This window comes from Thalassolituus sp. UBA675 (genome assembly GCF_002297765.1).
Lineage (GTDB): Bacteria > Pseudomonadota > Gammaproteobacteria > Pseudomonadales > Oceanobacteraceae > Thalassolituus.
Genome location: NZ_DBNJ01000006.1, coordinates 1 through 56,555, shown reverse-complemented (window position 1 = coordinate 56,555; position 56,555 = coordinate 1). Strand labels below are relative to the sequence as shown.

The following is a 56,555-nucleotide window of genomic DNA, read 5'->3' as shown; positions in this document are numbered from 1 at the left end:
GAAGTTTTCATTCCTTCTGTCGATTCCATTAATTCTTGCAGCGGGTGGTTTAAAGACGTTGGAGTTGGCAGAGCAGTCGACCGCTGTTGACTGGCAGTCGCTGATATTAGGTATTGTTATTTCTGCGGTCAGTGCGTGGATTTGTATCTATTACTTCCTCGCCTTCATTAACCGCATTGGCATGATGCCATTTGTAGTTTATCGATTAATTCTTGGCGCTGTTCTGCTTCTGTTTTTCGTATAAATATGACCGAATTATACTGCGCTTCTGATTTTGCTCCTCACCTGCACGAGTTCGCCGACGCGTTTGGATTAGGTGTCTCAACAGCGAACATGCCTCAGAATACGGAGTATCACCTTCATCATGATGGGCATGCTCTGGCCCTGGTTCGTGGAGATTCCCCGAAGACCAGAGTCGTGGTTGATTTTTGCGCTGGCGCTACAGCGCACAGACGTAAGTTCGGCGGCGGAAAAGGGCAGGATATAGCAAAGGCGGTCGGTGTCAGTGCGGCCTATATTCCTACCGTGGTCGATGCTACCGCGGGCCTTGGACGCGACTCTTTTGTGCTTGCGACACTGGGCTGTGACGTCACGGCTATTGAGCGTCAGCCTGTCGTTGCAGCGCTGCTTCAGGATGGTCTGGGTCGCGCCCGCCTGGATCATGAAGTCGCAGAGATTGTTGGTCGTATCCGCTTAGTTCATACGTCTGCTCATCAGTGGCTTGCTGCACAGGCCAAGAACTCAGTTGATGTCGTCTATCTGGACCCTATGTTTGACCATGACCCCAAGCAGAAGGCGGCTGTCAAAAAAGATATGCAGGCATTTCGTGAGGTTGTTGGTCAGGACACCGATTCTGATGACCTGTTGGGGCCGGCATTAAATGCGGCGCGGTGTCGGGTCGTAGTGAAGCGTGCGCGAAAAGCGCAGCCCCTTGCAGGGCGTGCGCCTTCATACAGTATTACGGGTAAGTCGAACCGGTTTGATGTGTACGCTCTGGCCAGAGTAGAGGCTCCGGCCTGAGAGGCATCAGCCTTACAGGCTGATCAGGATCGTCTGCCTGAGGTTGGCATCCAGCAGATTTTCCAGTATTGCCATCAGCGGATTCAGGTCTTCGTCGAAAGACAACATGTCGTCCTCCCCACAACTGATCATACCGCTCTCAATCAATTGACGTATAAGTGCACGGAACAGAGCTTTATCAAAGAACTCAGGCGCGTTAATTCCGTACAGCAAGCTCAGACGTTGAGCCAACAGTGTCGATTGTTCTTCCAGCTGTTGCGCCGTCAGGTTTCCACTGCCCTGATGCTTCAGGCGGGAAATCGACAGGAAATAACGCTGCAGCGTTTGTGAAATCGGGTCTGCCAGACTCTGCAGCATCGGCAGGTTGTCGCCATCAATGCGGCAATGATAACAACCGTCACTCACTTCCAGATAGCCGCGCTGCTCCAGTACATCCAGCCAGCTGTTAACAGCTTGTTCGAGAGTGTCTTCTGTCCAGTGAAGGAAGAGTTCTGCTTTCAGGAATGGATACAGGGCCTGACAACTTTCGAGGATATCCGCCTGAGTGCAGCGACGATTATTGAGTAGCAGGCATGCAATCAAAGATGGTAGTGCAATGATGTGGAGAACATTGTTGCGGTAGTACGTCAGGGTAACCGCCTGGCGCTCATTCGTCTGAATCAGGTCGCCCATGTCGTGCTTGCTACGGGAAACCGATCCAAGCTCTTCGGCGTGGGCAAGCCAGTCGCTCGCATGTCCGTCAGGTAAAACCGTCATATCGGAATACGGAACCATGGCCAGCAGGTCACGATAGGCTTCCATATGACGCATCAGCTGATTTTCATCCATGGCCTGGCGGGGCGACGCAAGAATAGCGAGTGCGATCAGGTTGATAGGGTTAACCGAGGCTGCGCGGTTGATTTCGGTGACAACGGTAGTGGCCAGCTCATCAACCAGTTCCGGTGCCCAATCAGGGCGATAGTTACATGCTTCGTAGTCCTGATTACTCCAGCCTGGGTGACGCTCTTCAAGGTATGGTGAGAGATGTATCGGTTCGCCAAAGGTAACGTTGACCTTACCAAACGACTTCTTGAAAGAACGCAATGTGCCCAGTACGTCGAGAAGGCTTTCCTTCTTTTTCGCTTTTCCGCGCAACTCACCAAGATAGCTCTTTTCTTCGAATACTTTTTCATAACCCGTATACACAGGCACGAACACCATTGGCTTTTTTGAGTCGCGCAGGTATGAGCGAACCGTCATTGCAAGCATCCCGGCTTTCGGGCTGAGGGTACGGCCGGTACGGGAGCGGCCACCTTCGACGAAATATTCTGACGAATATCCATGGGTAAATACCGAGTGCAGATATTCATCAAAGACGGCTGCATACAGCGGATTACCACGGAAAGTTCTGCGCATAAAAAATGCACCGCCGCGGCGGAGTATCGAGCCAACCACTGGCATATTGAGGTTAATACCCGCAGCAATTTGTGGAAGCTGTAGGCCATGGTGGTAAAGAACGTAAGACAGTAATAGATAATCGATGTGGCTTCGGTGGCAAGGAACATAGACGACAGTGTTGTCTTTGCCGACTTCTTTTACCTGCTCGATATTGTGGATAGCCGTGCCGTTGTAGATTTTGTTCCACACCCAAGTCAACAAAATATCCAGGAAACGAACGTTGGTATACGAAATATTTGAGGCAATTTCATCCGCGTATTTAAGAGCTCGCTTTCTCAGCTTCTCGCGTTTTAAGCCGTTCTCTTTCATTTCACTTTCAATGGCGTGACGGACCATTGGGCGATTCGGGATCTGATGAACCAGTGTGCGTCGGTGAGACAGTTCTGGGCCCAGTACCGATTTTGTTACCTTGCGATTGTGAACACGCAAAACACGGGCGAGTTTACGGGCGACCAGCTCCGGGGAGGTTTCGCCTCCCGCCAGTTCGCGTAACGACAGGGGCTCGGAGAAATGAACAAAGGTATTACGCCCGTTAAACAGAATCGCAAAAAAAGTCATCACGCGGCCGCCTAGGCTACCTGCATTCTGCAGCCAGATACGAAGGAAAGAACGTTCGCGCTCCGGTGAACGTCCCCACATAACCCGCACGGGCATCACCTGAATGTCACGACTGTCATCCGCAAGCATCCATTCAGCTTGTCTCTTCAGATGACGGGGAATTGTAGCGAGCCCATCTTTGCGGAATGGATTTCCGGGGCGGCGATAAATGCCGAAATAAGGATTGCCAGGTAAGGTACCATTCAGCCGTTGCTGAAATGGTGCCTGCCAACCACGCTCGGAGACTTCTTTGTTAATAACAATCTGCTCGGCATATGAGGGATAGAGCATGGCGTAAATAACGGGCTGCACTGGGTCCAGTTCGATCTTGTCTTTATCAGCACCAATAATCTTTGTCTTGACCAGCTTATAAAGCAGCTTCTGTTGCCACTGATTGATTCGGATACGTAATTTTCGGATGACGCTCATAGATGAACCTGTAAAAAAGAACCATTTCAGGCGGCGGATTATATGTTATCCACGTGACAATTACTGGTGCTGTACCGCCAATTAATAGTGCGGTGGTGGCGGTTCGTCCGCTGGATTTGCAATCCCGCTGTCGGTTGTCTGGATTTGCTCCATGCGCCGATACATATGCTGCAGTGCTTCTTTTGCTAACCGGAACTCTGCTGATATGGTCGCAAGTTCTTTATTCAGAGTCTCCACCGTATCCTCGAGATATGTAATCCGCGTTTCAAGTTGAGTGACTCTTTCGGCCGCAGGCGGCAATTTATTTTCCATGATTGCAGTCTCCATGCGCTATCGTGTTGATTTTTTTGGTTAATTGGGCTTTCATAGCCCACTTGTCAATGGTCTGCGACGGTATTTTTACGTATATCGGGCATCCCGTCTCTGGCCGGCATAATAACAACGAGTGATTCGGGATAACACATGGGTAAGTTAATGGTTCGTAAATTAATCGTAGCAGTCGTATTTGCAGTAATAGCGCCGTTTGTTGTCGTCGCGCTGATTGCAGGTCTGGCTAAAGATATTCAACTGGCTGGTGGTGCTGCCACTAGCTTCTCTACTCTGCTGAACTCAGAAGGCATGGCGGTCGCACTGATTGTTATGGCAATTCTGGCATTCATCATCAGCTTTGTGTCTGCTCAACTGGTTCCGGCGCGTCGCCGTCGCCAGCGCAGCAGTGGCACTATGGTTGAGAGTGACGTAGAAGATGGCCGTGAGCGTGGCGTCGTTAAGTGGTTCAACGTGAAGAAAGGCTTTGGCTTTATTACCTGGGACGAAGGCGAGGATGTGTTTGTTCACTTCCGCTCTATCCGTGGTCAGGGGCATCGCTCCCTGACCGAAGGTCAGCGCGTTAAGTTCAGCGTTGTTCGTGGTGAGAAAGGCCCTCAGGCGGAAGATGTATCGGCGATACGCTGAGTCTGATGAGTATAAAAAAGCGGCTTGAAGCCGCTTTTTTTGTATCTGTCTTCAGCCCTGATATGGGCTACTGGATCTTCTCTCGATGAAGCGAGAGCTCGTCGCAGCTCTGCGACTCGCACAGCCAGCAAAGCGTAATTTTCAGATGAGACCAGAGCATAGGCTTACCTCCTTTCTATAACTGCAGTATAGACAGGAGGTTGTACTGTGCTCTGCACTGACCTGAAAGTCAGGCGACTAAGCCAACCAATCTCAGAGTTTCAGAAGAGATTTAAGCAGTCGTGGGTTCGCTACTGCAATGTTGGCTGGTGCAGAAACACGCGGTGCGCCATCAATGGCTGCAAGCAGGCAGCCCGCTTCTGAGGTCAGAAGAGTGCCGGCATTCAGTGCGATGGCGTCGAGATCAGACACCAGTGCCGCCTGGAAGCGGTCCGCAGCAACATAAGCCATGGTCAGAATGCCCGAGCCAATAGAGCGTACGTCGTAGTTTGATTCCATCAGGCGCATTACTTTCGCGCGCTGGTCAGCCGCGTTGTCACTCAGGCCCATAGGCTGAGTGAACGCAGTAATTGCGTCGGTCAGGGTAGTCACGCCACCACAACGGATGCGGCGACCATTAAGTTGGGTGCCGCGACCACGTGAAGCGCTGAACTCATCACCATTCATTGGGTTGAGGACAACGCAATGCTCAGTGCGGTCTTTGTGCAGGCAGTTGATGATGATAGCAAACGCCGGAATACCTACGCGGAAGTTAGCGAGATCATCGATCACACAGATCTGCCACACTGGCTGACCTTCTTTGCCGGCGTTGAAACCGGTTTCGCGGCCTTCGAAGTTATCGTCGGCGAGTGACTTCTTCAGCTCGAAAATAATGCTCTTTTCGAGACCAATGGTGCAGTCAGCAATAAACTTAGCTTTTTCCTGATCAGTACTCTGAGCAGCATCAAAACGGTCAAGACGACGAACCAGATCCTGACCGGCGTTGCGCGCAGCGCGCAGCGCCAGATTCACCATGGGTTGCATAGGGTATTCCTGTTGCTTTAAAGAACGTAAGGCAGGGCGACAGACCCAGCCTTTAAAAAACGGCCGCGAAGTATAACAGCGTAGAACTGGTTGGCGAAGTCCCTTTTGCGCTACACTCTCGGCCTTTACATTCCTACCACGTCGGGTCTTACATGCTGAACAGAATCTGTGTCGTGATGGTTAACACCACACACTCCGGAAATATAGGTGCAGCGGCACGGGCGATGAAGAACATGGGGCTCAGTCGCCTGCTGTTAGTAGATCCGATAGCAAGCATCGATGAAGAAGCGATTCAGCGCTCTTCCCGCGCTGAAGATATCCTTCACAATGCTGAAATTCATCCGACACTGGAAGGCGCGATCGCGGGTTGTGGCCTGGTGGTTGGCACCAGTGCTCGCAGCCGCAGCGTCCCGTGGCCACTGATGACGCCGCGCCAGTGCGGCGACCGGGCGGCTCAGGCAGCAGCAGCGGGGAATGATATCGCGCTGGTTTTTGGCCGCGAAAGCCGTGGCCTCACGAATGAAGAGCTCCATCTGTGTAATGCACACGTGCATATTCCAACGGATGAGAACTTCTCTTCGCTCAATGTAGCCCAGGCGATTCAGGTCATGGCGTACGAAATGCGCCTCGCACTGACCGAGGTTGAAAACGCTGAAAGTGAGCAGCGGTGGGGCGTGGATTGGGACTACCCCATGGCAACGCATGATCAGTTGAACGGTATGTTGCAGCATATGGAGCAGACTCTGGTTGAGATTGGCTTCCTTGACCCCAATACTCCCAAGCAACTGATGACGCGTGTGCGCCGGCTTTTTCAGCGGGCGGCTCCGGATCGCATGGAAATTAATATTCTCAGGGGCATGCTGGCGGCCATTCAACGGCGTACAGATCCCTCAGAGTCTGATGAGAAAGGGGATAAGGCTTGAGTATCCGTCAATTGCGCGATGATATCGCATGTGTGTTCGACAGGGACCCGGCGGCACGGAATACCTTCGAGGTACTCACCACCTATCCGGGCGTCCATGCGATCATGCACTACCGCCTGGCCAACTGGTTATGGCGCCGCGGCCTGAAATGGTTCGCGCGTGTGCTTTCTACGTTCAGTCGCTGGATGACGGGAATCGAGATTCACCCGGGCGCAACCATTGGTAACCGCTTCTTCATTGATCACGGCATGGGCGTGGTGATTGGTGAAACCGCTGAGATTGGCGACGATGTGACCCTTTACCATGGTGTGACTCTTGGTGGCACAAGCTGGAATAAAGGTAAGCGTCACCCAACCTTGCACGATGGTGTTGTGGTCGGTGCAGGCGCTAAGGTGCTAGGCCCGATTACTGTAGGCGCTGACGCTCGTATTGGTTCTAACGCTGTGGTGACCAAGGACGTGCCTGAATCTGTCACTGTGGTGGGCATTCCAGGGCGTATTATCCGCAAGGCGAGTACGGATGCTGAGAACCGCCGGCGGGAAATGGCTGCGAAGATAGGGTTTGATGCGTACGGTATGACCGATGATATGCCCGACCCGATCGCGCGCTCGATCCACAACCTTATGGATCACATGCATCACGTCGATAAGAAAATCGACAATATGTGCCGGGCGCTGAGTAACCTTGGGGATCACAGCTGCGAAGATGCACTTCCTGAGCTGGAAGAAGAAACCTTCGTCAGCCTGCATGAGCGCCTCGAGGCAGAAAGAGAGAAGTCCTCCGGAGACTGACAAAAGCTTTCGCAACATAGTTGACTGTTTTAGTCGGAAATACGCATAATCAATCCAGTACTAACGAGGTGAGATTATGCGTTTAACGACTAAAGGCCGTTATGCTGTGACAGCAATGCTGGACCTGGCTATCCATGCACGTCAGGGGCCAGTCAGCCTGAACGATATTTCCGGTCGTCAGGGAATATCTCTGTCATACCTCGAACAGCTGTTCGCCAAGTTGCGGCGTAATGGTCTGGTATCCAGTGTGCGCGGGCCGGGTGGTGGTTATCAACTTAGCCGTGCTGATGCTGAGATTAACGTTGCTGAGATTGTGGATGCGGTCAACGAATCCATGGACGCCACACGCTGCAACCGCAAAGGTGACTGTCAGGATGGCGAAGAGTGCCTGACTCATCATTTGTGGATGGATCTGAGCGATCAGATCCACAGTTTCCTGAAGAACATATCCCTGTTTCAGCTTATTGAGCGTCGTGAAATCAAAGACATCGCCAGTCGTCAGGAGCGTGGAGTCCGCGACCGTATCGATAGTCTGTTGATTACCGACAGCATGGACACCAGTCGCTCGGCTTGACGCCAGAGATCCGCTGAGGACAATGCGCGTTAAAACCCAGTGATGCGGATACAGCAATGAAATCAATTTATCTCGATTACGCAGCGACGACTCCCTGTGCTCCGGAGGTCGCGGAAGCAATGACTGCCTGCCTGACTCTGGACGGCAACTTTGCGAATCCTGCGTCACGTTCGCATCGCTACGGCTGGCAGGCTGAGCAGGCGGTAGAGAATGCCCGTGGCCAACTGGCCCGTCTGATCGGCGCTGATACCCGCGAAATTGTCTGGACGTCGGGCGCGACTGAAAGTAACAATCTGGCAATCAAAGGCCACGTCGAAGCGCTTCGACGCGAACAGCCGGATACTCCACTTCACATCATCACCTCCGCCATTGAACATAAGGCGGTTCTGGATACGGTGGCCTACCTTGAACGTTGGCACCAGGTTCACGTCAGTTACCTTACGCCGGATGCGGATGGCCTTATTCAGCCGTCGCAGGTGGCGGATGCTCTGACCGACAATACGTGTCTCGTCACGCTAATGGCGGTTAACAATGAACTGGGCACAGTGACTGACATTCCAGCGATCGCGAAGCTACTCAAAGGTCACAAGTCTTTGCTGCACGTCGATGCAGCCCAGGCCGTTGGTAAAATGGCTGTCAATGTCAGTGACTGGGGCGTTGATATGATGTCCTTGTCGGCGCACAAGTTTTACGGCCCTAAGGGCATTGGCGCTTTGTATGTACGTCGCGACCCTCAGGTGCCTTTAGTCAGTCAGATCCATGGTGGTGGGCATGAGCGTGGCATGCGCTCAGGCACTTTGCCAACGCATCAGCTGGTGGGCTTTGGCGAGGCTGCTCGCCTGGTCAGTGAGCAGCTGGTGACCGATGAAGCACGTATCCGCGAATTGCGTGATCGTCTCTGGGCAGGAATCTCATCACTGGGTGATGTCTGGGTGAACGGTGACCTTGATGCGCGTGTCGCTAACCATCTCAATGTGAGTTTTGCAGACGTGGATGGTGAAATCTTGCTTGCCAGCCTGGCGAAAGTGGCCGTGTCTTCCGGCTCTGCCTGTACCTCGGCGAGTGTGGAGCCATCCTACGTTCTGAAAGCAATCGGACGCAGTGATCAGTTGGCTCACGCGGGTTTGCGAATGAGTGTTGGCCGCTACACAACGGAAGAAGAGATCGACTTCGCGATTACTGAAGTTTCGCGTGTTGTAAGCCTCCTTCGTAAACAGTGAGTGAGTTGCGGCATCCTTTATACAACTTTCATAGAAAGGTGCGTATAATCCGCGGGTTTTGAACCCTAAACACACACAAACACCTACTTTGGAGCTAAAAAATGGCTGTAGAACGCACTCTGTCCATCATCAAACCAGATGCTGTTGCTAAAAACGTAATCGGCGAAATCCTGACTCGCTTTGAAAAAGCTGGCCTGCAGGTTGTTGCTGCTAAAATGCTGAAGCTGGACGACGAAAAAGCTGGCGGTTTCTACGCTGAGCACAAAGAGCGTCCTTTCTTCGGTGATCTGGTTGGTTTCATGACTTCTGGTCCTGTTGTTGTACAGGTTCTGGAAGGTGAAAACGCGATCGCTAAGAACCGCGAACTGATGGGTGCGACTAACCCTAAAGAAGCTGACGCTGGCACTATCCGCGCTGACTTCGCTGAAAGCATCGACGCTAACGCTGTTCACGGTTCTGACTCTGCTGAGTCTGCAGCACGTGAAATCGATTATTTCTTCAATGCTGAAGAAATCTGCGCACGCTAAGTGATGCAGTGGGGCAGTAGCAACGCTTGCTGCCCTGTTCACCCTGCCGGCTAGCCCGGTGCTGTACTTCAGGTATTCCAACATGTCCGACACTTCAGAAAAAACCAACCTGCTGGGCCTGTCACCTGCGAAGATGGAAGAGTTCTTCCTGAGCATTGGTGAAAAGAAATTCCGTGCGCAACAGATGCTGAAGTGGATTCACCAGTATGGCGAATCGGACTTCGAAAAGATGACGAACATGGGCAAGGCGCTGCGCGCAAAGCTGGCAGAAGTCAGTGAAATTGTCCTGCCTGAAGTCGTATATGAAGATTTCTCAAAAGATGGCACCCGCAAATGGGTGATGCGTATGCCGGGAGGCAGTGCCGTCGAAACCGTTTATATCCCTGAGAAAGATCGTGGCACCCTGTGTGTCAGTTCGCAGATTGGCTGCGCACTGGACTGCAGCTTCTGCTCCACGGGCAAACAGGGCTTTAACCGTGATCTGACTGTGGCAGAGATCATTGGTCAGCTTTATGTTGCCGCCATGAGTTTTCATGAGCCAGGTGAGCGCCGTGAACGCCGCATCACGAACGTCGTTATGATGGGAATGGGTGAACCTCTGCTCAACTTCGATAACGTTGTCGACGCCATGAATCTGATGATGGACGACAACGCTTATGGCTTGTCCAAGCGTCGCGTCACGCTGAGCACGTCGGGCGTTGTCCCTATGATTGATAAGCTCGGTGATGTCACGGATGTCTCTCTGGCTATTTCTCTGCACGCGCCTAACGATGAGCTGCGCAATACACTGGTACCTCTCAACAAAAAGTACCCGCTCAGCGAACTGATTTCTGCGACTAATCGTTACCTTGGCAAGTTGCCAGACAAGCGTAAAGCCACGATTGAATATACCCTGATCGACGGTGTGAATGACGAGATGGCGCACGCCGAAGAACTGGCTGAGCTGATGAAGCTGGTGCCGTGCAAAATTAACCTGATTCCGTTTAATCCGTTTCCTAATTCAGGGTATCGTCGTCCGAGTAATAACCGCGTATATCGCTTCCGTGATTACCTTATCAGTCAGGGCCATGTGGTCACTATCCGCTCTACGCGGGGGGATGATATCGACGCGGCCTGTGGTCAGCTGGTCGGTAAAGTAGAGGATCGCACGCGTCGTAGTCAGCGTTATATTGATGCCGTTCAGATTGACAGCGAACAGGGAGGTCGAGCTTCGTGATGCCAGTATTCAGACTATTGACAGCTATCACACTGGTAATTGGTTTACAGGCGTGTGTCACCGTCGAAGAAAGTCGTTTCAGTAAAAAAGCGTCTCCTGAGAAGGCCGTTGATAATTACACTCAGCTTGGCCTTGGTTATTTGCAGAAAGGCCGGCCTGACTGGGCGCGTGATCGTTTACAGCGGGCGCTCGAAATTAATCCGGATGACCCACAGGCAAACGATGCTATGGGGTTGGTCTGGCAAACCGAAGGCGAGCTTGATCTGGCGGAAGAATCATTCAAAAAGGCGCTGCGAGAAGACCCTGACTTTACGCTGGCCCGTCACCACCTTGGTCGCCTCTATGCACGCATGAAGCGTCATAAAGAAGCGCGCGATTTGTTGTCCGAGGTTGCTAACGACCGTTACTACAATAACCGGGTTGGTGCATACAACGATATGGCCCTGAATTTCTATCGTATGGAAAATTCTCAGGGAGCCATCGAGGCATATAGTCAGTCGCTGCGTCTGGCCCCTTATAACGTCGATGCGCTGGTCAATATCTCAACTCTGTTATTTGAGGCTCAGCGGTATGACGAGTCTCTCAAATATTTTGATCGCTTTGATCGTCTGGTCGAACGTGATCAGACCGAGCATACAGCGCACAGCCTGTGGCTGGGTATTAAGTTACTGACGATCCATCAGCAGACCTCACGAGGCGTTGCGCTGGCGGCTCAATTGAAACAACGTTTTCCGCAATCTGAAGAATATCGGATGTATCAGGAATCTCTGAACGGTGCTCAGTCATGAATAAAAACATGGAAAACCCGATTAAGCGCAGAAAAAGTCGCAAAATCTGGGTGGGCGATGTCCCGGTAGGTGGTGATGCGCCTATTGCGATTCAGACCATGACGAATACAGAAACGACGGATGTTGCTGCAACCGTAGCTCAGATTCGCCGTGCGCAGGATGCCGGCGCAGATATTGTTCGTGTATCCGTCCCTACGATGGATGCCGCTGAGGCGTTTGGTGAAATCCGCAAACAGGTGGATATTCCACTCGTCTCAGACATTCATTTTGATTATCGCATTGCGCTCCGTGTTGCAGAGCTGGGCGTCGATTGTCTGCGCATTAACCCGGGTAATATCGGTCGTGAAGATCGTGTGCGCGCGGTAATTGATGCGGCGAAAGATAAAGGTATTCCGATCCGCATTGGCGTTAACGCGGGCTCTCTCGAAAAAGACCTCCAGAAGAAATACGGCGAACCGACGCCAGACGCTCTGGTCGAATCGGCTATGCGCCATATCGATATTCTGGATCGTCTTAACTACCCGGATTTCAAACTGAGCCTGAAAGCGTCAGATATTTTCATGACGGTGGCGGCGTATCGCAAAATAGCGGATCAGATTGAGCAGCCTCTGCACCTGGGTATTACCGAAGCGGGTGGTTTGCGAGGTGGTACGGTGAAGTCCTCTATCGGCCTTGGTTTGCTTCTTTGGGATGGTATTGGCGACACTATTCGCGTGTCTCTTGCTGCTGATCCGGTAGAAGAAGTGAAGGTGGGCTGGGATATGCTCAAGTCACTGAAGCTGCGCTCCCGTGGTATTAACTTTATTGCGTGCCCAAGCTGTTCACGTCAGAACTTTGATGTGATCAAAACCATGAACGAGCTGGAAATGCGCGTCGAAGATATCCGTACCGATATGGACGTTGCTGTCATTGGCTGTGTCGTGAACGGACCGGGCGAAGCCAAAGAAGTCGATCTGGGTTTGACTGGTGGTCAGCCGAATCTCGTATACATCGATGGTAAACCAGCTGGCAAACTGACCAACGACGGTCTTGTCGATGACCTGGAGAGAATGATCCGGGAACGTGCGGCGACCCTCGACGAAGAACGCAAAGACCTGATTACCAGCGTTAAATAACTGGAACAGGCAAAAAAGAGTTAAACATGGCAAAGAAAATTCAGGCAATCCGCGGTATGAACGACATACTGCCAACACAGAGCCCGGTCTGGCAGTATCTTGAAGGCACGGTAAAAGATGTACTGGCTGGTTATGGATACGACGAAATTCGTATGCCGGTGCTGGAGCAGACGGCGCTGTTCAAGCGTTCTATCGGTGAAGTGACCGATATCGTTGAAAAAGAAATGTACACCTTTGAAGACCGTAACGGCGACAGTCTGACGCTGCGTCCGGAAGGCACGGCCAGTTGTGTGCGTGCGTGTGAAGAGCACGGTCTTCTGTACAATCAGACGCAACGCTTGTGGTACACAGGCCCCATGTTCCGCCATGAGCGTCCACAAAAAGGCCGCTATCGCCAGTTTTATCAGATTGGTGTTGAGACCTATGGAATTGCGACACCGGATATCGACGCCGAACTGATTCTGATGACTGCGCGTCTGTGGGAGCAGCTGGGTCTTGCTGACTCGGTAACGCTGCAACTGAACACACTGGGTAGCAATGATGCGCGTGCGCGTTATCGCGATGCACTGGTTGATTACCTCAGCGCGCGTAAAGACCAGCTGGATGAAGACAGCCAGCGTCGTCTTGAGACTAACCCTCTGCGAGTGCTCGATAGTAAAAACCCGGAGACCCAGGCTCTCTTGGCTGATGCGCCAGAGTTACATGACTATCTGGACGATGAGAGCCGCTCGGATTTTGACGCCCTGCGTGCGGTACTCGACGCCGCTGGTGTAAAGTACGAAATCAACCAACGCCTGGTGCGTGGTCTGGATTACTACTGCAAAACCGTCTTTGAATGGGTAACGGATAAGCTGGGTGCACAGGGAACTGTCTGTGCCGGTGGTCGTTACGACGGGCTGGTCGAGCAGCTGGGCGGTAAGCCAACACCTGCGGTGGGTTTTGCCATGGGTGTTGAACGTCTGATATTGATGCTGGAAACGCTCGAAGTGATTCCTGCTGAAGTGATGCAGACTGTGGATCTGTACGTATGCGGTGTCGGTGAAGGTGCGAGTCTTGCGTCACTGATGCTGGCAGACAGCCTGCGTGCTGAGCAGCCATGGTTGCGGGTACAGACCCACTGCGGCGGTGGCAGCTTCAAGAGTCAGATGAAGAAAGCAGACAAGAGCGGTGCATTGTTTGCGCTGCTGTTGGGTGAAACCGAGATCGCTGAAAAGCAGGTGACGGTGAAAGACCTTCGCGGTGAAGCAGGACAACAAACCATTGCCCAGAGTGAACTGGGTCAGTGGCTGACAGATAACCTGAGCTGATTAACAGACAATAAAAATAGCTTGTCGGAGACGAGATAATGACCGATTTAAGAACGGATGAAGAACAGGCAGAGATCATCAAAAAGTGGTGGTCAGAAAACGGCACCAGTCTGGTATCAACGGTTGCTGTTGCTATCGCTGGTGTGGTTGGTTGGAACTACTGGCAGGACAGCAAGCAGGCGACCGGTGAAGCGGCCTCTGCGGTATACACTCAGCTGGTTGAACTGGCAGCTCAGGAAAACAGCGACGCAACTGCCGATATGCAGCGTCTTGCTGAACAACTGAAAACAGACTTCAGTGATACTGCATACTCTGATTTCGGCAGTCTCTTTATTGCACGTATTGCCGCAGAAAATGGTGACTATGAAGCAGCGGCTGCTGAGCTTCAGGCGCTGGTAAACGACGCCGATGCAGAGCCGGTTAAGCTGGCCGCGCAAGCGCGTCTGGCGGCTGTGCTGACACAGCAGGGTAAAGCGGATGAAGCTCTGGCAGCATTGCCAGAGAAAGCTGATCCAGCCTTTGCTCCACAAATTGAAGAAGCGCGCGGTGACGCTCTGTTCCGTAAGGGCGAGCTGGCCAATGCGCGTGATGCCTATCTGCGAGCTATGGATGCTGCACAGGCGTTGGGACAGAACAACAGCATTCTGCAGCGCAAAATAGATAGCCTGAATACACCGGATACTACTTCCTCTGAGGACGCCTGATGCATTTGCGCCACTGGTTTAAGTCTCTTTTAATCACTGCATGTGCGGCGGCTCTGGCGGCCTGTGCATCCACCAATGATCGGGTATTGCCTGATGTGTCTGGCGAAGCAAAGCCGGATGTTGTCTGGCGTATCAATCTTGGTGAAGGGCCGGGGGTTACTTACACCCGTCTCAAAGCAGCGGTTGATGGTGATACCGTGTACGCAGCGGACACCGGTGGCACGGTAACGGCAGTTGAGCTGGCGTCGGGTGACCGACTCTGGACGAAAGACCTGGAACAGCCAATTCTTGGTGGTGTCTCTTTCAGTGATAATCAGTTATTTGTCAGCCTGCGGGAAGGCACTCTGGTTGCTCTGTCAGCAGAAGATGGGTCAGAGCAGTGGCGCGCTATGCTGCCAAGTGAAGCTGTGGCGCAGGCGGCTGCCGACGATCAGCGGGTATTTATCCAGACGGTTGATGGGCGCGTTACGGCGCTTGAGCGTGATAATGGCGCTCAGGCCTGGTCCTACGAAGCGGGTATGCCGGTTCTTTCGGTACGGGGCACAGGTACGCCGTTAATTACAGATCGTCTGGTGATTACCGGATATGCGACGGGCAAGCTGGTCGCGCTCGATAAAGTACTTGGTATTCCGCGCTGGGATATTCGTCTCGGTGTACCTGATGGTCGTTCTGAACTTGAGCGTCTGGTCGATGTTGATGGGTCTCCGGTGTCTGACGGGCGCATTATTTTTGCGGCTGCGTACCACGGCAACGTGGCAGCGGTCAGCGAGATGGGGGAGACCATCTGGCAGGAAGAAGGCTCAACCTACACCAGCCCTGAACTGGCACTCGGCAGCGTTTATCTGACGCTCGACGATGACAGTATCCAGTCGTATGACATGATGACGGGCGCTAAGGCCTGGTTGCAGACTGAACTGATGGGACGTGGCCTTGGCCAGGTAACAGCTACCGGGACCTATCTGGCCGTTGGCGATGAAGAAGGTTACGTTCACTTCATCAGCCAGGTTGATGGCGGTATCGAAGGGCGTATCATGCTTCGCCCGCGACCTCTGCATATAAATTATCCGCACCAGCCTGAGGCAACTAACTGGCGCCTCTCCCGTGGCCGCGATTTTGGTATCCGCAGCAATATGCTGGACACAGACGAAGGCCTTCTGGTGTATACCAATGCCGGCGATCTGGCGCTGATCGAACTGCGTTAATGCCATCCACTTTCTTATCTGAGGTTTCCTGACATGGTACCTGTTATCGCTCTCGTCGGACGCCCGAATGTTGGTAAATCGACGCTCTTCAACCGGTTGACCAAAAGCCGTGACGCGCTGGTGGCTGAAATCGCAGGTCTTACCCGTGACCGTAAATACGGTGAAGGGAAAGTGGGTGATCATCCTTTTATTGTGATTGATACCGGCGGTATCAGTGGACAGGAAGAAGGGATCGATTCCGCAATGGCGGGCCAGAGTTTTCAGGCTATTCAGGAAGCGGACATCGTATTCTTTCTGGTCGACGTCGGCGCAGGTATCACTGCTGGCGATCGCATGATTGCAGATCACCTGCGTCGCAATGGCAAAGCAGCCTATCTGATTGCTAATAAAATCGACGGTAAAAACCCCGACATCGTTCTGGGTGAGTTCTTCGAGCTGGGTATGGGGGAACCCCTGCCTATCGCTGCGGCACATAACCGTGGCATTTCGGCGCTGATTGATTACGTCATGGACGAATTAATCGAAGAAGAAAAAGTCGAGCAGGAAGAGACCGGTTACTACTACGAAGAGGGTGAAGAAGAAGTTCATCACGAAGAGCTTGATATTAAAGGTATTAAGATCGCCGTAGTCGGGCGTCCGAATGTTGGTAAATCCACACTTGTGAATCGCTTTCTTGGCGAGGAGCGGGTGGTCGTCTATGACGAAGCCGGCACGACCCGAGACAGTATTTATATTCCCTACGAACGCCATGGTCAGGAATATACTCTGATCGATACAGCGGGTGTCCGTCGCCGTAAGAATATCTCCGAAGCTGCTGAAAAGTTCTCGATTATTAAAACCCTGCAGGCCATTCAGGACTGTAACGTCTGCATACTCGTACTGGATGCACGCACGGGCATTGTCGAGCAGGATCTGCACATGCTGAGTTTTGTACTGAACTCAGGCCGCGCTCTGGTCATCGCCATCAATAAATGGGATGGCATGGATGCAGACGACAAGCAGCGTGTAAAAGACGAGATTGATCGTCGTTTCGACTTCCTGACCTTTGCCGATATGCACTTTATCTCAGCCTTGCACGGAACAGGCGTGGGCCATTTGTACGAGTCCGTTGATCAGGCTTATGAGTCGGCCATGGCGAAATGGCAGACCAACATGCTGACCCGTATTCTTGAAGATGCGATCGCGGCGCACCAGCCACCGATCATCAGAGGGCGTCGCCCGAAACTGAGATACGCTCACCAGGGTGGCTCAAACCCGCCGCGTATTATCGTGCATGGCACTATGGTGAATGAGCTTCCGGAAGATTACCGACGTTACCTTGCCAATACGTTCCGCCGTGTACTCAATATTTCAGGTACGCCGATTCGCTTCGAATTCCGCCAGGGTGATAACCCGTTCTCTGAGAAGAAGAAAGAAGTACGACATTCAAGTAAGCGCCGTGCCCAGGCCGTAGAGCGCACCGACAATAAACGTCGGATTAAGCGTGATAAAGCGCGCAAGCAACTCAAAAAGTCCTACCGTAAGCCCGGCGGCTGACACTTGTTAATCCGTGCTGAGGGAGGCAATATAAGCTCTCTTAGTGTGGAACGTGTCATATGCATAACGTTGTTATAACAGCCTTTCCGGGTGCCATGTCATCTGCTATCGCAGGTGTTGCAGACCTTCTGGTATCTAGTGGCGTGCTGTGGAATGTTATTCAGGGCGAACCCCATGAGCGTTATTTCAGCGTAAGAATTGCCTCCGAGGACGGTCAGCCAGTCCGTTGTGTGAATGGCATCGAGATCTCGGCGCATATGAGTTTTGCTGAAATCGATCACACAGATATTCTGATCGTTCCTACCATTGCTGTTCATATCAATGACGTACTGAAGAAAGAGCAGGCACTGACGGAGCTTCTGCGCAAAGCAGATACGAAGGGTTGGACGATCTGTGGTAACTGCACCGGAAACTTTCTGCTGGCCGAATCTGGTGTGCTCAATGGTCGCAAAGCAACCACGCACTGGGGGTATCGGGATACCTTTGCAGAACGCTATCCCAGTGTTGAACTGGCGGCAGATCAGTTAATTACCCGGGATGGCGATATTTACTGTGCAGGGGGCGGGCTTGCCTGGTTCGACCTCACGTTGCACCTGATTGAGCGTTTCGTAAATCACGAAGTGGCAATGCAGACGGCAAAAGCTTTTGTGTTTGATTACCGCCGCGATAGTCAGCTTTCTTATTCGCTGATGCGTCTCGCTAAGCCTCACAAGGATGACCGCATCAGCGAAATCCAGGAATGGTTGGATACCCACTACGCCGAAAAGGTACTTGTCGAAGAGCTGGCGGCTCAGTTTGGTATGTCCAAGCGAACACTTATCCGGCGTTTCAACAGCGCTTTGGCGATGTCTCCTAACGCCTATATTCAGACAGTGCGCATCGAGGCGGCACGAAAACTTCTGGAAGAAACCGAGCGAACGGTTGATGTCGTAATGAACGAAGTGGGCTACGAAGATGGCAGCTCCTTCCGGCGTCTGTTTCGTTCTAAAACGGGTCTTACGCCAACCGAATATCGACGCCGTTTCAGCCGTAGGTTGTAACCACTGATGAGCAGTGAACATACACCCCGTAGAAAAGTGATCCGCAACCCTGTCGTCAGGCATCTGGTGTTGGCTGTGGGCTGGCTGAGTGTCGCTCTTGGGTTTGCCGGAATATTTCTGCCAGTACTTCCGACAACGCCCTTTCTCTTATTATCTGCTGCGTGCTTTGTGCGTACCTCTCCACGGTTTTATCAGTGGCTGGTTGAGCACCCAAGACTTGGGCGTTACCTCATTTACTATCTGGATGGGAAGGGGATGCCACTGAAAGCCAAGGTATACACTTTGTTGCTGATGTGGAGCATGCTCCTGCTCACCGCCTTTGTTATTCTGGAGCGCCCTATGTTGCACTATCTTCTTCCGGCCATTGGGTTGGGGGTCACGGTTTATATTCTGCGGCTGCCAACGCTGAAAGTAGTGCCAGAAGCTTCAAGCGAAAAGAGTTAATACCATGCTAAATATTTTAAAAGTACATGCTGACTGGATCAGCTTTGTTCTTCTCGCCATCCTGTTTGTCGTGTTTCCGCAAATCGATCTGGCGGTCAGTAGCTGGTTCTATGACCCGGCTTCTGGCGAGTGGTGGGGCAGTGATAGCGCCGTGGCAGACTCGATTTATGGCATTTTCCGCTATATTCCTTATTTCCTGGTACCTGTGCTGCTGTTTTCTGTGATTGCCGGATTCTTTTCCTTTGGTCCAGATAAGGCAAATCGCAAATTACTTACTTTTTTGCTGGTCACCTTGCTCGCGGGGCCAGGTATCCTGGTTCATAGTGTCTTTAAGGAAGGCTTCGATCGCGCTCGCCCCAAGAACGTCGAGCAGTTTGATGGGCACAAAACCTTTACACCAGCTTTTGTTATTAACGAGACCTGCAGTAAAGGGTGTAATTCATTTGTCAGTGGCCACGCTGCCATGGGCTTCTGGTTTATGACGCTCGGTTGGCTGTTCAGCAGTCGCAAGTGGTTCTGGGCCGGGCTGGTTACCGGTGTCGTTTTAAGTGCGACACGTATCATTCAGGGGGGGCACTTTCTGAGTGATACACTCTTTGCTGGGTACGTCTGTTATTTCACATTCCGTCTGTGTGGTTGGTGGATTCTTAGACAGAGCAAGCCAGCGATTTGAAAGCCGTAATAGATTAAGAATTTGATTCCGCCATTTTTAAGAACTGGCGCGAATTGTTACTGATCTGGCTATATTACACCTGTATAACGTTTGTATTACAGACTAATATCAGTACAAAGGTTCTGACATAGGGATCTTTATCTCCACTTTTAAGCCCGGTTCCACCGGGCTTATTTTTTCTTCCTCATTCCTTTTCTCTCTATTTATCGTCCTACGCAATGTCATCTCCTGCGCTTCAGCCTGGCGTTTTCGCGTGTGCAATCAGCGTTCAGACTTTTCTGGTGGTATAAAAAAACGCCGGACGAACCGGCGTTTTTAAGCGAGAAGCTAAGCATTACTCAGCTTCAATACCGACAACCAACCAGGGCGCATTGTCGTCACGGAGGTCGCGTTCAAGATGCCATACATCGAAGATACCATCTTCAGATTTTTCCAGATCATCTTTGCAGCGGCCACGGAACAGAACACTGATTTCGCGGTGGGTTGGCGTCTCATCAGCGCGCACAATTTCTGCGTTAAGGTCCAGAATTTCCGTCTTTGGCGGAACCATCAGACGGTTGCGTTGAGCGGCCAGTGCATCGTACAGCTCAGGGCTAACATACTCACGAATCAGGTCGAGGTTGCCGTCGTTCCAGGCTTGTTGAACAAGGTGATAGTGCTCCAGTGCGCCTTGTGTGAAGGCTTCTGCATCAAAGTCAGCAGGCAACGACATAGGTTGATCAGGAGCCACGGTTGCACTCGCAGTCTCGTTCGCTGACTGAAAGCTCTGATGAGTTGCCGGACCGTGCGCCGCGGCGGCTGCCTGGCGCTGCTGAGCTTGCCCGGCTCCACGCAGAAGGCGAATGATGACGAACGCAGCAAGACCCAGCAGAAGGATGTCCATAATCTGAATGCCTTCGAATGCGCCGCTGCCCAGCAGGTAAGCGAACAGGCCACCGGCCAGCAGGCCGCCCATCATTCCACCCATCATACCGCCTTTGGAAGGGGCAGCCTGAGTGTTACCTGAGGTTTTGTCTGACTGCTTTGCCGGCGCGCTGCGTTGCTGCGTAGGGAAGCTTTTCCCAAAGCCGCCGCTACCAAACCGTTTCGCGTGAGCTTCACTCACTACACCTAAGGTCAGCAGCATGGCCGACAATACCGTGATTAATGCTTTCATTACATTACCCTCATGCCCGGTTGGGCGCCGTCGTGCGGTTCAAGTAGGTAGATTTCGCTGCCGCCAGGGCCGGCGGCAAGCACCATGCCTTCTGACAGACCAAACTTCATTTTACGCGGAGCCAGGTTCGCGACCATTACAGTCAGTTTGCCTTCCAGGTCTTCTGGCTTATAGGCCGCTTTAATACCTGAGAATACGTTCCTGGTTTCGCCATTGCCAATATCCAGAGTCAGCTGCAGAAGTTTGTCTGCACCATCAACGTGGTCGGCTTTGATAATTCGGGCGATTCGCAGATCGACCTTGGCAAAGTCCGGGAATTCGATAGTGTCAGCGATTACTTCATTGCCATCTTCTCTGAGCTCTGGCCCTTTGTTCTTGGCCTTCTTTTCAGCTTTCTTATCTGCTTTTTTGTCGGCTTTCTGATTTTTTGCAGCCGCTGCGCCACCGTTCTCTTTTTCGAGTTCGGTTTTTGTTTCTTCGAGAATGGCGGTGACCTTGTCCATTTCAGCTCGAGCCAGCATAGGCTTGAACTTATTAATCGCATGGCCAGTCAGGATGCTGCGGCGATCTTCCCAACCCAGTGATTCAAGGTTGAGGAAGGCTGCGGTTTTATCAGCAAGTTCAGGCAGCACTGGTGAAAGGTAGGTCATCAGCTGACGGAAAAGGTTCACCGCAACAGAGCAGACTTCCAGTACTTCCTGTTCGCGGCCTTCTTCTTTCGACATGGCCCATGGCGCTTTTGCCTGAATGTATTCGTTGGCACGATCAGCGAGTGTCATGATTTCTTTCATGGCGCGGCTGAATTCGCGCTTCTCATACAATTCTGCGATCTGGTCGCCGGCGTTAATGAAGTCATTCACCATGGCTTCCTCAGCACAGTTCTCACTGAGTACGCCACCGGACTTCTTGATGAAGTTCGCGGTGCGGCTGGCAATGTTGATCAGCTTGTTCACCAGGTCGGAATTAACGCGCTGGACGAAGTCTTCGAGGTTGAGATCGAAGTCATCGACGCTGCTACCCAGCTTAGCGGCAAAGTAGTAGCGCAGATACGTTGGATTCAGGTGGTTAAGGTACGTACGTGCCTTGATAAAGGTGCCACGTGACTTAGACATCTTGGCACCATTAACAGTCACAAATCCGTGAGCGTTGACGGCGGTTGGGGTACGGAAGTCTGCAGCTGACAGCATGGATGGCCAGAACAGCGCGTGGAAGTTAATGATGTCTTTACCGATAAAGTGATAAACCTCGGCATCGGAATCCGGCTTCCAGTAATCATCGAAGCTCAGATCCTCGCGGCGATCACACAGGTTTTTGAAGCTCGCCATATAGCCGATTGGGGCATCAAGCCAGACATAAAAGTACTTGCCTGGTGCATCTGGAATCTCAAAACCAAAGTAAGGTGCATCACGGGAGATATCCCATTCCTGCAGCCCCGAGTCCAGCCACTCTGACAGCTTGTTAGCGACTTCGTCCTGTAAGGTGCCAGAACGTGTCCATTCTTTCAGAAAGTCCTGAAAATCCGGCAGTTTAAAGAAGAAGTGCTCGGACTCTTTTTCTACTGGGGTAGCACCTGAGATAACAGAGTATGGCTTCTTCAGTTCGGCTGGGGTGTAAGTCGCGCCGCACACCTCACAGTTGTCGCCATATTGATCTTCGGCATCGCACTTAGGGCAGTTACCCTTGATGTAGCGATCTGCCAGAAACAGCTCTTTAACGGGATCATAAAGCTGTTTGATGTTGCGGGTAGCGATATGGCCTTTGTCGCGGCATGCTTTGTAGATAGTCGCAGACAGTTCCCGGTTTTCTTCACTATGAGTGCTGTGAAAATTATCGAACGCGATCTGGAAGTCGGCAAAATCGGTTTCGTGCTCGGCTTTAACGCGGGCAATCTGCTCTTCAGGGCTGATGCCTTCTTTCTCAGCACGCAGCATGATGGCTGTGCCGTGGGCGTCATCCGCACAGACATAGGTACACATGTGTCCGCGCGCTTTCTGGAAGCGGACCCAGATGTCTGTCTGAATGTATTCCAGCAGGTGGCCAAGGTGAATGGAGCCGTTTGCGTAGGGCAGGGCACTGGTAACTAGTATTTTGCGAGCGTTCTGATCGGTCATGACAATTCGTTTCGGTGGCTCTGAAAAAGTGGGGTCATATTGTAGCGGCTCCGCTGGGGCAGTTATACCCCAGCGGCATCGGCGGACATTCGCAGGTCAGAAAAACCTGTCAGTCGTCGTCGCGGATATTCGGGTCAATCGTTACTTTGGCACTGCGTATCGTGTTGTCTTTGATCTGCATGATTTCAATACGGTAGCGGCCAATGCGGAGGCAGACGGGAGATTCAGGAATATGCTCCAGGTACTCGACGATCAGGCCGCTCACGGATTTTGGCCCATCAATCGGTAATTCCCAGTGCATCGACTTGTTTACATCGCGGACGAAAGCGGTGCCATCAATGATGAAACTGCCGTCTTCCTGCGGATGAACATCCGGCGAGCTGGCTGCGGCAACATCGGTCGTAAACTCGCCGACGATCTCTTCGAGAATGTCCTCGAGAGTGCAGATGCCATGAACATCACCGTATTCATCGACCACAAGTGCAATGCGACGCTGATACTTCTGAAAGTTAAACAACTGGGTATGCAGAGGCGTGCTCTCAGGGATGAAGTAAGGCTCGCGCGAAAGCTTTTCGATGTCTTCTTTCAGGTATTCACCGGATGAAAGAAAGCGGCTGATATTCCGGGTATGCAGAACGCCGACGACATTGTTGATGTCTCCGCGGAAGACAGGCAGGCGCGTGTGTTGCGTGGTACGCAGCTGCTGAATGATGTCGCTCAGCGGGTCGTCGAGGTCGATACCCACCACTTCGTTTCGCGGCACCATAATGTCGTTCACCGTCATCTTCTCCAGGTCAAGAATGGAGATCAGCATGTGCTGGTGACGTTTCGGTATCATAGAGCCCGCTTCGCGGACTACGGTACGCAGTTCTTCGGTACTCAGGTTGTCTGGTGTCGCATTGGCGACATCAACACGAACCAGTTTAAGCAACCAGTTGGCAATAGTATTAACAAACCACACCGCTGGATGAAGCGCCCATTGCAGCCACAAAAGGATCGATGAGGCCGGGAAGGCGATTTTCTCCGGCGCAATCGCTGCCAGAGTCTTCGGTGTCAGTTCTGCGAAGATCAACACAATCAGGGTGAACAGTATGGTGTTTACGAACACCGCCAGATCCGGATTGTCCGGCCATAGCCGCTGGCTGATGATGGTTGCTAAGGCAGCCGCAGCAAAGTTCACCAGATTGTTGCCGGTGAGAATGGTACCGATCATCCGGTCTGGCTTCTCAAGAAGCTTAACCGAGCGCATGGCTCCTTTGTGCTTACTCTTGGCGAGGTGGCGCAGACGGTAGCGGTTGAGAGACATCATGCCGGTTTCAGAGCTTGAGAAGAAACCTGACAACACGATTAAAAGAGCAAGTATGCCGAAGAGCACACTCAAGGGAACGTCGTTCAAGACGGTGTCCTATAACTGATACGATTCCGCCATCATAGGCACTGACGTTAGGGTGTCAAGCGGCTGGCTGACCGGTCTGAAGGCTCAGGCCCGGTCGAGCACATACTCCAGTACAAACTGAGTACCAAAGTAGGCGAGAATCAGAAAGCCGGTGCCGGTCAGAGTCCATTTGCTGGCGACGGGGCCGCGCCAGCCAAAGCGGTATCGACCGAAGAGCAGAGTCGCAAAGACAATCCAGCCGACCAGTGAGAATGCCACTTTATGGATCAGGTGTTGACTGCTCAGGCTCTCAACGGCTGGCAAGCCAACAACGAAAGAGGCGGTCAGCAGTAGCATCGCCAACCACAGAATTTCGAATAACAGGGCATCCATGGTCTGCAGCGGCGGTAGGGAGCGTATTAGGCCCCGGGTCTGATGCTTCCGCAGGTTTCTGTCCTGAAGAATAACCAGAATTGCCTGCACCGACGCGATGGTGAACAGGCTGAAGGCAACGATCGATAGCAGTATGTGCCAGATCAGCGCGTAACTAAGGTCGGTTAACAGTACCTGATGCTGGATCACAGCCGCCAGTACGGCGACAACCGCCCCCATCGGTAGCAGGCCAGTGAACAGATTGTCGACGGGTTTGCGCCAGGCTGAAAACAGAAGAAGCAGGGTAATAATCAGTGCGATCAGCGAACCGACCTGAAACATGGCCATATTGAGAGCATGTTCACTGACCAGCGTGACAGACAGTGATGCCAGGTGCAGAAGTGCGCCAATTGATGCAAAGCCCAGCAACAGGCCTCGCTGTGGTGCTTTGCTGCCCTTGATGACAAGTAGCTGGCGCAAAGCGGCAAACAGATAAAAACCGGCAGCCGGTACTGCCAACGCTAATGCTGTCATGAAACTTCCCCAACACGAATAGCGCCAGTGTCGCATAAGGGGCCACCTCAAGGAAGTGCAATCATGCCAGCCCGGGCTACTTGTAAAGCTGCAGTGTTGCAGCATTGGGAACCTGAGGGGCAACGCGGTATACTCACCTACTTATTTATTTACCGTCAGACAGAGTCATCAAGATGTTTGAAAGCCTTACCGACCGCTTGGGCAGTGCCTTAAAAGGCATTACTGGCCAGGCGAAGCTGACCGAAGAGAATATCAAAGGCACCATGCGTGAAGTGCGCATGGCGCTGTTGGAAGCCGACGTGGCCCTGCCGGTCGTAAAAGATTTTACCGCGCAGGTCAAAGAGCGTGCTGTCGGTACCGATGTACTGAAGAGCCTCAACCCTGGTCAGGTATTCCTGAAAATCGTCCATGAAGAACTGCAAAGTGTCATGGGCGAAGCCAACGAAAAACTGAACCTGGCGACACAGCCTCCAGCCATCGTGATGATGGCGGGTCTGCAGGGCGCAGGTAAAACAACGACCGTTGGTAAGCTTGCGAAGTATCTTGCTGAGCGCGAGAAAAAGAAAGTGATGGTGGTTTCTGCGGACGTGTATCGTCCTGCGGCGATCAAACAGCTTGAAACTCTGGCGAATGAAGTCGGTGCTGGCTTTCACCCATCGACGGCAGATGAAAAACCGATCGATATCGCTAAAGGCGCGATCGATGCTGCCCGCCGTGGTGCGTACGATGTTCTGTTGGTGGATACCGCGGGTCGTCTGACAGTCGATGAGCAGATGATGGGTGAGATCAAAGATCTCCACGCTGCTATTACGCCGATTGAGACTCTCTTTGTCGTCGACGCGATGACAGGTCAGGACGCTGCGAATACAGCCAAGGCATTTAATGATGCCTTGCCTCTGACCGGTGTTGTACTGACCAAGGCAGATGGTGATGCGCGCGGTGGTGCAGCTCTGTCAGTGCGTCATATTACGGGTAAGCCGATCAAGTTTATGGGGATGGGCGAAAAGACCGACGCGCTCGAGCCTTTCCACCCTGACCGTGTTGCTTCACGTATTCTCGATATGGGTGACGTTCTCACCCTGATCGAAGAAGCAGAACGTAAGATCGATAAGTCGAAAGCCGACAAGCTTGCCAAGAAACTGAAAACAGGCAAAGGCTTCGATCTGGAAGACTTCCTTGATCAGATTCAGCAGATGAAAAACATGGGCGGCCTGACAGGTATGCTGGATAAGCTGCCGGGTATGGGTAACCTGGGTGCTATGGCCAAGCAGACGACCGCTGCGGAAGGCCAGTTTAAGCAGATGGAATCCATCATTTTCTCTATGACCCTTGATGAACGCCGCTTCCCGGACAAAATCAACGGCTCACGCAAAAAGCGTATTGCAGCGGGTTCTGGTACGCAGATTCAGGATGTGAATCGCGTTCTGAAGCAGCACAAGCAAATGCAGAAAATGATGAAAAAGGTCACGGCCAAAGGTGGCATGAAGAAAATGATGCGCGCTATGGGCGGCATGGGAGGACCAGGTGGTCCGGGCGGTGGTGGTATGCCGCCGGGTGGGATGCCTCCTATGATGCGCTAAGCAGCTGGCCCGAAGCTAGCTGCGTTGCAACAACTGTGTTGCAGAGTTTTCCGGAATGCTCACGTATTACAATACGCTCCGCTTCCATAAAATTCTGCGCCATGTTGTTGCGGCCTCGCTGACGCTTCTTCATTTCATAGATATATCCCGCTCCGAATATCACTTATTTTCTGACACAAGGTGTCGCCTATGTGGACCCAGAAAACCATCCAGTTAAAAGCTCGCGCTCGCGGCTTTCATTTAATTACCCGTGAGATTGAACAGGCGTTGCCTGAGCTTGCCGATGTTTCCGTTGGTCTGCTTCATGTGTTTATTCAACACACCTCAGCGTCTCTGACAATTAACGAAAACGCTGACCCGACAGTGAGAGTGGACTTTGAAGAAGTGTTCAGCCGGTTGGTGCCTGAAAATCAGCCATACTACAAACACAATGACGAAGGCCCTGACGATCTGCCCGCCCATATTAAATCCAGCTTACTTGGACCATCTCTTACCATTCCAGTGACGAATGGCAGGCTCGCTCTGGGGACTTGGCAGGGAATATACCTGTGCGAGCACCGTGATTACGGTGGTAGTCGTCGGTTAGTACTTACTCTGCAGGGAGAGTAGTGCCGGAATCGAATGATCAGGCACTTTCAGTTGTTCTGGCTTTGTCGATCTGAGCCTGAATCTCTGGAGAGAAGTCGATGCGGATGGATTTGATGAAATCGAAAAGGTCGTTTTCAGCCTCAAGTAGCATGGCGTCGCTATGCCCGTCGGGTAGCTCAAAGTTGTAATCCCCTGTGTCTCCTTCAATCATCAGCAAAGTATTTGAACTAAGCGGAGTAACGAAACACAGATCTGGTGGACCAAGCTCAGCATATCCTGTACGCATATATGCCCAATGGATACCATTTGATTTAAGTTCCACGGCTTCATCAATTGAACTCGGAAATACAAAAAAATCTGGATTGAAATCATTTTCAATCAGTTTTTCTTTAAGGTGATCTCTTATCTCTATTAAGTAGCGCTTTGCATCATCCACGGATAGCCTTGTCACAGTGGCACTCGCTTTACTGACCTGAAAGATTTGTACCATGAGATGGGTAGAAGATAGTTCTAAACCGGAGCTCTTCCGGTAGTATTGAAAAGAACTCCTCATAACACGCTTATAAGACATCCAGTCTTCTGACGGTACATCGTACGTTGCATGGTCCGACAGTGAGCCAATTTCTGTGTCACAGGACTTGGTTTTTTCTATGCTCGCAGTCGGAACAGGGATGTATATGCTGGCAACGTCCGTAGTGAACGTGAATATTACCTGGTCCGAGAAATCTGGTCCTGTAAGAAGTTTTACCATGCCAGTGTCCCAGTTAAATTCTTAACGTATTCAATAAAGCTGGATTTTATGCTTCCAGTACTTGAGTTGTAGTTTGAGAGGGCCGTGTTTGAACCTGATCCAGCTTTGGCCAATGCCTCCTTCAGATCGGTATTAGACGAACTTATTTCTGATGATACTTTTGCCGATGCCAGCGCTCTTTTATTATCGGTGAATTTACCCTCTATTTTGGCACCTCGGCGCTGAAATGCATTAACGACCTGAGCGGTGTCAGCGACGGGGTTTGTCAGTATAAAGTGGTGTTTATCTAGTAGATTGGGTAAGTGCTCTACGGCTAATTGCAGTAACTTAACCGTGTCACCCTCGATCTGCCATTTTATCGGTTTACCATTACTACGGTGCTTCTGTGTTTCACTTAATACACTAGCAAGCTCTTTCGCAACCACGGCCGGGCGCATGGCTCTTGAATCCGGTGTCATCCATAGCCCCATCTCATTCTCAATCGCAGCTGGAATATAGAAAAAATTAAAACTGTTTGGAACCTCCCAGCCGTCAACCCCGGCAAGAGTTTGAAGTACCCTTGCTGCCCGCGTTGCTTTTGCATGCGCTTTGATAAAGCCTTGCTCGTGTTCAGCAATTTTCGTGAGTACCTCAGCTGATTTACCTTCAAAGCTTTGATATAGCCCAGCTTGGTCTTCACCTTCTTCAGAAGCCCGTTGAACACCTGTGATATACACCCCGGCAGGAGTTTGATTGTCTTCAGAGCCTTGATGAATCTGATAGTAAATCGCCAGCTTGCCAATACTCTCCATATATTCGAATGGCGTACCTGTGTTCTGGTTGGCAGTGACATTGCCACCTAAAGCGCCCAGCTGCTCAATTTTGGAGGTCATTTGTAATGCGCTGGCTTCATCCGATTGAAAGGCATGAGCAAACAAAGGCGCCAGAGCAGCGTCGATAAATACTTTGCGGCCTCGGTTGGTATTGGTGTTCTTTGAAAATGGAATAAACTGGCGTGTGTCGGCTTTGCTGCCCAGAGTGTAGGCGAGTTTACGGCGGTGATGTACGATCATTGACACTATTGAGGCTCCCTGTCAGCTTTGCTGTCCTATTGGTGTGCAAGAATACCAGTCGGTCTGGCCCCAAACAACACACACTCAGGATTCGTTGGACGTTTTTTTGCAGAGCAACTTCTTATGAGACTGTTAAATTACGACACTCTGGATATCGTCGGTTTTGCGGGCGTGAGAGAACGCATTCTGGTGATGGACTCGCGTCAGTTCGGATATCAGAAGCGTGAGGATACCTGGGAGGGCTTGGGCCAGTTAATGTATCTTGCGCACGCGTACTTTAAGCCGGGTGGCAGCACTGGGCGTCATCAACACAGCGACATCGATATTGTCAGTATCGTTACCCGCGGGCGTCTTCATCATGAAGGCTCGGCAGAGGTACAACCGGATAGCGTAGCTGAAGACAGTACTCAAGGCTTAGTCGAAATTAAAGCCGGGCAGGTTATGGTGCAACGCTCGGGAAAATCCGGTTTTATGCACAATGAAATCAACCCAGATGCTGATATTGTGGGTATGGTACAGCTTTGGCTTCAACCGGCAGGTAGCGTTTCCGAGAGGGCGAGCCAGACTGTCATCGATGTTGGTCGTGGCCTGACAACTGTGTATCAGGGTATAGATACCGAACTAAGTATCTCTTGTCTCATGGAAAAGGAACTGCTGTCACTTCAGGACGGCTGGCTTTGCTACTTATTTCAAGGTGAACTGGAAGCAGGAAATCATACGATTCTCCGCGGCAGTCTTTTCTATCCTGATGAAGGTGAGTATCTGGCCAAAACCGATGACACCCGATTACTTATAGTTAAATCTGTTTTAGCGGAATAATGACTCCCAGAAATAATGAGGACAACAATGTTCAGAACTCTATTGATGCTATGTGTGTGTATTGTACTCACAGCCTGTAGCGGCACACCTTCAGACACCCTGATTGAAGAGTCTGTTGCACAGCAGAAGACAGTCAGCAATATGATTCGCGTGGTAAGTGTAGAAAAGTTAAATGGCTGGAAGGATCAGGAGTTTTATGTAGCCGATGTCCGCTATGAGTTGGAATTTCTGACCGACTATAAAACCTTCAGTGAGTCTTTAAAGGACGAAACCCCAGATTCTCTGGTGGGCAGTTTCTTTAACGGTTTCGGGTTGCTTGCACTATCAATGCAATATGGGAAATTCGAGAAAGGGCAGAAAGTAACTGAGCGAGCCGAATTTCGTTTTCGTGATACTGAAAACGGCTGGCAGTTGGCTGATTAAATGAGGTGCAGCATCACGACTCTGTGATGCTGCTCTGATGAACTTATATTAATTCCATCAATGCTTTCTTACTGTAATCCGTCAGTTCGTCAAAGCGACCTTCACGAACTTTTATAACCCACTCAGGGTCTTGCAGCAGGGCACGGCCTACAGCGACGAGGTCAAACTCGTCATTGCCCAAGCGCTCGGCCAGTTCATTAATGTTGCCGTGGGCAACGCCCGATGCATCAATCATGTCGCGTTTATCTTCATCAATAAAGCCGGCATTCAGACCCACACTGCCGACAGTAATCGCAGGCTTTCCGGTCAGTTTTCTGGTCCAGCCAGCAAGATTCATATCAGAACCTTCGAATTCTTTTTCCCAGAAGCGACGAGTAGAGCAGTGGAAGATATCAACGCCAGCATTTACCAGCGGCTTCAGGAACGCATCAAGCTCTTCCGGCGTATTGCACATGCGTGCGCTGTAGTCTTGTTGCTTCCATTGAGAGAAGCGGAAAATAATCGGGAAATCAGGCCCGACCCGATCACGGATTGCCTGAACGATTTCACAGGCAAAACGGGTACGTGCTACCTGGTCACCACCGTACTCATCATCGCGCTGATTTGTTCCTTCCCAGAAGAATTGGTCGATCAGGTAACCATGAGCGCCGTGAATCTCAACCGCATCAAAGCCAATGCGTTTTGAATCTTCAGCGGCTTGAGCAAAGGCTTCGATGACGTCGTTGATATCGTCTTTTGTCATTGCGACGCCGGTTTCGCGACCGGGCTTGAACAGGCCCGATGGACTGTAGCCGGGCACGGATGGATCAGGCTCGGTACCTTCTTTGCGGACAGCGCCCACGTGCCATAGCTGAGGAGCGATTTTGCCGCCCTTAGCGTGCACAGCGTCTACCACTTTCTTCCAGCCGGCTAAGGCTTCTTCACCGTAGATAAATGGAACGCGGGCATAGCCGTTTGCGCCTTTATGTCCGACACAGGTGCCCTCGGTAATGATGAGACCGACTCCGTTCGCTGCACGTCGTTCGTAATAGGCGACGTTCAGGTCGTTAGGCACGTTTCCCGGCGAGTAGGTGCGGGTCATGGGCGCCATGACGATACGGTTGCTGAGTTCGAGCTTGCCAAGCGTTATCGGTTGAAACAGTGCATCTGTGGTACTCATGAGGGCTCCGTTTTTTGCTGTTATCGGTAGTGAGTGATGGCACTCTGACATTGGACTCTAACACTGCATTCCCGCCCGGTATCGAGCTATTTGTGCCATATAAGAGTGAGGTGATCTGAAAAACACTGTTGCGAATGCGTTCGGGACGGTTACGATGCCGGCGTTAAACAGAGAGTTAACCGGACAAGTGTGAAACTGAGAAAATATGAAACTGAAAAAAATCGATAAAGCACGTTATCAGGAGCGTCGTTCACGCATCCAGTGGGCAATGATCGCAGGCTTGTTCGCAACGAGTCTGGGGTTCGCAGAATTATACCGTTATCTTTTTGTCGGCGGAGAATCCAGTCTGGCGCTCAATGCTGCGGGGGTGGCGACCGGCGTAGCCATCGTTACTTTCGTGTTGTTCAGGCTTCGCGATACGCCGTATTTCGATGAGGTTAATTATGTCTGGAAGCTTAAACAGGAGCTGAACCGGATTTATCGTAAGACGAAACCATTGGATCAGGCGCTGGAAGCGGGCAGTCGCGACGCGTTGATCATCAAGTTGTACAGCCTTGAGGGCTCGCGTCAGGTATACGATCTTGATGACAACACTCTGACGATGTCTGAGCTTGTTAAACAGTTGGATGAGTTGAAATCCCGCATTGAAAACGAGGCGCCGGGGGTTACCCATGACGACTACCGGCCCGAACTGTTAGAGCGGCTGTCGTGACCGCCGCGCGGGTGCGTAACGCCGTCAAAGCATGTAAACTACGCCCAATTTTCTGAGCACCAGTTTAGGTTCTACAACCATGATGAAATATATCTCCACGCGCGGTAATGCGCCGGAACTTACTTTTGAGGATGTCCTGCTGACAGGGCTGGCGTCTGATGGCGGCCTTTACGTACCAAAGGAAGCACCGCACTACACGCTTGAAGAGATCGAATCATGGCGTGACCTGCCATACACCGAGCTGGCGCATAAGATTGTTTATCCGTTTGTTGAAGGTTGTGTTGATTCAGATGCCCTGAAAGGCATGCTCGAAGACGTATACAACAACACTAACTTCGGTCACAAGGCGATTGCTCCGCTGCAGCAGCTGGATCATAACGAGTATGTTCTTGAGCTGTTTCACGGCCCGACGCTGGCGTTCAAGGATTTCGCACTGCAGTTGCTTGGCCGCTTGCTTGATTACGTGGTAACGCGTCGTCAGGAAAAAGTCGTAATTATGGGTGCGACGTCGGGGGATACCGGTTCAGCGGCCATCGAAGGCACCAAAGCCTGCGACAATGTCGATATCTTTATCCTTCACCCATATGGCAAGGTATCAGAAGTTCAGCGTCGCCAGATGACGACCGTTGAAGGTGACAACATTTACAACATCGCCATCGAAGGTAACTTCGATCAGGCTCAGGACATGGTCAAAGCCAGTTTTGGCGATCAGAGCTTCCTTCGTGGTGAGCGCAAACTGGTTGCGGTCAACAGCATTAACTGGGCACGCATCATGGCCCAGATCGTTTACTACTTCTATTCAAGCCTCAATCTTGGTGGTCCTCTGCGTCCTATGGCGTACTCTGTACCGACCGGTAACTTTGGTGATATTTTCGCGGGTTACATGGCGCGTAAGATGGGCCTGCCGATCGAGCAGCTGATCATTGCTACAAATAACAATGATGTACTGCACCGCCTGATGAGCAAGAATCAATACGAAGTTCGTCCTCTGAAGCATACGATCACACCTTCTATGGATATCGCGGTGTCCAGTAACTTTGAACGTCTGTTGTTCGACCTGTACGACCGTGACGGTGCCAAGCTTGCTGGCCTGATGGCGAAAATGAATGCCCGTGATGATGTTGTCTCTCTCGACGAAGATAAATTGGCGAAGGCTCGTGAACTGTTTGACAGTCTTGCGGTCGATGAAAAGACCACGGTTGAAACAATGCAGCTGGTCTTTAACGAGACAGGCTATCTGCTTGATCCGCACACCGCGATTGGTGTTAAGGCTGCGCGTGAGTGTCGCCGTAACCCGAATATCCCGATGATCACACTCGGTACTGCGCATCCGGTGAAGTTCGAGGATGCCGTAGGCCGTGCAGGATACGAGATGCCAGCGCTGCCACATCACCTGACGGATCTGATGGAGCGTGAAGAGCGTTTGTCAGTATTGCCAGCAGATCTTGAAACGGTACAGCAGTTCATCGCCGACAACACGTTCCGCGACTGATCAGAAATATCCGTATTGAGCGCCGTCGTTTGGGTATCGGCCAGCGGCGGCGTTTTTGTGTCAGTTGTCTACGAATTACACAGGAAGGCTTATGGAATATCAGTTACTCAGTGAGTACCCACAGAGCTGGATTTTTCGTCACCGGGAGTTGCCTGTGCCACAGGAACTACTGGATGATATCCGCCCTCTAAGTGAGTCATCAGCACTGGCATTCTGGCGTCAGCAGATCAGCAAAGAGGCGACGCATGCGGCGCACTTCATGAATGATGACTGGCCAAACCGGAATGGAATCTGGCATGAGAAAGCCGAGTGGCAGCCTCGTTGGGAGTCTGATGATAACTCGCTTCCAGAAGAACTCGATTTCGGTGACTGGGAAAATAACACCACGGTGTTTTTCTGCTACGACTGCCACAATGTCATCCAGACGACCTGGGGCACGTTCAGGCAATGCTGGAAGAACTTTCTGTTCTACGACGACGAACCTCTGCTGCTTGGCCGCCGCCGAATGCAGGTAGCGCGCTTCCACTCTGATGGCACCTTTGAAACAGGTGTTCGATGAACGGAAACGGGTGTTCGGTGAACGGAAACGGGTGTTTGGTGAGTGATTCCGATCATTCCGTCGTGAATAAATTCTGTGATTAAATGCTGGCTTCTGTTTTACCGGGAATACGTATGCGCTTTTATGCGGTAGTCATTGTTGTTTTCTTAACCTCTTTAACCGGGTGCGCTCACTGGCCCAGTGCTGAGCACCGTAATGTTACCCTTGATGGCGTTGAGGTGTTGTTAGAGCAATACTGCCAACCCGCGCAGAGTAGTGATTCAGATTTTGATGACATGCAGCAATCGCTAAAGGAGCAGCAGCAGCGCCTAGAGACCCTTGCACACTCGATCGATCGCCTGGCTCAGCGTCCTGTCTCTCAGGTGCCTCGCCCAGCCCCTGCTCCGCAGTGCCAACCCGCACTGATGAAAGCGACAACGGATGCTGATAATAAAGTCGTAGTCGGTGCTACTGAGTGGGTATTCCTGTCGCCTCCCGGGCGCTACTTGTCGGCCCGGGTTGATACCGGGGCGGAGACATCCTCCATCAGTGCCCGCAATATCGTGCGTTTCGAGCGCGACGGTAAGCGCTGGGTCTCATTCGATCTGGATACGGGCAACGCCGATAACGACATTCACCTTGAAGTTCCGTTGGAGCGAAACGTCCTTATCCGTCAGGCATCCTTTGATGACGTCGACCGTCGCCCGGTGGTTGTCTTCGATGTGAAACTGGGTGACAACCTGCATCAGCCGACTGAATTCACGCTTGCTGACCGTTCACGGATGTCTTATCCGGTGCTGCTTGGTCGCTCCTTTTTGAAAGACGTCGCTGTCGTTGATGTCGGTCAGGAATTCATTCATCCCCGTTCTAAACAACGCTGAAATACTCAGGTCGCTAATCTATGAAACCCGCCTCTACTCTGAGCTTTTATACACTGATCGTATTATTGGTTCTGGCTGGGGTCTCTTTGATCCTGCAGCGGCACTGGGTCTACGAAGTTCCTTTAATTCACGGTGAAACGCAGACGGTCTGGTCGGTTGAAGCCCTGGTCGAGTTTGAAGCCGGGGATCAGCCGGTGAAGGTGTCGATGGCGCGGCCCGCTGATCAGCCGGGATTCACCTTGCTGCGACAATCTGGTGCTTCGCCGGGGTATGGCCTTAACTTCGTAGACGGCCCCGACCCCCGCGCAGAGTGGACCATACGTCGCGCCAATGGAATTCAGCAGCTCTACTTTCAGGTGGATGTGCTTGAGTCGGACATGGCTCAGTCTGAAATTATTACACCGCCTGTATTGATGGAACCTGACTGGCAGGAGCCTTACCGCAGCGCTATTTACCGTCTCTCTAAAGACGCCTGGGACGCATCGTCGGATAACTTCAGCTTCGCCCGCGAGCTGATTAAGCGTCTGACGGAAGAAGAGTCACCGCAACATATTCAGTTGCTGAAGCGTGCATACAACGGTCGCTTGCCGAATCTTCTGGCAGAAGTACTGAATAACTCGTCTGTGCACGCCAGTGTCGTCTATGGTCTGGAGCTGGAAGACCGCCGTCGTCGCCAGATGCTGACGCCGTTATTGCGCGTCTGGGACGGTGACAGCAGTAAAGTATTCCGCCTCTACGAGATCAAAGACGAACGGCCTCTGGCGGATGACGAAGAAAAGCCGCTGTTGCTTTGGGAGCAGCGCGGCGCGCCTGTGCTTGATGTGATTGGTGGTGAAAATTCGCGTATTCGTTTCTCGATGCTGCGTCGCGAAGAGTCGACCTACTCGGCGCTGAACGATAGCCTGCCGCTGCAGTCTTCTCTGCTCAACTTCTCGATACATAGCCTGCCGGTGGCTGAGCAGGCGATGTTCAAAACCATCCTTCTGTTACCGGTGGGCGCTCTTGTAGTGTGCTTACTAAGAATTCTTGTGGGCATCCGGACCTCCGGAACTTTTATGCCTGTTTTGATTGCTATTGCCTTTATGCAGACTTCGCTCGGCACCGGCATCGTCGGCTTTATTCTTGTTGTTGCCGCAGGGCTGGTGGTGCGGGGTTATCTGTCCCGCCTGAACCTGCTACTGGTGGCGCGAATATCCGCGGTGATCATATCGGTCATCGCGATCATCAGTCTCTTCAGCGTGCTGTCATACAAGCTAGGGTTAACCGAAGGACTGAAGGTGATGTTCTTCCCAATGGTGATACTGGCCTGGACGATAGAACGTATGTCGATCCTTTGGGAGGAAGAGGGTGGCCGCGAGGTGATGATTCAGGGCGGTGGTAGCCTGATCACCGCCGTACTGGCCTACGGGGCGATGCAGCATCCATTGATTCAGCACCTGACGTTTAATTTCATGGGTGTCCAGTTCATCGTACTGGCGTTGATACTTCTTCTGGGTTCATACACCGGGTACCGGCTGTTTGAGCTGCATCGCTTTGCGGTACTCAAGCGTTGAAGTTTTTACCGTCACTTATTGCCCCGTGGGCACTGTCCCGCTTTGGTATGCTGGGGATGAACGAGCGCAACCGACGCTACATTGGTCGTTATAACCCACGTAGCCTGTTCCCACTGGTGGATAACAAACGTCTGACCCGTACCACACTCAGTTCGGCGAATATTCCCATGGCTGCTCTTATCGGGGTGGTCGATCAGCAGTCTCAGGTGAAAAAAATTGCCAGCCTGGTTGAAGGGCGTCAGGGGTTTGCGATTAAGCCGTCGAAGGGCAGTGGTGGCAAAGGTATTCTGATCGTTACTCACAAAGATGGTGATGAGTGGGTTAAAGCCAGTGGTGGGCGTCTGACGGTCGAAGATCTGAAACGCCATATTTCAAATATTCTCTCGGGCTTGTACAGCCTTGGCGGAGCAGCGGATGTGGCACTCATCGAGTCTCTGATCCATCAGGCACACCATTTTGATGACTACACCGTTGAAGGTGTCCCCGATATACGGGTTATCGTTTGCCGTGGATATCCGGTCATGGCGATGGTCCGATTGTCGACTCACGCGTCGGATGGCAAGGCGAACCTGCATCAGGGGGCTGTTGGTGTCGGTATTGATATCGCCACGGGTGAAGCTCTGGCAGCCGTTCAGCACGGCCAGTTATTAGAGAATCATCCGGACACGGGTAAGCACCTTGGAAAGCTGGCTATCCCTGACTGGGAGGCTTTGCTGGTGATGGCTTCCCGCTGTTATGACGTAACCGGGCTCGGCTATCTGGGGATTGATATCGTCGTAGACCGTGATCATGGTCCGTTGTTACTGGAACTGAATGCACGGCCGGGGTTGGCCATTCAGTTAGCAAATAATGCCGGTCTGTTGCCGCGTTTACGGCGTCTGGACAAACTGACGGCTGCGGATACGCGTCTTCCACCGGAAGAGCGCGTGAGACGCAGCCGTGAGTGGTTTGCTGATGAATCAGTCTTCGATAAGACTATCCAGTCCGGAGTGAAGCTCGCCAAGTGACGCCAGGTCACTGTAGGCTTTGTTCACATTCATACCGATTTTGTCTGCCACCTGAAGAGGGAAGCCGGCAACGATCTCATCTTCCGATAAGTTCTGGTCATGGGCCCTTTTCAGGTACCTGGCGATATAAATGATGCCCGCTTCTTTACTGTATTCTTCAGAGTTCTCAGGCAAGTACTGCTGGGCAATAGCGTTCTGAATGATTTCCGGGAATTTCCAGCGCTTGGCCAGTTCAGCACCTACATCGGCTGAGTTATAACCAAACTGACCGTTTTCTAATGTATGACGCTTCGACGAGCTCATGGCTTCAGTCTGGTCGATACTGGCGGCCTCTTTCGGGTAGAACATGCGGATAAGCAGGTTACCGACCGAATGCATCATGCCGCAGGTGAAGGCGGTGTCTTTGTCTACCTCGGGAGTAAATCCTGCAATCCACTTCGATAGTTCAGCGATGCTGAAGGCGTTTTTCCAGAAAGCATTCTGGTCGAATCCTTCGATTTTTGAGAATGCGCTGGTTACCCCGGATGCCAGCACCATAGTGCGCAGTGTGCCGAAGCCAAGAAGCATGACAGCATCCTGTGGCGTAGCAACAGTGCGTGGTACACCATAATGTGCAGAGTTCGCAAGACGGAGGACTTTGGCAGTCAGCGACTGGTCTTTAGCTACTTTGCCGCTGATGTCATCGATGTTCAGGGAGTGCTCGTCTCCTCTGAAGCTTTCCATCAGTTCCTGAACGACGCGGGGGATATGTGGGAGCTGCTTAGGTTCAGCGAAAATTGAGGCCATGTTCATAGTTATACTTCCTCTCGAGTAACTGCTGATAAGCATAGGCGAGGCTCCAAAATCTGCTTGTGATTCAACCGTTAACTTTCGTTAATGGTAAACTTCGGGGCCTCAAATACGCACCGGATCTGGAGAGTCGACATGCAGTCAAAACGTATTGGATTTATCGGTATGGGCCTGATGGGAGTGCCTATGAGCCTCCGGCTACATCGGGCGGGCTTCAGTGTTTCTGTCTGGAATCGCAGTCCGGATAAGTCCAAGCCACTGAAAGAGCATGGCGTACGGGTATGTGAACACTTACATGAGCTGATTTCAGGCTCCGACATCCTGATGACTTGTGTAACAGACACAAGTGCGGTGCGCGCCATTGTCGAAGGGCCCGGTGGAATAACAGAGCAAGGTCGTGATAGTCAGGTACTGATTGATTTTTCCAGCATCGACCCACAGGCGACTCGTGAATTGGCAGAGGCTCTGCTCAGTAAAACGGGTATCCGTTGGATAGACGCACCTGTCTCCGGCGGCGTTGCGGGTGCCGAGCAGGGCACACTGGCGATTATGGCAGGCGGTGACGCCGCGTTGATCGATAGTATGCGTCCTATACTCGAGCCTTTGTCACAGCGCGTCACGCACATGGGACCAACGGGGTCCGGGCAAGTCACTAAAATCTGCAACCAGATGATCGTCAGCTGTAATGTGCTGGTTATGGCCGAAGTTATGGCACTGGCTGAAAAGTCCGGCGTTGATGCGAAGCAGATACCCGAAGCATTGAAGGGCGGCTTCGCTGACTCTATCCCTCTTCAGTTGACCGGCCCACGGATGGCAGAGCGTGATTTTGATCCGGTAAAGTGGCATGTGAAAACACTGCTGAAAGATCTGGATATGGCAAACGCATTAGCGAAAGATTCCGCCAGCGCTGTACCTATGGCGGGGCAGGCGGCTGAGTTGATGCGTCTGCATGCTACGCAGGGCAGTGCTGAGCGCGACCCTTGCACCCTGATAGAAATGTACAGCAGCAAGGACGAAGAGGCATGAAGCTGACGGCGAACCTTTCACTGCTCTACACCGAGCTACCTATGCTGGAACGCTTTGCCGCAGCGGCTGAGGATGGCTTTACGGCGGTAGAAATCCAGTTTCCTTACGACACGCCGGCGGATGAACTCCGCAGAGCGCTCGATGACACAGGCCTTGAGTGCGTACTGATTAATATTCCCGCCGGAGACCTGATGTCAGGCGGAAAGGGGCTGGCTTGTGTTGCTGGTCGGGAAACTGATTTCGAAGCGGCCTTGGCCGAATGTGTTGAATACGTGCGGGTGTTGCGACCTCGTTACGTTAATGTACTGGCCGGTCGAGCTGCAGACGAAGAGAGATCTTCTGCTCTGGAAGTGTTGAGTAGCAATGTGCAAAAGGCGATAACACAGCTGGCGCCATTGGGAGTTCAGTTGACACTCGAGGCGATCAATACCTTTGATATGCCGGGCTTTCTCATCTCTTCTTTTGGAGACATGAGACGCTTTACCGAAAGTAGTGACGGGGATATCCGAATGCAGTTTGATATCTACCACATGGCGCGGATGGGGGAGCCTGTAGAATCTCTGCTGACGACCTATGGTGCTCAGTTGGGTCATATCCAGTTTGCCGATGTGCCAGGTCGGCACGAACCCGGGTCTGGCGAGTTGAACTTTGAGCGCCTGTTTGCTGCCGCGGAGCAATCTGGTTATCAGGGCTGGTATGGTGCTGAATACAGACCGGAAGATACTACCTCCGCAGGACTTGGGTGGATGAAAAAGTATCAGAACAGGTCGAACTGATCGTCTTTGCTGCCGCGTGGGGGAACCGGGTCAGGCTCTGAAGGTGATTCAGCCTCTGGCGGCTGCGACTCTGCCGTCTGGCCTTCGCTTTCGTTGGCGGTAACTTCAGCGGCTTTCTGTGCTTTTTGGGCATTCTCCTGCGCGATCTTCTCTGACAGAGTATCTGCCAGAAACAGGTCGAGCTGGGAAATGTCTGTTTCTTCTTCGGTAACTTCTTCGCCCGGCCCCGCCAATATTTTCAGGCGACGTTTCTCGCAAAGATTAATAATAAGTTGCTGTTGAAACGGAGTGAATTCATTCCAGTGGAAACGTTCTTTGCGGGAACGCAGGCAGCCTTTGCAATAACCCTTGTTATTGGCTGTGCAGACACCCCGACATGGGTTAGGAATTGTGAAGAGTTCACCCTGATCTAACATAAACAGACTTGTCTTTGTTTTGTCACAGAGTACCAGCATTTGGGCTGGTGTCGAGCGGGAAGCTCTGGGGAGGAAAATGCGGGCCCGGAATCAGACCGGGCCACAGCAATTATTCGGCAGGAGTTACGTTTTCTGCCTGAGGACCTTTCTGACCCTGAACCACTTCCATGGTTACGGCCTGGCCTTCTTCCAGTGAACGACGGCCATTGCCGTTGATTGCACTGTAGTGAACGAAAACGTCTTTTCCGGAATCCTGAGCGATAAAGCCGAAGCCTTTCTCGTCATTGAACCATTTGACTGTGCCTTGAACTAAATTTGCCATACTTTTTTCCTGAGATATTGTGCTGATTACATCAGCGGGCTTGCTATGTTACGGCATTAGTCAATCACTGGCCGGGGCTTCCGGAAGGTCTTTCTATAATGCCCTTATCGACCAAGATGCTTCATAAATTCATATGCTGCACTCGTCAATCGGCCTCCCCAAAAACGAGAGACGCGGTCATAGTATCCCAAGATTCCGTGCATACCAAGCGGTTACTGAGGAAATATCCCGTGGTAAAGAGGCCTCTTTGTATAAGTTTTGTATTAATTGTCGTCTTTGCTCAAAGCGCGTCGGATCTGACGTTCAGTCCGCCATTTCCAGAAGGCTGCCAGAACAGCACCAGCGATATTCTGCCAGACGCTGAATAGAGCGCCGGGTAGGGCAGTCAGAGGGCTGAAGAAGCTGTTGGCCAATGCGACGCCGAGCCCTGAGTTTTGCATCCCTACTTCCAGTGCAATGGTCCGCGCTTCGACTTCGGTGTTACCGTTCCAGCGTGCAATCCCGTAACCCGCGAGCAAGCCGATTAAGTTGTGCAGGACGACGGCCAGAATCAGCGAGTGACTTATTACCGCCAGTTCATCAGCATTGCTGGCAACGATCACTGCAATGATCAACAGAATGGCTCCGGTCGCGAGTGCCGGCAGATATTGGCTGACGCTTTTCTGAATGGCAGGTAGCCAGCGATTAACCAGAACACCGGCGCCCACGGGGAGAACAACGATCTTAGCGATCATCAGCAACATGCCGACGGTGTCGATATCAATGATACCGCTATGGGCCAGCTCTTCTGTGTAATTACGTCCGTAGAATGCAATCAGAAACGGCGTCAGGAATACGCCCCATAGGGTGGATGCCGTGGTCATGGTGACAGAAAGTGCGACATCGCCCTTGGCGAGAAACGTCATAACATTGGATGCTGTGCCACCGGCGCATGCGCCAACGATGATAAGCCCAACAGCGACTTCCGCGGGCAATGCAAAGAGAAGTGCGAGTCCCCAGGCGATGAGAGGCATTAGTCCAAACTGTAGAATGATCCCGAGGGCGACAGGCTGAGGCTTTTGCCAGATACGTCTGAAGTCGCTGAAGCGCAGCGTTAGCCCCATAGAGAACATAATGATGGTCAGAAGCGGTACAATGGCGCCGGTCAGCCCAAGCAATGGCTCAGGACTTTGCCAGGCCAGAAGACTCACGATAACAGCCAGAAATGGAAAAGCGCGCTCGGCATTAAGCATAGTAATGTCTCCGGTATCAGGTGGGCGGTTATATCGGTAATTGTGTACAGGTGCAAGAGCGCCTCCAGCCTCGAACCTGAGCGCTGCGACAGAAAATTTTTTAACTTTCGGTGTTCCTAAGGAGCTATTTTGGATATTCAGTTCAGCGATAAAACCCCGGTAGAGCGTTACCACTTACTGGTGCAGTCAGTGATCCCACGTCCGATTGCATGGATATTGACTGCCGAGGAAGACGGCGGTCTGAATCTGGCTCCGTATTCTTTTTTCGCGCCTGTATGCTCGGCGCCACCGACTCTTGTCGTCTCCATTGGTCAGAAGTCCGCAGGGACTGAAAAAGACAGTTACCGTAATCTCAAACGCTCGGGTTGGTGCGTCGTCAATATCGCCGATGCCAGCCAGGTGGATTCGTTAAATATGAGTTCAGCGACACTGGCTGCCGGTGTCAGCGAAACCAGCAGTTTTGATATCCCTGTCGAGCCGCAGGAAAACTGGCCGCTTCCACGGGTGGCCGCGGCTCCTGTTGCTTTTCTCTGTCGCTACCAGCAGCAAGTTGATCTTGGCGCCGGGCCTCAGCATGTTGTCTTTCTTGAGATTGAGAGAATGTTTATTGATGAAGGTGTGGCTGCCGACGTCGATGGGCGTCTCAAGCTGGATTCTGAGTTGCTGAATCCTCTGGCGCGGTTGGGCGGGGCTGATTACGCTGCCCTTGGTGAGCGAATGGTTCGTCCGCGCCCGGAGTGAAACTGCAATTAGAAAATGTGTGGCTACAAGCAAAAACGCCGGATTAATAATCCGGCGTTTTTTCTTTAATCGACCTGAGTAAGCGGGATCATCCGAGCATCCCGTGCCTTACCGTAGGCTCGCATCCGCCACAAGCAGAGGGCAATGAAAGCTACGCATCCGGCAATCCAGCTTACCGCAGTTGCTGGCGTACTGCCAAGCTGTCCCAGTTGGTAAACGATGACGGCCGTTGTATATGCCAGGCCGGTGCTCCAGCCAGTCACAAACAGCATCCAACGCATGCCTGATTCACGTGCCATCGCCCCGAGGGTGGCTACGCATGGCGTATACAGCAGTACGAACACCAGATATGAAAAGGCGGCCCACTGGCTAACAAACAGCACTTCCATGGTATTGAAGGTCGCATCCTGAACGCCTTGCTCTTCACCCTGATCTGCGCCGATAAGAGAAAGGCCCAGAGGGTCGAGCAGCGCGTCAGCAAGGCCGGCAAGATTATCAGGAATGGTCATTGTCGCTTCCGCCAGACCGCCCCAAAGGTCGTATTCTGTAGCCTCTGCTTCAGCAGGCGAATAAAGCGCATCCAGTGTACCGACGACGGCTTCTTTGGCGAAAATGCCTGTGATAATACCGACGGTTGCAGGCCAGTTATCTTCCTGTACACCGAGCGGGGTAAAGGCTGGTGTGACTGTGCGGGCGATGCTGGACAGTATTGATTTGTCACTGTCTTCATTACCGAAGCTACCGTCAGTACCGAAAGAATTCAGGAAGCTGAGGATGACAACCACAGTGACGATCGTTTTACCCGCGCGCAGAGTAAATGAGCGCAGACGCTCCCAGGTTTTCAGCAGAACGCCCTTCACCGTTGGAATATGGTACGCCGGGAGTTCCATAACAAACGGCGTCAGCTCGGGTTTAAAGAGGGTATTTTTCAGTGCAACGCCGGTCAGCATTGCCATCACAATCCCCAGAATGTAGAGGCCGAAGACCATCAAGGCTCCATTTTCGCTGAAGAAGGCCGCAGCGAAGAGAGCGTAAACACTCAGGCGGGCACCACATGACATAAAGGGTGCCATCGCAATCGTTAGCAGGCGGTCTTTCTCAGTATCCATAGTGCGCGCAGCCATCACCGCCGGTACGTTGCAGCCGAAACCCACGATCAGAGGAACAAAGGATTTTCCGGGCAGGCCTACGCTGCGCATCAGCCGGTCCATAACAAAAGCGGCGCGCGCCATGTAACCGGAGTCTTCGATGACAGAAAGGAAGAGATAGAGCCCGGCAATCACGGGGATAAAGGTAGCTACTAGCTGGACACCACCGCCGAGGCCGTCGGCGATCAGGGTCGATAACCACTGCGGCGCGCCGATGCTGTCCATGATTTCGTGAGTACCATCAACGAACACAGTCGCAAAGGCGATATCAAAAAAGTCGATAAAAGCTCCGCCCACATTAATAGCGAACAGGAACATCAGATACATCATGAAGAAGAAGAAGGGGATGCCAAGCCAGCGGTTGAGAACCCAGGCATCAATTTTTTCAGTGATTGATCTACCCTGGCTACGGATCGTGAGGGCATCTCTGAGAAGTACTTCAATGCTTCTGTAACGGCAGTTGGCAATCAGCACGTCGATAGGCTGTGCGTGAGCTTCTTCGAGCTTAGCTCTGAGTTCGGAAGCCAGCTGTGCCGTTTTTTGGCGGATCTCGCTGTCGAGAGGCTGTAATGAATAGACATCACACTCAAGCGCTCGAAGAGCAGTCCAGAATGGGTTCGTCACGTGCCCTTGCAATTGCGCCTGAAGTTCATCAATGGCGACATCCAGATCTTTATCCGGTCGTACCATCGGAGTTGCGACCGTCGGATGTTCAAGCTTATGGGCGATGGTGCGGCAGAGCTCCGGAACCCCGACATTGTCTGAGGCAACGATTGGCACAACAGGGACACCTAAGCGTTGCGACAGGACCTGACAGTCGACGTGAATACCTTCGCGCTCGGCAACGTCGATCATGTTGACTGCGCAAACCACAGGCACGCCCATGTCGAGCAATTGTGACGTCAGAAACAGATTGCGGTGCAGGTTAGTGGCATCAAGAATATTGATAATCAGGTCAGCTTCGCCGCTCAGAGCAAATTCCCGGGCGATTTTTTCGTCCGTCGAAAGCTCTTCATCATGACTGTCGAGAGCGTAAGTGCCGGGCAGGTCGACAAGCGTATGCTGGCCGTTGCGAAGGGTGAGTACACCTTCTTTTCGGTCGACGGTTACGCCGGGCCAGTTACCCACTTTCTGACGTGAGCCTGTCAGCGCATTAAAAAGAGTGGTCTTACCGCAGTTCGGGTTACCGATGACACCGATGGTCGCGCGTTGAGTCAAAGTAGATCTACCTCAATGATGGCTGCTTCTTGTTTCCGCAGGCTGACAGATGCACCACGTAACTGAATCTGAATAGGATCGCCGAGTGGCGCCAGGCGCATAACCTGGACTTCGGCACCGGGCATGACACCCAGCGCGAGGAGTTTTCGCCGAAAGTTGGTTTCAACGGCCGAGAAACCTGTGATCGTGGCTTTGGCGCCAACGCTTGCCTGATCCAGTGTGGTACTGGTCATGAATTCTGATCTCGGGAAATGGTGCTTAATGATAATTCTTATCATTAGTGTAAGCAAGCCGGAGCCTGATGTCCTTAAAGCAGACAAGACTTTACAGAGCGGAATATAGAAATACTACTTCGCGAATATTTTAATATATTTGCCTTAAACCATTTATTCGGTAGTATGGCGCACCCTATATATCAGCGGGCATATATATCCAATATGTCTGCAAATGATAGAGCACCCCTATAATATCTTTTAATCAGAGGTTACCGCGTGTCTGTATTTGATCAGGACATTGATAAAAAAATTCGTCAGCACCAACAGCAGATTGCTGAACTGGAGCAGTTGAAGAAAGATCAGGAAAAAAAGATCGAAGGACTGAAAGAGTTTGATGTAGCGATCAAGCGTTTGTGCAACCAGAACGCTCTGACTGAAGACGAGCTTTATGTTTCCCGCTCTGAGCAGATTGAAGCCTGGTTGGTGGGTATGGCAAAAAGCGAATCGCCATCGTCTATTTATAACAACCTGAAGCGTCACTTCGAGAAGACGCTGAATCGCGAAGCGAAGAAAGGCGACAAGAAAGCGTCTTCACTGCCTAAGCCTAAACTGGCTGTAGGTACATATCGCAATCCAGCGACTCAGGAAAAAGTCGAAAAGATTAAGCGTAACCCTCGTCAGCTTGACCAGTGGATTGACGAACACGGTATTCAGATTGTCCGCACCTGGAAAATTGACTGAGCACCGTCGTTAAATAAAAAAAGGGCACCTTATTCAAGGTGCCCTTTTTTTATTGGCGCTTTATTGAGAGGCGCTGTATTTATAGCCTTATGCTATCCGTAAACGCAGTGCACGTTTGCTGACATCAATTTCCTGCACTTCGACTTTCATTGCCTGGCCAAGAACAAAGCGCGCTTTGTCGTTGCTGTGAGCAATGGTTTTGCTGTCGAATTTCCAGCCGCCTTTGGTTTTGCGGCGGTCGATGACACCGTCGATACCAGAATCGTTCAGGCGTACTGTAATCGAGCTGCTGTTCATATGAACAATGGTCGCATCGTAGAGTGTGCCTTCTTCCTGACGGCTCAACCATTCAAGTTTCAGCCACTGCTCCGACAGGTTAGAGGCCATACGTGCGCGATTCTGACGGTCCTGGATGTTACTGAGCTGTTCGTCAGTAAACGCAGGCGGCGTTTCGTTATTCAGAAGTGCACGGACAGTGCGGTGAATCAGCAGGTCATTGTACTTGCGCAGCGGTGAAGTGAAGGTGGTGTAGCAGCTGAAGCCGAGCCCCATGTGAGGGGAGCCTTCGCGGCCAAATACGCTGCGGTCCATCTGGCGACTCAGAATTGTACGCAGAGGCAGGTCAGTTTCTGCTGTGGTGGCTTGCTGCAGTAACTTAACGTAGCTTTCGAGTGTTGTGAGGTCTGGCTTTTGCTCGAGGCCCAGTTGTTCTTTTAACAAAGCAGCGGCTTCGCCGAGGCGCTCGGTACGGATACCGCTCTGCTGAATAAACATACCGGCGTTCTGGCTACGGAGCCACTCGGCAACGCTACGGTTACAGACCAGCATGCACTCTTCGACCAGCTTGTGCGCAGCATTGCGCTCGATGCGTACAATCTCATCGACTTTACCTTGCTCGTTGAGCACAAGCTTGTAGTCAGGGCGGTCTTCCATCACCAGACAATTAGCCTGGCGCCACTGGTTCAGTGCGCGGGCGCAATCTGCGAGGTGCAGTACGGGACCGTGCAGTTCGGCTGGAATGTCATCACAGCCGCTGTCGATCAGCTGAGCAACCTGAGAGTAGGTAAGTTTGGCCTTGCTCTCGATGATCGCGCTATGCAGCTTGGTTTCTTTTACACCCGCGTCAGCATCGAGGCGAAGCTCTGCCACCATCGCCAGACGTTTTTCTCCGGCCTGCAGTGAGCTGAAGTTTTCAGACAGCTCAGTTGGAAGCATAGGCACGACGCTGTCAGCAAAATATGCTGATGTCGCACGTTTCGCTGCTGCATCTTCCAGAGCTGACCCTGCCTGAATCAGTGCGTCAGGGTCGGCAATAGCCACCCATAATGTCCAGCCATCGCTGTGAGCTTCTGCAAACAGAGCATCATCGATATCGCGAGTGCCTGCAGAATCGATCGTGACGAAAGGCAGATGAGTAAGATCGGTGCGTTCAGCGGCCTGAGTTTCAATCTGGCTGGCATCAATCTCATTGACGGCCTTCACTACTTCTTCACTGAATTCGTTATCGAGACCAAAGCGAGCCTGCATAAAGAGACGTTCGATATTAGGCGTTGTCTCTTTCCCTATGATCCTATCTATGCGTGCCTGGGCTTTTCCCTTAGGGAAGGGATGGCGGGTCAGTGTCGCTGAAACGAAGTCACCGTCTTCAGCGTTCAGGCGATCCTGTGGGGGAACGAAGATCCAGCGGTTCAGTTTGTCGTGGTCCGGGTCAATAAAGTGACCTTTGCCGCGGACAATATAGCGGCCACAAAAGGTCTTCAGTTCGGACTCGAGCAGCTTTTCAATGATCGCCTGCTCTTTATCATCGCCAGCCGGTTCGACCCGGAAGTCGATGGTATCGCCCGGTAAGACTTTTTCCATTTCGTCGGGGGAAAGGAAATAGCTCTTCCCTTCATCGGTGCCGACAAAGCCGAACCGACCGTGGCTTCCACGCACCAGGCCTTTATAGCGAGGGGTGTTATCGTGGATTTCCTGCTTCAGTTGTTTCAGCTGCGTAAGTGCGTTCTTATCAAGCATCCGGAGGGACTCTGGTCTCAAAAAGCGGCAAGTTTACTGGAATTGTGTCCGGGCTTCGAGTACTCGTCGCCTTCTGATCCGGATCTCAGAGTTTCACTTATGCACGATAGAGTGTGACGCGGCGGAATTCGTCTAATTCATCCAGATCAGGAACGGTAAAAGAGTCGAAGGCCGAAACAGATCGGTAGGGTGGAAAGTCGAAGTTTCTGATCCGGGAATCGGCAACTAGCACGGAGGGTGCCTTTTCTCTGAAGACATCAAGAAATGCCAGATTTGCGCGATCATAAAGTACATCGGCAGCGATCAGCAGGTCAGCATCTTCCTCCAGCGTGAAAATATCGTCATGCAGTTCAATTGTCACCTGATTGAGTTTTGCGTTGATCGCGCAGGATTCCAGGGCATCCGGGTCAATGTCGCAGGCGATAACCCGTTCAGCACCGACCATGGCGCAGGCAATGGCAACCACGCCGGAACCTGCGCCAAAATCGATGACGGTTTTATTGCGCACCCATTCTGGGTTATCGAGAATGGCCCGGGCGAGAACCTGACCACTGGCCCAGCAGAAAGCCCAATAGGCTGGGTAAGCCTGAATCTGTAAAATTTCTTCCTGAGTAAAGGCTCGTCTCATGGATTCGGGTTCAACTAACCACAGAGATATCTCCGGGCATTGGGGCAACTGTTGGGTAGTGACCTGTGCCTCCGAATGCATTTTCTGAATGAGTTTGTTGAGCTGATCACTCATGGCCAGCTCGCTCCGGGCGAAGGTTGATCGTTTGCCCGGGGCAGGCTATCTGATACCCGGCTTTGCTCAATTCGGCCCCTGCAGATTCATCAGCGTAATGGTATAGCGTCAGGCGTTGACAGATATCCGGGCGGTATTCCCGGGCGAGATCAGCGAGCCCGGTATGAGAGGGGTTGGGGTCAACACCGCAGTCGTGGAACAGCTTTTCTTCGGTGCTGACCACGTGATGAAGTAGTTCAGGCACAGGGCGGGTATCTCCGCTGTAGAAAAAGACGCCGGGCAACTGCAGTGCAAAGCTGGAACCGGGGCCGTGATGGCGTGTCGGATAAATACGGAAGTCTTCCTCGCCATAGCGGAAAGCATCAGAGACCGGACGTAATTGAAATGACTGCCAGAAGTCGTGGTCTCCTTCGGCCATCTGCCCCGGGTAAGTGGCCAGTCGCTGATGCAGCAGAGTAATCAGTGATACGGGAACAAACAGTGGAATGGGGGGCGCATTCCTGAGGCGCGCCCGTACCGTGAGAATTTCAAGGTCAGCAATATGGTCGAGGTGGCAATGCGTCAGAAATACTGCTGATGGTAACTGCCCGTTATAGTGTTCGGCATAGGTGTTCAGAGTGCCGGGGCCGCAGTCAATTAACAGCAGTGGGCTGCCGTTTTTTTCCAGTACGGCAGCCGATGAGCCCACCGACAGGTTGCCACCGCTGCCTGTACCGGTGAAGAATAGTGAATATGATACGGAGTTCCGGGTCATGATACTCAGCCAGTTTTTCAGGAGGTTATCGCTGATGTGGCGTCCGAAGTTAATGCAGATACCAACAGCACTGGAGGCTTTGCCGGGGCGGAAGGAAGCTATACCGGTCGAGCCTGAACATTTTGTTAATGGTCGTAATATTACCGGGCCTTGTCCACCGGGCCTGAAAGAAATTATCGTCGGAATGGGCTGTTACTGGGGTGCTGAGCGACTTTTCTGGCAGTTGCCGGGGGTGGAAGTCACCTCTGTTGGTTATGGCGGAGGTCATACCCGCAACCCGACGTATGATGAAGTGTGCTCTGGCCATACAGGGCATGCCGAGCTGGTAAGAATTTGGTTTGATCCTGCGGTAATACCCCTGGAAGCCATTCTTAAAGTCTTCTGGGAAAATCACGATCCTACTCAAGGCATGAGACAGGGTAATGACGTGGGTACGCAGTACCGCTCAGCACTTTACACGGACAGTGATGATGATCTTGAAATTGCGAAGGCAAGCCGTGATAAGTACCAGCAATTACTGAGCGCCGCGAGCTACCCTGAGATCACGACTGAGCTGCGCTCGAACGTAAGCTATTTCCTCGCAGAAACGTATCATCAGCAGTATCTGGCGAAGAATCCGAACGGCTATTGCGGCTTAGCGGGCTGTTCTGTCGGTTTTCCAGAGGCGTGAATATCAGCGCATGAAATCAGCCGGAGAAGCTTCACTGCAATGGTTTGATGCTCACTGCCATTTCGACTTCGAGGTGTATGAAGGCCGTCGGGAAGGCGACTGGGCGCAGGCGAGTGCTGCAGGCGTTGCGGGTGTCATGATTCCCGGTGTCAGTCGCGCTCTGACAGAAGCTTTGATGAAAAGACCGTCGCAAGGCTGGAATCAGCATTGTCTCGCAGGTCTGCATCCATACTGGTGTCATGAACACCACTCCTCTGATCTCAACTTTCTTGAGCAGGCGCTTAAGCAATTGAAGTCAGCAGCCGTTGGTGAGGCAGGGCTGGATGTTCATCTGGCCAAGTCAGGTCAGGTAGCTATGGAAACTCAGTGGCAATGGCTGCAGCCGCAAGTCGAGCTGGCGGAACACTTGCGGTTGCCACTGGTATTGCATGTCCGGGGAATGCACGACGAGCTGTGGTCGTTTCTGCGTCGCCGGAGTTTCTCGTATGGCGGCCTGGTACATGCGTTTTCTGGTAGTGAGCAGCAAGGGCGCCGCTGGCATGAGCTGGGCTTCGCTCTCGGAGTGGGAGGGGCCATGACACACCCTCGTGCGCAGCGCCTGAGACGCACGCTTACGGCCTTGCCCTCTGAGGCTCTGCTACTCGAGACCGATTCGCCAGATATGCTTCCCGCATTCCTGGGTGGTCGGGTCAATGTTCCGGCGATGATTCCGCTTTACGGTGCCATCTTAGCGAGGTTGCGCAACATGGACTCCTTGTCTGAAATTGCCCAGATTCAGCAGCAGAATCTGTACCGGATTTTTCCTTTGCTTGCGGTAAATTCGTCTGAAAACTCAGCTTTTAATAGTCTTAAGGACTGACAATCCGACCGAATGAAAGGGGCTGAAAAGATCCCTTGCTGGGCATGTTTCAGAGGCGTAGCTTGGTTCGCCCGGTCTCTTAAATACGCCCGGATTAGTCCCCGGACCAGACTTCAGTAAAGAGGCCTTAACCAACGCCGCGAACCCGTCAGGGAGGGTTGTTATGTTCTCCAATCACATGTTCGGTCTGTTGTACGATGCGCGCCGCGAGTGGCGCGAAATCAGCCGTGAACCCGAAGAAACCATTACTCAGGTCTACGTTAAACACGCGCTACTGCTGGCGATGATCCCGCCGTTTGCTCTGTTCACAGGAACGACCCAGATGGGCTGGAGCTTCGCAGGGCAGGATCTGGTATTCCTCAGTATCGGCAGTGCTGCAGCGATTGCAGTGGCATTCTATATCAGCCTCTTGCTGGGGCTGGCTTTGATGTCATTTATTATCCACTCTCTCGAGCATGCCTTTGGCACAACCACCAGCTACGAGCGATGCCTGCTACTGACGGTCTATACCGCAACGCCGATGTTTCTTGCCGGTGCAGCTGGATTCTTTCCTGTGTTCTGGTTCGACGCCATCGTTGTCGGTATTGCCGCAATGTATAGCCTCCATCTGCTGTTTACCGGTGTTCCTGTGTTTATGGACATCCCTGAAAGTAAGGGCGCTATGTTCTCTTTCATGGTTATGACAGCAGGCATGTGTATGTTGGTTGGAGGTATGGCGATCACTGTCATCCTCTGGGGGCTGGGAATGAGCCCTCAGTATATTTTGAGCTGAGTTCCTGCCGCTGAATTATCCGTTTATCGCTTTCGCCTGAAAGCGGTTACACTGCTTGCTGATGTTTTGATTAGTGGCAGTGTGACGTGCGTTTTTTCGCCTGTATTTTTTGCAGTGTGCTGGTGGTTGAAGCGCCTGTTCTGGCCAATGAGCTTCCTTCTGATTTTGATGAAATGCCAGCGGACCTGCAGACGGTTCTGCTGGATTTTTTGTCACCGGATCAGGCTGAAATCTGGGGTGAGGATGCACGCCAGTCGGGCACACACACGCTCGTCCGTTATCTGGATGACTACCACACTCAGGTCGAGGTCGATTTTGCCGGTGGTCAGGTACGTGTAGAAACCCGGGGCGGGGACGAACCGCTGCAGCAGTTGCGCCAGGCAATTGTGAGTATCCTTCTTACCCCTGCCGACCCTCGGCTTGTAGACCTCTATACCGCAGCTGATTTTGGTCTCACTGGCACTCCTTTTCTTTTAGGTCAGGTCTTAGATCAGGAAGGCAAAGAAGTCGGTACACAATGGCGGGCACAACGGTTTGCCGATTATCTGATTCGCCAGAAAGTGAATAAGACAGGGCGCGGTTATCGGGTTCAGATCTCCATGGTGCGCCAGCATGAGGTGGTCGCAGCACGCGGTGTTGCCGAGCAGGTTCGATTCGCTGCGCAGAGATACCAGATCTCTCCCGCACTGATCTACGCAGTGATCGAAACAGAAAGCAGTTTTAACCCATTCGCGGTTTCACATGCTGGCGCGTTTGGTTTGATGCAGGTTATGCCCCGTACCGCCGGCCGGGATGTTATGCAGAAAATCTATCGTCGCGACACGGTGCCGGGGCGCTCCTTTCTGATGGATACCAACAACAATATTGATTTCGGTACGGCCTATCTCTCCATTCTGCGGGATAACTATCTGCGTGGTATTGAGGATCCGGTAGCGCGCGAGTACTGTATGATCGCAGCTTATAACGGCGGTGCCGGGCAGCTGCTGAAAAGTTTTCACCGGGACCGCAAAGAAGCGATGCGGCGTATTAATCGCCTATCTGCAGCGAAGGTTTATCAGCATATTGTCAGACGCCATCCAAAGGCAGAAACCCGCAACTACCTGAAAAAAGTCACTGAGAGAAAACGCAAATATGCCTCCCTCTGAAAACACCCCTTTTGCGCGTGAGCTGGAACAGCTGACTGCGTCTCTGGCCTTGCCGGGCGCACGTTTGTCCCGGCGTTGGTTGGATAACGAACTGCTGGCGCTGTGGCTGTTAGAGGTTGATGATCATCTCAGTCTTGATACTCAGGCGATTGGCCGTTTCTGGCAGCGTTTGCCCTTCTGGGCCTTCGCATGGGCAGGTGGGCGAGCACTGGCCAGCTACATCGCCAACAATCACCATCTTGTTGAAGGGAAGCGCGTTCTCGACTTTGGTTGCGGCTCCGGCATCGCCGGAATAGCCGCGGGCATGGCCGGAGCCAGTGAAGTCTGGGTTGCCGATCTGGACCCTAATGCCTTGATGGCGACCCGGGTGAATGCCGCATTGAACGGAATTGATGTGCACGTGGTCTCAAACGGAGAGGACTGGCCTGAAGTCGATGTCGTGCTGGCGGCGGATGTTCTGTACGATATTTCGAGCAGCGACGATCTTCGTGCGCTGACTTTATCTGTCCCGGAATGGTTGCTGGCAGAGTCGGAAAAAGTAGCGCCGGATTTTGTCGATCTTCAGTGCCTGGACTCAATCGTAACATCGACGTTACCTATGATTGGTGATTTCGATGAAGAGGTTCAGATTGGCATTTATTGTCGGAACCACCAGGTAATACTTAATTGATACTAAGGATAAAAAGAATGCGATTTTTTACTCTTCTGGCGGCGTTAACACTCACTGTGCCGGCGTATGCTGAACTTACTAAAAGTCAGGTAGAGCGCTGGGTGGCAAGCCTTGAACCCGTGCAACACTGGATTGAAGAGAATCAGGATAAGGTCAACAAACAGGATCTTATGAAGCCCGGTAAAGGCGGAATGTCAGATATGTTCGACAACGCCCTGACTGAGCTGGAGAAGGCCGGTATTGCGGATGACTTTGAGTCTGTCGTAAAGAAGCAGGGCTATGATTCCTCAGAAGCCTGGGCGGATGACTCAGGTGAGATTACGCTGGCGTACCTGGCAACCACCATGGAAGGGAAGATTCCAAGCCGCGCAGCAATTGAAAAGCAGCTGAGTCAGGTCGATGCCAGCCCGCTGCCTGCCGCGCAGAAAAACATGATGCGTAACATGCTTGAAGGCACGTTGTCGATGATCAGCGAAGTTGAAAATGTACCCGCAGGCGACAAAGCACTGATTCAGCCCTATATTAAAAAGATTGAACAACAATTTGGTCACGCGCACTGAAGGACGGGGCGTGGATACTGACCGGAGATATTTCGATCAGATAAGGGGCTGCTGATGAGCTATCGGACCGTAGGTGACATTCTTGAGTTCAGCGAAGGGCTGCATCGACACGCTTCTGCTTTGTACGAGCGGTTGCGTGACGACACCCAGCGTGAGCGCGTGGATATGATGCTTAAGTTGCTTGCTGATCACGAGCAGCGCCTGGCAACCGCACTTGAACGTTACCGCGACGGAAACAAAGCAGCAATACTCAGCGAATGGCACCAGTTTGAAGCGGCGGACGTCGCCGACATAGTGATGGATGCAAGAGAGCTACACATGGATATCAGCGTCACTGAACTGGTTCAGCTGGCGTTAAAAGTGGACGATTATCTGATTTCGGCGTATCAGCAACTCGCGGCCGATGCATCATCGGCCGAAGTCAGAGCACTGTTTGAGGATCTTGCCAATCTTGAGCAGGCAGAAAAGATCAGCGCCGTGCGAGCGGCGCTGTCCGTTGATGACTGGTAATCAGTCGGCATTCTCTTCTTCAAGCACCTGAGCAGTGCCCGCTAATTGTTGACGGCGATAGGCGGCAGGGGTAACTCCAGTCCACTGTTTGAACGCTCGTTCAAAACCTCGACGGTCAGAAAAGCCCAGGTCCAGTGCCAGCTGCTGTACATCCGTGCGTGCGGACTTTAATGCCACTTTCGCTTTTTCGAGGCGAACCTCGCGAACCAGGGTCGAGAACTGACAGCCTTCTTCCTGTAAACGGCGGGTCAGAGTACGGCTACTGGTGCTCAGTAGTTCAGCCACGGCATCTTTTGTCATCGGCACAGTTTCAGGCCACTGATACAGAATGTGCATCACTCTCTGGCTGAAAGTCTTGAGGTTACTGAACCTCGCAAGTGCTTGCTCAGCCTCACTCCGTAGCATTGAAAACAGCTGTGGATTCGCATACGCGAGCGGGCTGTCGAGATGCTTACTGGAAAAGCTTACCCAGTTCTCCGCCTGATTGTATTGCACAGGCACATCAAAGAACCGCTGCAGACGATCTTTATGCTGAGGCGGTGGGTGCCGGAATCCGAGACCCTGTATCTGATAGTAGCTTCCACCGATCGCCTGGCCAGCCGTATGGATGCCCGATGCGATAAATTCAGAGCGCGTCTGGCTACCAAAAGGCGTACCCTCGGTGACGTAGAACACGATTTTGATGGAGTCCTGGCCGATAAAGAAGTCCGGTGCCCGGCTATCACTGATTAGGGCGTAATAACGGCGCAATACCGCTAAAGCTTCTCTGCCGGTCTGGCAGCTACTGATCAGGAACCCAAGCAGATAAAAACTCGGCGTCTCAAGGCGTTGGCCTGCGGACAGTCCAATCGCTGGATCGTCGAGGAGGCGGGATGCCTGCTCAAGTAACTGATCAAAATGGTTGATCGAAATACGCTGTGTTGCACTGGTGACTGATGGTGCGTCCAGACCCAGGGAACCCAGCAATTCTCTGCTGGAGATGCCTTTGCTCTCCAGTAGGCGCAACAGGGGCTGTAATGCCGCCGTCGTCATAGTATTGGCTGGACTAGTGCTCATAGGGTTCAGAATGTCTTTTTATTTTTCTTATTTTTGTCGGTGCCGATACAACCTACCTGAAGTGGCGCATCTGACCCGACTCTGAAAGTGTAAGTTATCACCAACCTGCGATTGCACCAATAGCCGTTGAACAAAAAATCACCGATTTGTCATAATTTTCCTGTCTCTGGCACCATTTGTGTCATCGGTGTTGACACATGATGGTACCGGGCGTAATATGCGCAGCCTCTGTCGCGGGGTGGAGCAGCCTGGTAGCTCGTCGGGCTCATAACCCGAAGGTCGTCGGTTCGAATCCGGCCCCCGCAACCAACAGACTTAATACTGTCATCAGGACATGTTCAGATTGTTGGTTACAGCAACTCAAACCTTACTGCTCAAGAGTTGCGTTTTTGTCAGAGTTATGTCGCGGGGTGGAGCAGCCTGGTAGCTCGTCGGGCTCATAACCCGAAGGTCGTCGGTTCGAATCCGGCCCCCGCAACCAACTTAAAAGACGATCGCAAGGTCGTAAGTTTAGATAAACTTTAAATTATCTGATGTCGCGGGGTGGAGCAGTC

59 protein-coding genes and 2 tRNA genes (1 of these 61 running past the window's edge) are annotated in these 56,555 nt (G+C 52.2%); 41 read left to right on the top strand and 20 right to left on the bottom strand.

Annotated elements, in window-relative coordinates:
• Positions 1-244, top strand: partial view of an undecaprenyl-diphosphate phosphatase gene (locus B3007_RS02635; protein ID WP_068440691.1) — the 3' portion only. Its footprint begins 554 nt before the window's first position; 244 of the gene's 798 nt are visible here — the last part of the coding sequence; the start codon falls outside the window, past its left edge; the stop codon is at positions 242-244.
• 2 nt (positions 245-246) lie between these two features.
• On the top strand, positions 247-1,020 hold the full coding sequence (locus tag B3007_RS02630) for a class I SAM-dependent methyltransferase (RefSeq protein ID WP_068440688.1): 774 nt from the start codon (positions 247-249) through the stop codon (positions 1,018-1,020).
• Between the two features lie 12 nt (positions 1,021-1,032).
• Here the strand turns inward: B3007_RS02630 and plsB are convergent, their stop codons facing one another.
• A complete protein-coding gene (plsB, locus tag B3007_RS02625; RefSeq protein WP_301377994.1) occupies positions 1,033-3,483 on the bottom strand; it encodes a glycerol-3-phosphate 1-O-acyltransferase PlsB in 2,451 nt (816 codons plus the stop codon).
• A gap of 81 nt (positions 3,484-3,564) precedes the next feature.
• Entirely contained in the window at positions 3,565-3,795 is a 231-nt protein-coding gene (locus B3007_RS02620; protein WP_068439695.1) for a SlyX family protein, read from the bottom strand.
• Positions 3,796-3,945: 150 nt separating this feature from the next.
• Here B3007_RS02620 and B3007_RS02615 point away from each other — a divergent pair, with 150 nt between their 5' ends.
• Positions 3,946-4,437 (top strand): cold shock domain-containing protein, encoded by a 492-nt coding sequence (locus tag B3007_RS02615; RefSeq protein ID WP_068439693.1) that lies wholly within the window; start codon positions 3,946-3,948, stop codon positions 4,435-4,437.
• Between the two features lie 252 nt (positions 4,438-4,689).
• Here the strand turns inward: B3007_RS02615 and B3007_RS02610 are convergent, their stop codons facing one another.
• Positions 4,690-5,460, bottom strand: coding sequence for an inositol monophosphatase family protein (locus B3007_RS02610; protein WP_068440683.1), 771 nt, complete (start codon positions 5,458-5,460; stop codon positions 4,690-4,692).
• A gap of 152 nt (positions 5,461-5,612) precedes the next feature.
• Here B3007_RS02610 and B3007_RS02605 point away from each other — a divergent pair, with 152 nt between their 5' ends.
• From B3007_RS02605 to B3007_RS02535, 15 genes are all read left to right on the top strand, one after another.
• A complete protein-coding gene (locus B3007_RS02605; protein WP_301377993.1) occupies positions 5,613-6,383 on the top strand; it encodes an RNA methyltransferase in 771 nt (256 codons plus the stop codon).
• Positions 6,380-7,174 (top strand): serine O-acetyltransferase, encoded by a 795-nt coding sequence (gene cysE, locus B3007_RS02600; protein ID WP_301377992.1) that lies wholly within the window; start codon positions 6,380-6,382, stop codon positions 7,172-7,174. Before B3007_RS02605 ends, cysE begins: the two co-directional genes overlap by 4 nt.
• A 76-nt stretch (positions 7,175-7,250) precedes the next feature.
• Entirely contained in the window at positions 7,251-7,748 is a 498-nt protein-coding gene (gene iscR / locus B3007_RS02595; protein WP_068440678.1) for a Fe-S cluster assembly transcriptional regulator IscR, read from the top strand.
• Between the two features lie 56 nt (positions 7,749-7,804).
• Positions 7,805-8,968, top strand: coding sequence for an aminotransferase class V-fold PLP-dependent enzyme (locus tag B3007_RS02590; protein WP_068440676.1), 1,164 nt, complete (start codon positions 7,805-7,807; stop codon positions 8,966-8,968).
• A 101-nt stretch (positions 8,969-9,069) separates the two neighbouring features.
• Positions 9,070-9,495: a nucleoside-diphosphate kinase gene (gene ndk, locus B3007_RS02585; RefSeq protein ID WP_068440673.1), complete on the top strand. Its 426-nt coding sequence runs from the start codon at positions 9,070-9,072 to the stop codon at positions 9,493-9,495.
• A gap of 82 nt (positions 9,496-9,577) precedes the next feature.
• A complete protein-coding gene (gene rlmN / locus B3007_RS02580) occupies positions 9,578-10,711 on the top strand; it encodes a 23S rRNA (adenine(2503)-C(2))-methyltransferase RlmN (protein WP_076513862.1) in 1,134 nt (377 codons plus the stop codon).
• Positions 10,711-11,499 carry a tetratricopeptide repeat protein gene (locus B3007_RS02575; protein ID WP_297533228.1) on the top strand — a complete coding sequence of 263 codons (789 nt, stop codon included), beginning with the start codon at positions 10,711-10,713 and terminating at the stop codon, positions 11,497-11,499. The genes rlmN and B3007_RS02575 overlap by 1 nt, the downstream gene beginning before the upstream one ends.
• 8 nt (positions 11,500-11,507) lie before the next feature.
• Positions 11,508-12,614 carry a flavodoxin-dependent (E)-4-hydroxy-3-methylbut-2-enyl-diphosphate synthase gene (gene ispG, locus B3007_RS02570; protein WP_301331338.1) on the top strand — a complete coding sequence of 369 codons (1,107 nt, stop codon included), beginning with the start codon at positions 11,508-11,510 and terminating at the stop codon, positions 12,612-12,614.
• Between the two features lie 26 nt (positions 12,615-12,640).
• Positions 12,641-13,921, top strand: coding sequence for a histidine--tRNA ligase (gene hisS, locus B3007_RS02565; protein WP_297533227.1), 1,281 nt, complete (start codon positions 12,641-12,643; stop codon positions 13,919-13,921).
• 38 nt (positions 13,922-13,959) lie between these two features.
• Entirely contained in the window at positions 13,960-14,625 is a 666-nt protein-coding gene (locus tag B3007_RS02560; protein ID WP_297533226.1) for a YfgM family protein, read from the top strand.
• Entirely contained in the window at positions 14,625-15,827 is a 1,203-nt protein-coding gene (bamB, locus tag B3007_RS02555; protein ID WP_301377991.1) for an outer membrane protein assembly factor BamB, read from the top strand. Before B3007_RS02560 ends, bamB begins: the two co-directional genes overlap by 1 nt.
• 33 nt (positions 15,828-15,860) lie before the next feature.
• Positions 15,861-17,363 (top strand): ribosome biogenesis GTPase Der, encoded by a 1,503-nt coding sequence (gene der, locus B3007_RS02550; protein WP_068440653.1) that lies wholly within the window; start codon positions 15,861-15,863, stop codon positions 17,361-17,363.
• 59 nt (positions 17,364-17,422) lie between these two features.
• Positions 17,423-18,403 carry a GlxA family transcriptional regulator gene (locus tag B3007_RS02545; RefSeq protein ID WP_068435646.1) on the top strand — a complete coding sequence of 327 codons (981 nt, stop codon included), beginning with the start codon at positions 17,423-17,425 and terminating at the stop codon, positions 18,401-18,403.
• A 6-nt stretch (positions 18,404-18,409) separates the two neighbouring features.
• Positions 18,410-18,847, top strand: coding sequence for a YbaN family protein (locus tag B3007_RS02540; protein WP_301377990.1), 438 nt, complete (start codon positions 18,410-18,412; stop codon positions 18,845-18,847).
• 4 nt (positions 18,848-18,851) lie between these two features.
• Positions 18,852-19,520 (top strand): phosphatase PAP2 family protein, encoded by a 669-nt coding sequence (locus B3007_RS02535; RefSeq protein ID WP_297533224.1) that lies wholly within the window; start codon positions 18,852-18,854, stop codon positions 19,518-19,520.
• A 334-nt stretch (positions 19,521-19,854) separates the two neighbouring features.
• On the opposite strand, the gene B3007_RS02530 is transcribed toward B3007_RS02535, so the two are convergent.
• From B3007_RS02530 to B3007_RS02515, 4 genes are all read right to left on the bottom strand, one after another.
• Positions 19,855-20,676 (bottom strand): Tim44 domain-containing protein, encoded by an 822-nt coding sequence (locus B3007_RS02530; RefSeq protein WP_068440644.1) that lies wholly within the window; start codon positions 20,674-20,676, stop codon positions 19,855-19,857.
• The gene (gene metG, locus B3007_RS02525) at positions 20,676-22,787 is read right to left on the bottom strand and encodes a methionine--tRNA ligase (protein ID WP_301179454.1); all 2,112 of its coding nucleotides are present in this window, start codon (positions 22,785-22,787) and stop codon (positions 20,676-20,678) included. The genes B3007_RS02530 and metG overlap by 1 nt, the downstream gene beginning before the upstream one ends.
• A 109-nt stretch (positions 22,788-22,896) precedes the next feature.
• The gene (locus tag B3007_RS02520; RefSeq protein ID WP_301179455.1) at positions 22,897-24,183 is read right to left on the bottom strand and encodes an HlyC/CorC family transporter; all 1,287 of its coding nucleotides are present in this window, start codon (positions 24,181-24,183) and stop codon (positions 22,897-22,899) included.
• 84 nt (positions 24,184-24,267) lie between these two features.
• Positions 24,268-25,068 (bottom strand): cytochrome C assembly family protein, encoded by an 801-nt coding sequence (locus B3007_RS02515; protein WP_301377989.1) that lies wholly within the window; start codon positions 25,066-25,068, stop codon positions 24,268-24,270.
• Between the two features lie 173 nt (positions 25,069-25,241).
• Between B3007_RS02515 and ffh the strand changes: the two genes are divergently transcribed.
• Both ffh and B3007_RS02505 read left to right on the top strand, forming a co-directional pair.
• On the top strand, positions 25,242-26,648 hold the full coding sequence (gene ffh / locus B3007_RS02510; RefSeq protein ID WP_297533220.1) for a signal recognition particle protein: 1,407 nt from the start codon (positions 25,242-25,244) through the stop codon (positions 26,646-26,648).
• Between the two features lie 189 nt (positions 26,649-26,837).
• The gene (locus tag B3007_RS02505) at positions 26,838-27,257 is read left to right on the top strand and encodes a secondary thiamine-phosphate synthase enzyme YjbQ (protein WP_068440633.1); all 420 of its coding nucleotides are present in this window, start codon (positions 26,838-26,840) and stop codon (positions 27,255-27,257) included.
• A 16-nt stretch (positions 27,258-27,273) separates the two neighbouring features.
• Here B3007_RS02505 and B3007_RS02500 read toward each other — a convergent pair whose 3' ends face one another.
• Both B3007_RS02500 and B3007_RS02495 read right to left on the bottom strand, forming a co-directional pair.
• On the bottom strand, positions 27,274-27,807 hold the full coding sequence (locus B3007_RS02500) for a hypothetical protein (protein WP_301392206.1): 534 nt from the start codon (positions 27,805-27,807) through the stop codon (positions 27,274-27,276).
• 173 nt (positions 27,808-27,980) lie between these two features.
• A complete protein-coding gene (locus B3007_RS02495) occupies positions 27,981-28,859 on the bottom strand; it encodes a hypothetical protein (protein ID WP_301377988.1) in 879 nt (292 codons plus the stop codon).
• Positions 28,860-29,162: 303 nt separating this feature from the next.
• On the opposite strand from B3007_RS02495, the gene B3007_RS02490 reads away from it, so the two are divergent.
• On the top strand, positions 29,163-29,858 hold the full coding sequence (locus B3007_RS02490) for a hypothetical protein (RefSeq protein ID WP_301377987.1): 696 nt from the start codon (positions 29,163-29,165) through the stop codon (positions 29,856-29,858).
• Positions 29,859-29,885: 27 nt separating this feature from the next.
• Entirely contained in the window at positions 29,886-30,281 is a 396-nt protein-coding gene (locus tag B3007_RS02485) for a hypothetical protein (RefSeq protein ID WP_301377986.1), read from the top strand.
• A gap of 43 nt (positions 30,282-30,324) precedes the next feature.
• Here B3007_RS02485 and B3007_RS02480 read toward each other — a convergent pair whose 3' ends face one another.
• Positions 30,325-31,440 (bottom strand): NADH:flavin oxidoreductase, encoded by a 1,116-nt coding sequence (locus tag B3007_RS02480; protein ID WP_301377985.1) that lies wholly within the window; start codon positions 31,438-31,440, stop codon positions 30,325-30,327.
• Between the two features lie 205 nt (positions 31,441-31,645).
• On the opposite strand from B3007_RS02480, the gene B3007_RS02475 reads away from it, so the two are divergent.
• The 6 genes from B3007_RS02475 to B3007_RS02450 all read left to right on the top strand — a co-directional run bounded on the left by B3007_RS02475 (position 31,646) and on the right by B3007_RS02450 (position 37,623).
• Positions 31,646-32,152 (top strand): DUF3087 family protein, encoded by a 507-nt coding sequence (locus B3007_RS02475; protein ID WP_068440614.1) that lies wholly within the window; start codon positions 31,646-31,648, stop codon positions 32,150-32,152.
• An 82-nt stretch (positions 32,153-32,234) separates the two neighbouring features.
• Positions 32,235-33,644 (top strand): threonine synthase, encoded by a 1,410-nt coding sequence (gene thrC, locus B3007_RS02470; protein WP_273088439.1) that lies wholly within the window; start codon positions 32,235-32,237, stop codon positions 33,642-33,644.
• A 91-nt stretch (positions 33,645-33,735) separates the two neighbouring features.
• Positions 33,736-34,203, top strand: a complete 468-nt coding sequence (locus tag B3007_RS02465) for a DUF2947 domain-containing protein (RefSeq protein WP_297533214.1) — start codon at positions 33,736-33,738, stop codon at positions 34,201-34,203.
• A gap of 113 nt (positions 34,204-34,316) precedes the next feature.
• Positions 34,317-35,063, top strand: a complete 747-nt coding sequence (locus tag B3007_RS02460; protein ID WP_301392205.1) for an ATP-dependent zinc protease — start codon at positions 34,317-34,319, stop codon at positions 35,061-35,063.
• Between the two features lie 20 nt (positions 35,064-35,083).
• The gene (locus B3007_RS02455; protein WP_301377983.1) at positions 35,084-36,616 is read left to right on the top strand and encodes an inactive transglutaminase family protein; all 1,533 of its coding nucleotides are present in this window, start codon (positions 35,084-35,086) and stop codon (positions 36,614-36,616) included.
• Positions 36,613-37,623, top strand: a complete 1,011-nt coding sequence (locus B3007_RS02450) for an alpha-L-glutamate ligase-like protein (RefSeq protein ID WP_301377982.1) — start codon at positions 36,613-36,615, stop codon at positions 37,621-37,623. The genes B3007_RS02455 and B3007_RS02450 overlap by 4 nt, the downstream gene beginning before the upstream one ends.
• On the opposite strand, the gene B3007_RS02445 is transcribed toward B3007_RS02450, so the two are convergent.
• Positions 37,576-38,415, bottom strand: coding sequence for an HDOD domain-containing protein (locus tag B3007_RS02445; protein WP_301377981.1), 840 nt, complete (start codon positions 38,413-38,415; stop codon positions 37,576-37,578). The genes B3007_RS02450 and B3007_RS02445 overlap by 48 nt on opposite strands.
• A 132-nt stretch (positions 38,416-38,547) precedes the next feature.
• Between B3007_RS02445 and B3007_RS02440 the strand changes: the two genes are divergently transcribed.
• Positions 38,548-39,438, top strand: coding sequence for an NAD(P)-dependent oxidoreductase (locus B3007_RS02440; protein WP_301377980.1), 891 nt, complete (start codon positions 38,548-38,550; stop codon positions 39,436-39,438).
• A complete protein-coding gene (locus B3007_RS02435; protein WP_301377979.1) occupies positions 39,435-40,214 on the top strand; it encodes a hydroxypyruvate isomerase family protein in 780 nt (259 codons plus the stop codon). Before B3007_RS02440 ends, B3007_RS02435 begins: the two co-directional genes overlap by 4 nt.
• Here B3007_RS02435 and B3007_RS02430 read toward each other — a convergent pair.
• The 3 genes from B3007_RS02430 to B3007_RS02420 all read right to left on the bottom strand — a co-directional run bounded on the left by B3007_RS02430 (position 40,196) and on the right by B3007_RS02420 (position 42,184).
• Positions 40,196-40,630, bottom strand: a complete 435-nt coding sequence (locus tag B3007_RS02430; RefSeq protein ID WP_297533208.1) for a DUF1289 domain-containing protein — start codon at positions 40,628-40,630, stop codon at positions 40,196-40,198. The genes B3007_RS02435 and B3007_RS02430 overlap by 19 nt on opposite strands.
• Positions 40,631-40,739: 109 nt before the next feature.
• Positions 40,740-40,952: a cold-shock protein gene (locus tag B3007_RS02425; protein ID WP_068435608.1), complete on the bottom strand. Its 213-nt coding sequence runs from the start codon at positions 40,950-40,952 to the stop codon at positions 40,740-40,742.
• 263 nt (positions 40,953-41,215) lie between these two features.
• Positions 41,216-42,184 carry a bile acid:sodium symporter family protein gene (locus tag B3007_RS02420; RefSeq protein WP_301377978.1) on the bottom strand — a complete coding sequence of 323 codons (969 nt, stop codon included), beginning with the start codon at positions 42,182-42,184 and terminating at the stop codon, positions 41,216-41,218.
• Between the two features lie 129 nt (positions 42,185-42,313).
• Between B3007_RS02420 and B3007_RS02415 the strand changes: the two genes are divergently transcribed.
• Positions 42,314-42,925, top strand: coding sequence for a flavin reductase family protein (locus B3007_RS02415; RefSeq protein WP_076513947.1), 612 nt, complete (start codon positions 42,314-42,316; stop codon positions 42,923-42,925).
• Positions 42,926-42,990: 65 nt separating this feature from the next.
• Here B3007_RS02415 and feoB read toward each other — a convergent pair whose 3' ends face one another.
• On the bottom strand, positions 42,991-45,291 hold the full coding sequence (gene feoB, locus B3007_RS02410) for a Fe(2+) transporter permease subunit FeoB (RefSeq protein ID WP_301377977.1): 2,301 nt from the start codon (positions 45,289-45,291) through the stop codon (positions 42,991-42,993).
• Positions 45,288-45,524: a FeoA family protein gene (locus B3007_RS02405; protein WP_301377976.1), complete on the bottom strand. Its 237-nt coding sequence runs from the start codon at positions 45,522-45,524 to the stop codon at positions 45,288-45,290. Before B3007_RS02405 ends, feoB begins: the two co-directional genes overlap by 4 nt.
• A 258-nt stretch (positions 45,525-45,782) precedes the next feature.
• Here B3007_RS02405 and B3007_RS02400 point away from each other — a divergent pair, with 258 nt between their 5' ends.
• On the top strand, positions 45,783-46,247 hold the full coding sequence (locus B3007_RS02400; protein ID WP_068442244.1) for a hypothetical protein: 465 nt from the start codon (positions 45,783-45,785) through the stop codon (positions 46,245-46,247).
• 87 nt (positions 46,248-46,334) lie between these two features.
• On the opposite strand, the gene B3007_RS02395 is transcribed toward B3007_RS02400, so the two are convergent.
• The 3 genes from B3007_RS02395 to B3007_RS02385 form a co-directional block, all read right to left on the bottom strand.
• On the bottom strand, positions 46,335-48,263 hold the full coding sequence (locus tag B3007_RS02395; RefSeq protein WP_301377975.1) for a VacB/RNase II family 3'-5' exoribonuclease: 1,929 nt from the start codon (positions 48,261-48,263) through the stop codon (positions 46,335-46,337).
• 97 nt (positions 48,264-48,360) lie between these two features.
• Complete coding sequence (locus B3007_RS02390) at positions 48,361-49,005, bottom strand: class I SAM-dependent methyltransferase (protein ID WP_297533202.1); 645 nt, start codon at positions 49,003-49,005, stop codon at positions 48,361-48,363.
• Complete coding sequence (locus tag B3007_RS02385; protein WP_297533201.1) at positions 48,998-49,759, bottom strand: MBL fold metallo-hydrolase; 762 nt, start codon at positions 49,757-49,759, stop codon at positions 48,998-49,000. The genes B3007_RS02390 and B3007_RS02385 overlap by 8 nt, the downstream gene beginning before the upstream one ends.
• Before the next feature lie 34 nt (positions 49,760-49,793).
• On the opposite strand from B3007_RS02385, the gene msrA reads away from it, so the two are divergent.
• The 7 genes from msrA (at position 49,794) to B3007_RS02350 (ending at position 54,945) form a co-directional block, all read left to right on the top strand.
• Positions 49,794-50,429 (top strand): peptide-methionine (S)-S-oxide reductase MsrA, encoded by a 636-nt coding sequence (gene msrA / locus B3007_RS02380; RefSeq protein WP_301377974.1) that lies wholly within the window; start codon positions 49,794-49,796, stop codon positions 50,427-50,429.
• A gap of 10 nt (positions 50,430-50,439) precedes the next feature.
• Positions 50,440-51,288, top strand: a complete 849-nt coding sequence (locus B3007_RS02375) for a TatD family hydrolase (RefSeq protein WP_301377973.1) — start codon at positions 50,440-50,442, stop codon at positions 51,286-51,288.
• A 163-nt stretch (positions 51,289-51,451) separates the two neighbouring features.
• Positions 51,452-52,060, top strand: a complete 609-nt coding sequence (locus tag B3007_RS02370; RefSeq protein WP_068442231.1) for a Yip1 family protein — start codon at positions 51,452-51,454, stop codon at positions 52,058-52,060.
• Between the two features lie 86 nt (positions 52,061-52,146).
• Positions 52,147-53,205: a murein transglycosylase domain-containing protein gene (locus B3007_RS02365; RefSeq protein WP_301377972.1), complete on the top strand. Its 1,059-nt coding sequence runs from the start codon at positions 52,147-52,149 to the stop codon at positions 53,203-53,205.
• Complete coding sequence (locus B3007_RS02360; RefSeq protein WP_068442229.1) at positions 53,192-53,875, top strand: class I SAM-dependent methyltransferase; 684 nt, start codon at positions 53,192-53,194, stop codon at positions 53,873-53,875. The genes B3007_RS02365 and B3007_RS02360 overlap by 14 nt, the downstream gene beginning before the upstream one ends.
• Positions 53,876-53,892: 17 nt before the next feature.
• The gene (locus B3007_RS02355) at positions 53,893-54,435 is read left to right on the top strand and encodes a hypothetical protein (protein ID WP_068442226.1); all 543 of its coding nucleotides are present in this window, start codon (positions 53,893-53,895) and stop codon (positions 54,433-54,435) included.
• Between the two features lie 54 nt (positions 54,436-54,489).
• Entirely contained in the window at positions 54,490-54,945 is a 456-nt protein-coding gene (locus B3007_RS02350; protein WP_068442222.1) for a hypothetical protein, read from the top strand.
• Here the strand turns inward: B3007_RS02350 and B3007_RS02345 are convergent, their stop codons facing one another.
• The gene (locus tag B3007_RS02345) at positions 54,946-56,001 is read right to left on the bottom strand and encodes an AraC family transcriptional regulator (RefSeq protein WP_301377971.1); all 1,056 of its coding nucleotides are present in this window, start codon (positions 55,999-56,001) and stop codon (positions 54,946-54,948) included.
• Positions 56,002-56,233: 232 nt separating this feature from the next.
• On the opposite strand from B3007_RS02345, the gene B3007_RS02340 reads away from it, so the two are divergent.
• A tRNA-Met gene (locus tag B3007_RS02340) sits at positions 56,234-56,310 on the top strand.
• 95 nt (positions 56,311-56,405) lie between these two features.
• Positions 56,406-56,482 (top strand) — tRNA-Met (locus B3007_RS02335).
• Positions 56,483-56,555 lie beyond the last annotated feature (73 nt).

Bases quoted from the DNA above. Each gene is read 5' to 3' on its own strand.
- hisS (WP_297533227.1), top strand. From the start codon at position 12,641: ATGGCAAAGAAAATTCAGGCAATCCGCGGTATGAACGACATACTGCCA.
- B3007_RS02505 (WP_068440633.1), top strand. From the start codon at position 26,838: ATGTGGACCCAGAAAACCATCCAGTTAAAAGCTCGCGCTCGCGGCTTT.
- B3007_RS02610 (WP_068440683.1), bottom strand. From the start codon at position 5,460: ATGCAACCCATGGTGAATCTGGCGCTGCGCGCTGCGCGCAACGCCGGT.
- B3007_RS02455 (WP_301377983.1), top strand. From the start codon at position 35,084: ATGAAACCCGCCTCTACTCTGAGCTTTTATACACTGATCGTATTATTG.
- thrC (WP_273088439.1), top strand. From the start codon at position 32,235: ATGAAATATATCTCCACGCGCGGTAATGCGCCGGAACTTACTTTTGAG.
- B3007_RS02605 (WP_301377993.1), top strand. From the start codon at position 5,613: ATGCTGAACAGAATCTGTGTCGTGATGGTTAACACCACACACTCCGGA.
- ffh (WP_297533220.1), top strand. From the start codon at position 25,242: ATGTTTGAAAGCCTTACCGACCGCTTGGGCAGTGCCTTAAAAGGCATT.
- rlmN (WP_076513862.1), top strand. From the start codon at position 9,578: ATGTCCGACACTTCAGAAAAAACCAACCTGCTGGGCCTGTCACCTGCG.
- B3007_RS02460 (WP_301392205.1), top strand. From the start codon at position 34,317: ATGCGCTTTTATGCGGTAGTCATTGTTGTTTTCTTAACCTCTTTAACC.
- ndk (WP_068440673.1), top strand. From the start codon at position 9,070: ATGGCTGTAGAACGCACTCTGTCCATCATCAAACCAGATGCTGTTGCT.
- B3007_RS02515 (WP_301377989.1), bottom strand. From the start codon at position 25,068: ATGACAGCATTAGCGTTGGCAGTACCGGCTGCCGGTTTTTATCTGTTT.
- B3007_RS02475 (WP_068440614.1), top strand. From the start codon at position 31,646: ATGAAACTGAAAAAAATCGATAAAGCACGTTATCAGGAGCGTCGTTCA.
- B3007_RS02405 (WP_301377976.1), bottom strand. From the start codon at position 45,524: ATGACCAGTACCACACTGGATCAGGCAAGCGTTGGCGCCAAAGCCACG.
- der (WP_068440653.1), top strand. From the start codon at position 15,861: ATGGTACCTGTTATCGCTCTCGTCGGACGCCCGAATGTTGGTAAATCG.
- iscR (WP_068440678.1), top strand. From the start codon at position 7,251: ATGCGTTTAACGACTAAAGGCCGTTATGCTGTGACAGCAATGCTGGAC.
- B3007_RS02440 (WP_301377980.1), top strand. From the start codon at position 38,548: ATGCAGTCAAAACGTATTGGATTTATCGGTATGGGCCTGATGGGAGTG.
- B3007_RS02430 (WP_297533208.1), bottom strand. From the start codon at position 40,630: ATGTTAGATCAGGGTGAACTCTTCACAATTCCTAACCCATGTCGGGGT.
- B3007_RS02370 (WP_068442231.1), top strand. From the start codon at position 51,452: ATGTTCTCCAATCACATGTTCGGTCTGTTGTACGATGCGCGCCGCGAG.
- B3007_RS02465 (WP_297533214.1), top strand. From the start codon at position 33,736: ATGGAATATCAGTTACTCAGTGAGTACCCACAGAGCTGGATTTTTCGT.
- B3007_RS02360 (WP_068442229.1), top strand. From the start codon at position 53,192: ATGCCTCCCTCTGAAAACACCCCTTTTGCGCGTGAGCTGGAACAGCTG.
- B3007_RS02480 (WP_301377985.1), bottom strand. From the start codon at position 31,440: ATGAGTACCACAGATGCACTGTTTCAACCGATAACGCTTGGCAAGCTC.
- msrA (WP_301377974.1), top strand. From the start codon at position 49,794: ATGTGGCGTCCGAAGTTAATGCAGATACCAACAGCACTGGAGGCTTTG.
- B3007_RS02375 (WP_301377973.1), top strand. From the start codon at position 50,440: ATGAAATCAGCCGGAGAAGCTTCACTGCAATGGTTTGATGCTCACTGC.
- B3007_RS02630 (WP_068440688.1), top strand. From the start codon at position 247: ATGACCGAATTATACTGCGCTTCTGATTTTGCTCCTCACCTGCACGAG.
- B3007_RS02615 (WP_068439693.1), top strand. From the start codon at position 3,946: ATGGGTAAGTTAATGGTTCGTAAATTAATCGTAGCAGTCGTATTTGCA.
- B3007_RS02540 (WP_301377990.1), top strand. From the start codon at position 18,410: ATGAGCAGTGAACATACACCCCGTAGAAAAGTGATCCGCAACCCTGTC.
- B3007_RS02575 (WP_297533228.1), top strand. From the start codon at position 10,711: ATGCCAGTATTCAGACTATTGACAGCTATCACACTGGTAATTGGTTTA.
- bamB (WP_301377991.1), top strand. From the start codon at position 14,625: ATGCATTTGCGCCACTGGTTTAAGTCTCTTTTAATCACTGCATGTGCG.
- B3007_RS02355 (WP_068442226.1), top strand. From the start codon at position 53,893: ATGCGATTTTTTACTCTTCTGGCGGCGTTAACACTCACTGTGCCGGCG.
- B3007_RS02495 (WP_301377988.1), bottom strand. From the start codon at position 28,859: ATGACCTCCAAAATTGAGCAGCTGGGCGCTTTAGGTGGCAATGTCACT.
- ispG (WP_301331338.1), top strand. From the start codon at position 11,508: ATGGAAAACCCGATTAAGCGCAGAAAAAGTCGCAAAATCTGGGTGGGC.
- B3007_RS02350 (WP_068442222.1), top strand. From the start codon at position 54,490: ATGAGCTATCGGACCGTAGGTGACATTCTTGAGTTCAGCGAAGGGCTG.
- B3007_RS02560 (WP_297533226.1), top strand. From the start codon at position 13,960: ATGACCGATTTAAGAACGGATGAAGAACAGGCAGAGATCATCAAAAAG.
- B3007_RS02445 (WP_301377981.1), bottom strand. From the start codon at position 38,415: ATGAACATGGCCTCAATTTTCGCTGAACCTAAGCAGCTCCCACATATC.
- plsB (WP_301377994.1), bottom strand. From the start codon at position 3,483: ATGAGCGTCATCCGAAAATTACGTATCCGAATCAATCAGTGGCAACAG.
- B3007_RS02535 (WP_297533224.1), top strand. From the start codon at position 18,852: ATGCTAAATATTTTAAAAGTACATGCTGACTGGATCAGCTTTGTTCTT.
- B3007_RS02395 (WP_301377975.1), bottom strand. From the start codon at position 48,263: ATGCTTGATAAGAACGCACTTACGCAGCTGAAACAACTGAAGCAGGAA.
- B3007_RS02490 (WP_301377987.1), top strand. From the start codon at position 29,163: ATGAGACTGTTAAATTACGACACTCTGGATATCGTCGGTTTTGCGGGC.
- B3007_RS02385 (WP_297533201.1), bottom strand. From the start codon at position 49,759: ATGACCCGGAACTCCGTATCATATTCACTATTCTTCACCGGTACAGGC.
- B3007_RS02485 (WP_301377986.1), top strand. From the start codon at position 29,886: ATGTTCAGAACTCTATTGATGCTATGTGTGTGTATTGTACTCACAGCC.
- B3007_RS02500 (WP_301392206.1), bottom strand. From the start codon at position 27,807: ATGTCTTATAAGCGTGTTATGAGGAGTTCTTTTCAATACTACCGGAAG.
- B3007_RS02620 (WP_068439695.1), bottom strand. From the start codon at position 3,795: ATGGAAAATAAATTGCCGCCTGCGGCCGAAAGAGTCACTCAACTTGAA.
- B3007_RS02530 (WP_068440644.1), bottom strand. From the start codon at position 20,676: ATGAAAGCATTAATCACGGTATTGTCGGCCATGCTGCTGACCTTAGGT.
- B3007_RS02435 (WP_301377979.1), top strand. From the start codon at position 39,435: ATGAAGCTGACGGCGAACCTTTCACTGCTCTACACCGAGCTACCTATG.
- B3007_RS02590 (WP_068440676.1), top strand. From the start codon at position 7,805: ATGAAATCAATTTATCTCGATTACGCAGCGACGACTCCCTGTGCTCCG.
- B3007_RS02390 (WP_297533202.1), bottom strand. From the start codon at position 49,005: ATGAGTGATCAGCTCAACAAACTCATTCAGAAAATGCATTCGGAGGCA.
- metG (WP_301179454.1), bottom strand. From the start codon at position 22,787: ATGACCGATCAGAACGCTCGCAAAATACTAGTTACCAGTGCCCTGCCC.
- B3007_RS02545 (WP_068435646.1), top strand. From the start codon at position 17,423: ATGCATAACGTTGTTATAACAGCCTTTCCGGGTGCCATGTCATCTGCT.
- B3007_RS02425 (WP_068435608.1), bottom strand. From the start codon at position 40,952: ATGGCAAATTTAGTTCAAGGCACAGTCAAATGGTTCAATGACGAGAAA.
- B3007_RS02420 (WP_301377978.1), bottom strand. From the start codon at position 42,184: ATGCTTAATGCCGAGCGCGCTTTTCCATTTCTGGCTGTTATCGTGAGT.
- B3007_RS02345 (WP_301377971.1), bottom strand. From the start codon at position 56,001: ATGAGCACTAGTCCAGCCAATACTATGACGACGGCGGCATTACAGCCC.